We start from the raw sequence: 57,671 nt of genomic DNA, 5'->3' as shown, positions 1-57,671 counted from the left end.
AGACTTTGTTATTTCTTGAGTGCTCCATGCCATATTTTCATAATAAACAACCACTCTAGAAATATTAGCTTATTTTTTGTTCAATTGCGTAATTAACCGAAATTATCAACCACACATACATTGGTTACTATCGCAGGTGAAACTATATCGTTCAGGTCACTATCCCAATAACAAAAGTAAATCATAGCATTAGCATTGAAACGCATTCCCTAACTATCACGATGGCCGAATAAACCGCGTACCCAGCGTGCTGTCGCCCGCCATACTAGCGCGAGGAATTTATTTTTTACCGTCGTCGTTAAATGATGAAATCTAAATAATAAAAATATCACCTAATCACTGGCGAAAAATGAATTTTGGGATAATTCTGTGTCTAACAAAACACACTATTGATTAAACATAAAACAGGTAACCCTCTATGACCAAAAAATTACGCTTAACAGAGAGTCACGTCACTCCGGAGAACCTGTTTTATCAACGTCGCCGGGTGTTACAGGCTTTAGGTATTACCGCCGCCACACTGGCACTCCCTACATCAGCTCAGGCAGAGCTACTCTCCTGGCTGAAAGAAACCGATAAACCACAGCCCCCTAATGTTAAACCTCTCACTTTTAGTCAGTCCGCCCTTTACCATCCTGATCTACGGCTCACGCCCGAAGACAAGGTGACGGGCTACAATAATTTCTATGAGTTTGGTCTGGATAAAGCCGATCCTGCCGCCAATGCCGGTAGCTTAAAAACCGAAGGGTGGAAAATCCGCATTAGTGGGGAAGTCGCCAAACCCATCACCTTAGATATGGATGACATTCTCAAGCGCTTCCCGCTGGAAGAACGCATCTATCGCCTACGCTGCGTAGAAGCCTGGTCAATGGTTATTCCCTGGATTGGCTTTGAGTTAAACAAGCTATTACAAGCGGCAGAACCAACCAGTAAGGCTCGCTATGTGGCTTTCCAGACGCTATACGATCCAGAGAGTATGCCAGGGCAAAAAAGCCGCTTTATCGGCGGCGGTTTAGACTACCCTTATGTCGAAGGTCTGAGAATCGATGAGGCCATGCATCCGTTAACGCTGCTGACGGTTGGGGTGTATGGTAAAACCCTACCTAATCAAAACGGTGCTCCCGTTCGTTTAATCCTGCCTTGGAAATATGGTTTCAAGAGCATAAAGTCTATCGTAGAAATCAAACTGGTAGAGAAACAACCGCCTACCACTTGGAACCTTGGCGCACCTAATGAGTACGGCTTTTATGCCAATGTTAATCCACAAGTGGATCATCCTCGCTGGTCTCAGGCAACGGAGCGAGTGATCGGTAGCGGTGGCCTTCTGGATGTTAAACGACAACCGACACTGATGTTCAATGGTTACGGTGAACAGGTTGCTTCTCTGTACCAAGGCTTGGATTTGCGGAGTAATTTCTAGTGAAGTTGACGCCAGGCAATATCAAATGGTTAAAACTGCTGCTCCATTTAGCGGCATTTATCCCCTTTCTTTGGTTAATCCTGTCGATTAACCAAGGCTGGTTAGGTGCCGATGCGGCAAAAGACATCCAACATTATACCGGCCGAATGGCGCTGAAACTGTTATTAGCAACACTGTTGATAACGCCGCTGGCCAAGTTGCTCCATCAAGCCCTATTAGTTCGCTGTCGACGTCTGCTGGGGTTATGGTGCTTTGCCTGGGCAACCCTGCATTTGATGAGCTATAGCGTATTGGAGTTAGGATTAGATATGTCTCTGTTATTGAGTGAGCTTATCCGCCGTAACTATCTAATATTAGGTATTATTAGCTGGCTGATACTGGTGGTTATGGCGATAACCTCAACGCAGAACCTTCAGCGAAAACTGCGTGCTAAGTGGCAAACTATCCACAATTTCATTTATCTGGTGGCGATCTTAGCCCCATTACACGCGCTGTTATCAACGAAAGTATTATCATTACAGCTGGTGATTTACGCCATCATTGCTGCGTTATTATTAGCCTTTCGTTATAAAAAACTCATCCGCTGGTATCAAAAATACAAATAATCTGATGAATTTTTTGTTCGCCAACAACTGATGCAACAAGGCTTTCCGCGAAACGGTTAAACTATCTTCGCTGATAAGACCAGTAAACAGCTGTTAATTTCGGCGAAATAGATATAATGTCGCACTTTAAAATCAGCCTATCGTGCAATTTCACCAGAAGAAAGGTGACAATTGGGCAACATCAGGTTATTTTTAGCGATTACTGTTTTATTGTTGGAGATGTCAGCACAATGTCGAAAAAAACGCATATTTTGCTGTTAAATGGGCCTAACCTGAACCTTTTGGGAACCCGGGAGCCTGAAAAATATGGTTATACCACGTTGACTGACATCGTGAAAAAACTGGAACAAGAGACCCAGCGTTTAGGTTTTGAGTTTTCTCACCTGCAATCCAACGCAGAGCACGCTATTATTGATGCTATTCATCAAGCACGCGGCTCGGTTGATTTTATCCTGATTAATCCGGCAGCGTTTACCCACACCAGTGTGGCGATTAGGGATGCGCTGTTGGCCGTCAATATACCTTTTATTGAAATCCACCTGTCTAACGTCCATGCCCGTGAGCCCTTTAGACACCACTCTTATCTGTCTGATATTGCAGTGGGCGTCATTTGTGGTCTTGGTGCCGACGGTTATGACTTTGCTTTGCAAGCGGCGGCTCGCCGACTGCAATAACCTTTTTTCCATCTAAACAAGAGAAATACGGAATCACACCTATGGATATTCGTAAAATTAAAAAACTGATCGAACTGGTTGAAGAATCTGGTATCAATGAGCTGGAAATTTCAGAAGGCGAAGAGTCAGTACGTATCAGTCGCGGTCCGGTAGCAGGTAGCTACGCAGCACCAATGCAACAATATGCCCTGCCACAGGCACCTATGGCGCAGCCAGCTCCGGTAGCTGCTGCACCGGTTGAAGCTGCACCAGCTGCCATCAGCGGTCATATTGTGCGCTCACCAATGGTTGGTACGTTCTACCGTACGCCAAGCCCTGATGCAAAACCGTTTATTGAAGTGGGACAAACCGTCACCGTTGGCGATACCTTATGTATCGTTGAAGCAATGAAAATGATGAACCAAATCGAAGCGGATAAATCAGGTGTGGTTAAAGCTATCCTGTTAGAAAGCGGTCAACCGGTAGAATTTGACGAGCCGCTTGTCATCATTGAATAACGAGGCGAGCTATGTCTAAAAAAATGGACAAAATAGAAAAAGTTGTTATCGCTAACCGCGGTGAAATCGCGTTACGTATCCTACGCGCTTGTAAAGAGCTGGGAATTAAAACTGTCGCGGTTCACTCCAGCGCAGACCGCGATTTAAAACACGTACTGCTGGCAGATGAAACTGTATGTATCGGCCCTGCTCAGTCAGTCAAAAGTTACTTGAATATTCCGGCATTGATCGCGGCGGCCGAAATCACCGGTGCAGACGCTATTCACCCGGGATACGGCTTCTTGGCAGAGAATGCTGACTTCGCTGAACAGGTTGAACGCTCAGGCTTCGTCTTTATTGGCCCGAAAGCCGAGACCATCCGTATCATGGGTGATAAAGTCTCCGCTATCCACGCGATGAAGAAAGCTGGCGTACCATGCGTACCAGGTTCCGATGGTTCGCTGGATGATGATATGGCAAGAAACCGCGAGCTGGCTAAGCGAATTGGTTATCCGGTCATTATCAAAGCCTCCGGCGGCGGCGGCGGTCGTGGTATGCGCGTAGTGCGCAACGACAAAGATCTGGAAGAATCCATTGTTATGACCCGTGCGGAAGCGAAAGCTGCTTTCAACAACGACATGGTCTACATGGAGAAATTCCTGGAGAATCCACGCCACATCGAAATTCAGATTATGGCTGATGGTCAGGGCAATGCCGTTTATCTGGCAGAGCGTGATTGCTCTATGCAGCGCCGCCACCAGAAAGTGGTTGAAGAAGCGCCAGCACCAGGCATTACTGAAGAATTACGTCGTAATATCGGTGAGCGTTGTACTAAAGCCTGCGTAGAAATTGGCTACCGTGGTGCAGGTACGTTCGAGTTCCTGTATGAAAACGGCGAGTTCTATTTTATCGAAATGAACACCCGTATTCAGGTAGAGCATCCGGTAACAGAAATGATTACCGGCGTTGACCTGATTAAAGAGCAGCTGCGCGTTGCTGATGGTCAGAAACTGTCTGTTAAACAAAAAGATATTCAGGTTCATGGTCACGCGATTGAATGCCGTATCAACGCAGAAGATCCGGATAACTTCCTGCCTTCTCCGGGCAAGATTACCCGTTTCCACGCGCCAGGCGGTTTCGGTATTCGCTGGGAATCTCATATTTATGCTGGCTATAGCGTGCCACCATATTATGATTCCATGATCGGTAAACTGATCGCTTACGGTGAAACTCGTGAAGTGGCAATCTCCCGCATGAAAAATGCGCTGGATGAACTGATTATCGATGGTATTAAAACCAACGTTAGCCTACAGCTACGCATTATGAACGACCGTGGTTTTGAGAAAGGTGGTACTAACATCCATTATCTGGAAAAAATGTTAGGTATTCACGAGAAGTAATTGCTCGCTAAAACCAATAAATAATCAGGCCGATAACAAGTTATCGGCCTTTTTTATAAACATAAACTGCACTAAATGATTTCATTCAATAAGTAAGCATGGCGATTAAAAATACAAATACCCATGATATCCCGGCACAACACAAAAAATTCCTAGGCAAACTTATCTGTTTCCGTACAATCCTACACTTTGGCCGATATCTCTCATTGAATATGCTTATAAGACAACGGTGACGGAGTACATCATGGATCCTCGTTTTCATCAGGCCCATAAAGAGGCGCTCTGGGCTTTAGGGTTGACTATCGCCTATTTAATCGTCTGGACGCTGGCCGCCTATTTGCCGGACTCTCAGCAGGGTATTACGGGACTCCCGCACTGGTTTGAAATGGCCTGTCTGCTGGTTCCACTGGTATTTATTCTTTTATGCTGGCTAATGGTACGTCTGGTGTTCCGCGACATTCCTCTTGAGGATAATAGCAATGCAAATTGATATTATTTTGCCGCTGATCGCCTATTTACTGTTAGTTTTTGGCCTGTCCATTTATGCCTATACCAAACGCCAGAAGGGTAATTTTCTCAATGATTATTTCCTTGGCGACCGCTCTATGGGTGGTTTTATTCTCGCAATGACCCTCACGGCTACTTATATCAGCGCCAGCTCATTTATCGGTGGCCCCGGCGCCGCATACAAATACGGCCTCGGCTGGGTATTGCTGGCGATGATTCAACTGCCGGCGGTCTGGTTGTCATTGGGCGTTTTAGGTAAAAAGTTTGCCATTCTGGCCCGACGCTACAATGCCGTTACCCTAAATGATGTGCTGTATGCCCGCTATAAAAGCAAAACGCTGGTGTGGTTTGCCAGTATCAGCCTGTTGCTGGCCTTTATCGGTGCGATGACCGTACAGTTTATCGGCGGAGCTCGCCTGTTAGAAACCGCTGCTGGTATTCCCTACGATGTTGGCTTACTGATTTTTGGTGTAACCATTGCCCTTTATACTGCTTTTGGCGGCTTCCGAGCCAGCGTGCTCAATGATGCGCTACAAGGGCTGGTAATGCTGATTGGCGCAATTTTACTGTTGGTCGCAGTGATTTATGCCGCCGGAGGATTAGGTTCTGCGGTAGATAAACTACAACAGATTGATCCTAAGCTCCTGTCAGCCACCGGTGCCGATGATTTCCTTTCCCTACCGTTTATGGCCTCGTTCTGGATTCTGGTCTGCTTTGGCGTTATCGGTCTGCCGCATACCGCCGTGCGCTGTATTGCCTATAAAGACAGCAAAGCGGTACACCGCGGGATTATTATTGGCACCATTGTCGTGGCTATCCTGATGTTTAGCATGCATCTTGCTGGCGCTCTGGGGCGAGCCATTATACCGGACCTGACTATTCCCGATCAGGTTATCCCGACGTTAATGATCAAAGTGCTGCCACCGGTTGCCGCTGGCATTTTCCTTGCGGCACCGTTAGCCGCAATAATGTCGACTATCAATGCTCAGCTGTTGCAGTCATCGGCAACGTTAATTAAAGACCTCTACCTCAGTCTAAAGCCAGAGCAAATCAGCAATGAGCGCCGACTGGCACGCATTTCCAGCTCGGTCACCTTTATACTGGGTATTCTGCTGATTTTAGCGGCATGGCGTCCGCCGGAAATGATCATCTGGTGGAACCTGTTAGCTTTTGGCGGGCTAGAGGCAGTATTCTTATGGCCATTGGTGCTGGGTTTATATTGGGATCGCGCCAATGCCAGTGGTGCCCTATGCTCTATGGTCTCCGGCGCCGTCTGCTATGCCATACTGGCAAGCTTCCATATCCAGATTTTTGATTTACACCCGATTGTACCGGCTCTGAGCCTGGGGATTATTGCCTTCCTGTTAGGCAATAAAATGGGTGAACGTATGCAGGCCGAACCGGCCATATCTGTTAAATAGAATCATGGGATAACCCATCGATCCCATAAAGAGAATTACTATGCCTTGGATACAACTGAAATTAAATACCACCGGCGATAAGGCCGAAGAACTCGGTGATGCACTGGTAGAAAGCGGTTCGGTTTCGGTAACCTTTCAGGACACTCACGATGTCCCTGTTTTCGAACCATTACCGGGAGAAACTCGACTATGGGGCGATACTGACGTTATTGGCCTGTACGATGCCGAAACCGATATGAAGCAAGTGGTTGCTATGCTGGAACACAACCCGCTGCTGGGAAGTGGTTTTACCCACAAAATTGAACAGTTGGAAGACAAAGACTGGGAACGTGAATGGATGGACAATTTCCATCCGATGCGTTTTGGTGAGCGCCTGTGGATTTGCCCAAGCTGGCGTCCAGTGCCCGATGAGAATGCGGTTAATGTGATGCTGGATCCCGGTCTGGCCTTTGGTACCGGAACCCATCCAACAACGGCCCTGTGTCTCCAATGGCTGGATAGCCTCGATCTGGCAGGAAAAACCGTTATCGACTTCGGCTGCGGCTCCGGTATTTTAGCCATTGCCGCGCTAAAACTCGGGGCAGCCAAAGCCATTGGTATTGATATTGATCCACAAGCGATTCTGGCCAGCCGCGATAATGCCGAGCGTAACGACGTATCCGAGCGTTTATCCCTTTATCTGTCTAAAGACCAGCCTCAGGATCTCCAGGCTGATGTGGTCGTCGCTAACATCCTTGCCGGGCCGTTAAAAGAACTCGCCCCGATTATCGGCCTGTTACCAAAGGCAGGTGGTCATTTAGGCCTGTCTGGCGTTCTGGCAACGCAGGCGGAAGGGGTTGCCCAGGCTTATCAGGCTCAATTCCAGCTCGATCCGATTGCTGAAAAAGAAGAATGGTGCCGCATCACTGGTATCAAGAAATAAGCTGAAGCATTTTTGTCATTCTGGTGAAAAATGGAATTTGAGTTTTAGCTTTATGGTAATTCTTGGCCTTAGTACGAGATCCCCACAAATTTTTTCGTTGGGGATTCAAAGGATTAAAGTGGGTATTTTGTGAGCGATTTGTTCCACTTATTAGTGACTCAGTCAGAATATGATCGCATTCCCCCCTTCGTCATTCCGGTGAAAACCGGAATCTAATGTTTTCGCTTAACGACAACGCTTGGCTTAAGAACGAGATCCCCGCTTTCGCGGGGATGACGGTATAAATGTGGGAATGACAATATAAATCATAGTTAAGAATTCATGTTTATTTTTCTGGGGATTCCTCAGCGCTTTCGCGGGGATGACGATATTAATATTGCAATATGAGTGCGATGGATAGGACAGAATCGATAAGCTGAGCCATTCTGTCATTCCACTAAAAACCACCACCACGCTTACCTTTTGCCCCTGCAACAAGTGACCATATTGTCACCCACTGAGCGATATAACCCCTACCAAACAGGCAAATCATCCCTTCCCACGTGATTATTTACAGATTAACACTGAAATTTTATAAAAATCCCCTTGGGCTATGAAAACGGTAACTTATTGTAAAGTATTGAAAATAACTCAACTTTCACCACAACATTTTTATTTCTTTGATTTTAGTCGCGGATTGTTCAAAGTTTGGCCTTTCATCTGCTTCAAAAAATGCGTAATATACGCGCCCTTGCAGACATATATGGTCTTTTGTTGTCAATGCGCATTGGTAACCTTCAACTAACAAATCGTTTAATTGCCGCTCCAATGGCGGGGATCACAGATCGCCCTTTTAGAACGATGTGTTATGCGATGGGTGCGGGTATGACCGTCTCGGAGATGCTGTCTTCCAATCCGGAAGTTTGGCGGACCGATAAGTCAAGATTGCGCATGGTACACCTTGATGAGCTCGGTATTCGGGCCGTTCAAATCGCTGGATGCGATCCAGATGATATGGCGGCAGCGGCGCGCATCAATGTGGAAAACGGTGCACAGCTTATTGATATCAATATGGGCTGCCCGGCCAAAAAAGTTAACCGCAAGCTGGCAGGATCTGCGTTGTTGCAGCATCCGGAACTGGTTGAAAAGATTCTTAAAGCCGTAGTGAACGCCGTTGATGTTCCTGTGACCTTAAAGACTCGAACCGGCTGGGATCCGGAACACCGCAACTGTGTTGAGATTGCTCAACTGGCTGAACGCAGTGGTATTCAAGCTATTACGATACATGGCCGCACTCGGCACTGTTTATTTAATGGCGAAGCAGAATACGACAGCATTCGGTTAGTTAAACAGAACGTCGATATCCCGGTTATCGCTAACGGGGATATCACTGACCCGCATAAAGCCAGAGCAGTTTTGGACTATACTGGAGCTGATGCTCTAATGATAGGCCGGGCCGCTCAGGGAAGACCTTGGATCTTCCGGGAAATCCAGCATTATCTGGACACTGGGGAGCTGTTACCATCGATGCCGTTGGCTGAAGTGGAACGCTTGTTAACCGAACATGTGAGAGAGTTGCATGACTTTTACGGTCAAGGCAAAGGACTCCGCATCGCACGTAAGCACGTATCCTGGTACCTTCAGGAACATGCCCCAAATGACCAGTTTCGGCGCACCTTCAACGCAATAGAGGATGCCAGCGAACAGCTGGAAGCGTTGGGGGCATATTTTGAAATTTTGCCTAAACAGATAGAAGAGCTAACAGAACTATGTTCGAACAACGCGTAAATTCTGACGTACTAACAGTCGCCACCGTAAATTCACAAGACCAGGTCACTCAAAAGCCTTTACGTGACTCGGTTAAACAAGCATTAAAGAACTACTTTGCTCAACTTAACGGTCAAGACGTGAACGATCTTTATGAACTGGTATTGGCTGAAGTTGAACAACCTCTGTTGGATATGGTTATGCAGTACACTCGCGGTAACCAAACCCGTGCAGCAACCATGATGGGTATCAACCGTGGAACTCTGCGCAAGAAGCTGAAAAAATACGGCATGAACTGATAGTTAATCAGTTAAATTTCTGATTCTTGAAAAGCGCCAGTGGATTCCCTCTGGCGCTTTTTATTGATGATTAGCCTTGTTGCCTAACAGCGTGTGAATCATGACCAATGTCAGATAAAATAACAAAATAGTTATCGCCATCGAAAGAAGATTAGATTTTAATACAATCAACGCCATCCACATTATCAACAATAACGTTTCGTCCCTTAATCCATCCACCATCTTCTGACTGAGATATGGTAGAAAAGGTATAGCCAAGATTGATCATCTGCACCACCCACTGAGGAGAAACAGCGGTATAATCACCGACGTGACCATCCTGATTCTCATGAACATAGACCCGTTCAATACACCCCCCAGAATGGCTATAATGAACGGCAGAAATCAAATAATCAGTAAAATCGATATTCACAGTTTTTCCTTTCTTATTAAACTAGTAGAGTATCCCTATGCATATACTAATTAAGTCAATCGGAATCAGACAAGCTGAAATATATAAATTAGTCCTTAAATAATAAATAACCCTATAGAAACACAGCAAATAGCAAACCAAACCCGGCAAATAAATAAGCCAAATTAAAATAATATTTATAAATAAATTAATATTACTTAGATTAATTTAAATGCAGCCTAATAAAAAATAAGTTCCGCAAATAACAATAAATGTAATATATATATCTTATTCAATAAAAAGGTTCCGCTTTTCAGGGAACCTTTGTTAAGAACAATTAATGACTTTTATCTATCAATAACGTTTCCATCAAGTCCAGGTCATACAGCACTTTCTGTAGGGTTTCATTACTGATTTTTCGCGTCGCCCTCAAGTGATATAGCTCACCCCGTTCAGCCCTTAAAGCAGTTAACCGGAAACGCCGTTCAAGATGCTCATCTTCCAATGCTCTGGCTCGTTCATCATTAATATAGGTACGCTTGCGCAATGTACCGATAATGCGCGAACTAACCTCGGTAAGGAGCTGAGGGTCGACATTCTCTTCACTGCTGGCTTCAATGCGATCACGTAGCTTCTCCAAGCTAACGATGCCCACTTCTGCCATAGATGCCCAGGCAACGCGCATCTCTTCATCCAGCGTTGCCCTGTCAGAAATAACCAATCCTCTCAACAAGAGAGGTAAGATGATAACCCCCATGATCAAAGAGAATAAAATAACGCCGGTTGCCAAAAACACTAACTGATAACGGCTGGGAAAAGGTAATCCACTACTCAACAACAATGGAATAGACAGCACACCCGCCAGCGTTATCGCACCACGCACCCCAGCGAAAGTAGCAATAAACATACCGCGTACCGTATAGGTGCCAAACAACAGAGGGTGTTTCTTCAAGAAGCGATTGCTAAAGGTTTTCATCAACCAAATCCAGCCAAAACGCATAAACATCAAGGCAAAATAGATCCAGACGATATCAAGAAACAGATACTGAATCTCAACGGTAGGATCGCTTTCCGCCTGAAGAATCGAAGCAGAAATAATATCCGGCAGTTGCAGCCCCAACATAATAAACACCATACCGTTAAACACGAACTCCAGCATCGACCAGACGCTGTTTGCTCGTAATCTCATGGTTAATGGCGCATTGCGAATAACCCCGGACTGGCTAATGGTCATACCGGCAGCAACCGCGGCTAAGATGCCGGAAACCCCTAAATGTTCGGCGATCAGATAAGAGGCAAAAGGTAACAGCATCATCAACACAATTTGCGTCGCCGGATCATCACCACTCCAACGGCTAAATGCGCGCAATGATTTACTGTATAACCAGGTCACCACAATACCGGACAATACGCCCCCCACAGCGACGATAAGGAAATCGATAGAGGCCCCATAAACGGTAAACTCCATGGTTCCCATGGCTACCGCCACCGCCAGCTTAAGAGAAACCAGACCGGAAGCATCATTCATTAACGCCTCCCCTTCCAGCACCCCCATAATGGACTTAGGTATTTTGCCTTCGCCAACGATCCCACCCAGTGCCACGGCATCGGTAGGCGACAGCACCGCAGCCAGTGCAAAAGCGGCAACCAAAGGAATACTCGGGATAATCAGATGAATCAGATAACCAACCCCAACTATGGTGAGTACCACTAACACCAGCGCCAGACCTAATATCTCACGACCATGATGTAAAAATTCGCGCAGTGGCGTTCGCCAACCATCGGCAAACAGCAGTGGCGGAATAAACAGCACCAAAAACAGTTCAGGATCAAAGTTAACGTGTAGTCCAAATGTTGGCCAAGCCAACAGGGCTCCACAGGCAATTTGCATCAACGGTAGGGGAATCTGGAAAGGTAACATTCGGGTAACTACCCCCGAAAGTGAAACCACTAAGATTAAAATAAGAATGGTAAAAAATATTTCCATAGATTCATCAGACTCCTCATGATGCAGGGCAAAAGCGGCCTCGGCCGCCGAATCACGTGCAACTATAAAATAGCATCATCCGTTTTTTAGCTAAAACTAAAAAGTGCCTTTTAATACACATTCTTGAAACCAATAGAAAACCAAGAAAATAAGGGAGGGAGGAAGGGATAGGCTTCTGACCTTACGGTTAACACCATAAGGCCAGAAAAGAGATATTCAACGGAACGACTTAAATAGCCCAGCCACCGACATAGAAAGTAACCAGTGCTACTGCAATCAGAACGACGCTAATATTCAGCTTACGCCATTCACCAGAGCAAATACGCCCAATAACCAACGAGGCAAAACCCAGCATGATGCCGGTCACGATATTACCGGTTAACACAATGAATACCGCGCAGATCAGACCCGACATGGCATCAACAAAATCATCAAAATCCAGACGCGATACGTTACTCAACATCAGCAAACCAACATACATCAGGGCTGGAGCGGTCGCATAAGCAGGAACCAAACCGGCTAACGGTGAGAAAAACAGCAGCAGCAGGAATAACACCCCCACAACCAGCGCAGTCAAACCGGTACGTCCACCAGCGGCAGTTCCCGCCGCAGACTCAATATACACCGCCGCCGGCGATGCCCCGACCAAACCGGAGACCATACTGCTAACGGAGTCAGTGGTTAGCGCACGACCACCGTTAATAATCTGGCCTTCTTTATCCAGTAAGTTAGCCTGCCCGGCAACAGCACGAATTGTACCGGTTGCGTCAAACACCGCCGTCATAACCAGGGCCAAAATGCTAGGCAGCACCGCCAGTTGAAGCGCCCCCATAATATCCAAACTGAAGATCAACGAGGTACCATCTTTTGCCACCAGCGTTGGCATTGAACTCATGCCGGTATAGGTAACCTGCGGATCGAAAATTAAGCCGAGCGCTGATATCGCCACAATCACCAGCAAAATTCCGCCGGGAACTTTTAGCTTTTCCAAACCAATGATCATTGCCAAACCGATAAAGGCTATCATCACGGGAAACGAGGTAAAGTCACCAAACTGAACCGGTAAACCCGCTCCCGGATTTTTCACCACCGCGCCAATACCGCTGGTGGCAATCATCAGCAAAAATAGCCCAATACCAATACCGGTACCGTGTGCAATACCAATCGGAATATTACGCAGTATCCATGCCCGAATGCCGGTAGCCGAAATCAGGGTAAACAGTGCACCCATAACGAATACCGCGCCCAGCACCACCGGAATACTCAGCCCCTGTCCCAAGACCAGACTAAATGCCGTAAACGCCGTTAATGAAATGGCACAGCCCACCGCCATAGGCAGGTTTGCCCATAGCCCCATGGCAATAGAACCCAGACCAGCCACAATACAGGTGGCAACGAATACGGTTTCGACCGGGAATCCAGCCTGACCCAGCAAACTCGGCACAACAACAATGGAATACACCATTGCCAGAAAAGTGGTTAATCCAGCCAGAATTTCCTGCCGTACGCTACTGCCACGGGCAGAGATTTTGAAATAGCGATCTAACGTTCCATTCTGACCGGTAGCATTTATATTCCGATCGTTTGCATTCGACATTAATGATGTCCTCAGAAGGGGGTAAGTTTGCTTCAGATTGATGAGGCAAACGATTATCTGAGCTTATACCCCTCGATTTCAACTGTTATCGTTAGATTTTAGTAGATTTCTATCAGAGAAGGAAAAATTGATGGCACGCAAGTCGGGGAAAATGACCAGCGTGCTCTTGATTCAAGCGATCTTAGTGCATCATCGAAACGCCGGCAAAAAACAGACATGCCAGCAACGGCAGCGCCAGCAGCAGCATCTCAAAAATTCGCATCACCGGATTAAACTCAACGCCTTGCGGCAAACGATACAGTGAAAGCGCGTTCAAAATTACGGCAAAAAAGGCGATTACACCGGCTAAAAAGACATCAACCAGCAATACGCTAAGCATCCAGCCTAAATCATCACTGCTCAGACCGGAGGCCATTAATTTCTGATGCTGTGACCATTGCCATGCATACAGGGCGACAGGAACCAACAGCGACAGTATGCCCAATCCCCAAGATATTCTTCTTAGCATCAACCTAACCTTTTATCAGAACAACAGAGTAGCTATCAGTATGAAACAAAAATCGAAACCTCATATGACGTTGTATCAAATTATCTTTCAATATTGAAACCGGCATACAGTGAGCCTGGTTACTATATCAACTCTTGATAGGGGGTAAATACCTAATAACGGTGTTGATGGTGTTTGCACCTAGTGTACGACCTAAACTATCCCGCGGGCTCAAAACACGCTAAATAAAATATATTTTCCAGTCAACTTATCGCAAAGACTATTTTGATATAATGTCAAAACTATTAATTAATAATCAGTTAAATTAAAAAGATAATTATCTGAAATTAATCCCCCTTATCAAAACAAATAATAAAATAATTTATTTTTTGAAATAGGAATAACGGCAAGATAAATATCTCATCAATAGCAATGCAGATATCATTTTAAATGACCGACTTTCAACCTGATCCTCACGATTTTTATACTTTTTTTACACCTTTCAGCCCTCTTTTATCAACATTTTTGCATTAACCCTTCTAATATTGATATATCTAAAAATAACCTTCAGGAAAAAGCTATGAGTATCAGCATCATTCTCGGTGTGTTATTCGTTATCCTGTTATTGGGGTATTTAGTTTATGCCCTGTTTAATGCGGAGGATTTCTAATGACCGCCACGTTGTTTATCACCATTGCCGTTTTTCTGGCGGTGTTGTTTATTCTGTCGTTACCATTAAGTCGGTTACTGGTGCAGTTAATTGACGGTGAACCGGCGCGCAGCCTGATGCAAATGGAAAAAAGGCTCTGGCGTTGTAGCGCCGTTAAGCCTAGGGAGATGAACAAATATCAGTATGGGCTAGCGATTATCATCTTTAACCTGTGCGGATTAGTGTTGCTATTTACCCTGCTAATGACTCAGGCTTGGCTACCTTTAAACCCGGAACATATGCCAAATATGTCTTGGGATCTGGCGCTCAATACCGCCGTTAGCTTTGTCACCAATACTAACTGGCAAGCCTATAGCGGTGAAACAACCCTAAGCTACTTTAGCCAAATGGTTGGATTAACGGTACAGAACTTCCTGTCTGCTGCGACCGGCATCGCGGTGGTGTTCGCCTTTATCCGGGCGTTCAGTCGTCATTCTTCCCAAACCATCGGTAACGCCTGGGTAGACCTCACCCGCATTACCCTTTATATCCTGCTGCCGCTGGCGCTGGTACTGGCACTGTTTTTTGTCAGTCAGGGCGTGCTGCAAAACGTAAGTCCTTATATTCATCTGACCTCACTGGAAGGTGCACAACAAGTGCTGCCGATGGGGCCTGTAGCGTCTCAGGAAGCGATTAAACTGCTAGGAACCAACGGCGGTGGCTTCTTTGGCGCCAACTCATCCCATCCGTTCGAAAACCCAACCGCACTCAGTAATATGGTGCAAATGCTCGCCATCTTCCTTATCCCTTGTGCGCTCTGCATGGCCTTTGGTAGAGCCGTCGGCGATAGTCGTCAGGGCAACGCGTTGTTATGGGCGATGGTGCTGATCTTTATTGTTGCGGTGATTGTCGTTATCTATGCCGAACTCAACGGACCTGACTTTCTGACTCAGCTTAGCCTGAACGGCCATAGCAATATGGAAGGTAAAGAGAGTCGCTTTGGCATTATCGCCTCTTCACTGTATGCCGTAGTGACAACGGCGGCTTCCTGCGGTGCGGTTAACGCCATGCATGATTCCTTCACCGCGTTAGGTGGCATGGTGCCAATGTGGTTAATGCAGATTGGCGAAGTGGTGTTTGGCGGCGTTGGCTCCGGCCTTTACGGTATGTTGCTGTTTGTTTTACTAACGGTATTTATTGCCGGACAGATGATTGGCCGTAGTCCTGAATATCTGGGCAAAAAAATCGAAGTGTATGAAATCAAAATGACCGCGTTAGCCATTCTGGTCACGCCGACATTGGTACTGCTAGGCACGGCTTTGGCTATTAGCACCGATGCAGGCAGAAGCGGCATTCTCAACCCCGGCGCCCACGGTTTTTCTGAAGTGCTGTATGCCTTCTCATCCGCTGCAAATAACAACGGTAGCGCATTCGCTGGCTTAAGCGTGAATACGCCGTTCTACAACCTGATGCTGGCGCTGGCGATGTTTCTTGGCCGTTTCGGCGTGATTCTACCGGTGTTAGCCATTGCCGGTTCACTCGCAGCTAAGAAACACCAACCTGCCGGTAACGGCACGTTACCTACGCATGGCCCGCTGTTTATTGGCCTGCTGATCGGCACAATTTTACTGGTCGGCGCCCTGACCTTTGTTCCAGCACTGGCGCTTGGCCCGATTGCAGAACATTTACAGTTCTGAATGTTCCGGTAAAAAACAAAAGAGATATCCCAAATGACCCGTAAACAAAGTGCACTGTTTGAACCTAAACTGATGCGTACATCGTTGAAAGAAGCCTTTAAAAAACTGGACCCGCGCGTGCAGTGGCGCAATCCGGTTATGTTTGTTGTTTATCTGGGCAGCATTATCACTACGGTAATCTGGCTGGCCATCCTGTTCGGCAAAACCGACGGCGGCGCTCTGTTTACCGGAAGTATCGCCCTCTGGCTTTGGTTCACGGTGTTATTCGCCAACTTTGCCGAAGCACTGGCTGAAGGCCGCAGCAAAGCGCAGGCGGAAAGCCTGAAAGGCGTGAAAAAGACCAGTTGGGCAACCAAACTGGCTGAAGCACGCCTTGATTCACCGTCCGAAACTGTGACCTCTGAGAACCTGCAAAAAGGCGATATCGTGCTGGTTAAAGCCGGGGATACCATCCCCTGTGACGGTGAGATCATCGAAGGTGGCGCATCGGTGGATGAAAGCGCCATTACCGGTGAGTCAGCGCCAGTAATCCGTGAAGCGGGTGGCGACTTCTCCTCAGTAACCGGAGGTACGCGTATTCTGTCAGACTGGTTGATTATTCAAAGTACCGTTAATCAGGGAGAAACCTTTCTCGATAGAATGATTGCCATGGTTGAAGGCGCTAAACGTCGTAAGACACCGAACGAAGTGGCTTTAACCATTCTGCTGGTAGCGTTAACCATTGTCTTCCTGCTGGCAACCGCCACCATTTTTCCCTTCTCGATTTTCAGCGTTGAAGCGGGTAAGTCCGGTACCGCCGTTAGCATCACTACGCTAGTTGCGCTGCTGGTTTGTCTGATACCCACCACCATTGGCGGTCTGCTCTCCGCTATCGGCGTCGCCGGTATGAGCCGGATGTTGGGGGCAAACGTGATCGCCACCAGCGGTCGCGCCGTGGAAGCCGCCGGGGATGTTGATGTTCTGCTGTTGGACAAAACCGGTACCATTACCCTTGGTAACCGTCAGGCGTCCGAGTTTCTACCGGCTCCCGGCGTCAGTGAAACCGAGCTGGCAGATGCCGCTCAACTCTCTTCTCTGGCCGACGAAACGCCGGAAGGCCGTAGTATTGTGGTGCTGGCTAAGCAGCGTTTTAACCTGCGTGAACGAGATATTCATGCGCTGGAAGCCTCCTTTATTCCGTTCTCAGCCCAGACCCGAATGAGCGGCGTTAACATTCATGGTCGAAAAATCCGTAAAGGTGCGGTAGACGCTATCCGTAATTATATGGAATCTAACGGGATAACGTTTCCGCCAGAAATTAATGTCCTGGTTGAAGGGGTAGCCCGCACCGGCGGTACGCCTCTGGTCGTCGCAGATAATCTGAAAGTTTTAGGCGTTGTGGCACTCAAAGATATTGTTAAAGGCGGTATTAAAGAACGCTTCGCCCAACTACGACTAATGGGCATCAAAACCGTAATGATCACCGGCGATAACCATTTGACCGCCGGAGCCATTGCCGCCGAGGCCGGCGTGGATGATTTCCTGTCGGAAGCAACACCGGAGGCCAAACTGGCGCTGATTCGTCAGTATCAGTCTGAAGGACGACTGGTGGCCATGACCGGCGACGGAACCAACGATGCGCCAGCACTGGCACAGGCCGACGTTGCCGTAGCCATGAACTCCGGAACCCAAGCGGCGAAAGAAGCAGGTAATATGGTGGATCTGGATTCTAACCCCACCAAACTGATTGAAGTGGTGCATATCGGTAAACAGATGCTGATGACGCGCGGTTCATTAACCACCTTCAGTATCTCTAACGATGTGGCGAAATATTTTGCCATTATCCCGGCCGCCTTTGCTGCCACCTACCCACAGCTTAATGCGCTCAACGTGATGCAGTTGACATCTCCGACTTCGGCGATTTTATCGGCAGTTATCTTTAACGCGTTGATTATCGTGTTCCTGATTCCGCTGGCATTGAAGGGCGTGAGCTATACCGCCATGTCCGCTGCCGCTCTGCTGCGACGCAATCTGTGGATTTATGGACTGGGTGGCCTATTGGTGCCGTTTATTGGCATCAAGCTGATTGACGTGCTGCTGACGTTGCTCGGTTTGTCATAACCCTATATTAAATAACCCAACAGGATTTTAATCGGACACTCAATCATGAACTATTTACGACCTTCGATTGTGTTATTGATATTACTGACCTTGATAACCGGCGTGATTTATCCGCTGGCGGTAACCGGGCTGGCTCAGGCTTTTCTACCCGGCAAAGCGCAAGGCTCACTGATTATGCAGCAGGATAACGTGGTCGGTTCACAGCTTATCGGCCAGAACTTTACCCGAGCAGACTATTTCCACGGGCGGCCTTCTGTTACGGCACAAATGCCCTATAATGCGTTAGCATCCGGCGGCAGTAATCTGTCGAGCAATAATCCCGTGCTGAAACAGCGAATCGAGGCGGACGTTCAACATTTGCGCGCGGAGAATCCGAACGCGACTGGCGCTGTTCCACTGGAACTGGTTACCGCCTCAGCAAGTGGCCTCGACCCGCATATTTCACCGGACGGTGCCATTTATCAGGCTGAACGCGTCGCCGCGGCTCGGCATCTGCCACTGGAAACCGTACGCCAGTTAATCGAACAGAATACTCAACAACCTGCCGATATTCTGGGCGCACCGGTGGTCAACGTTTTGATGCTGAATCTGGCTCTGGACAGTGAAACCCAGAGCAGAAAATAAGGACGGTCATGACAGACGATGAACTCCAACGACCCGATCCAGACCGACTGCTGGCTCAGGTCAATGAAGAGGCCAGAGGTAAGCTGAAAGTCTTTTTCGGCGCCTGTGCTGGCGTGGGGAAAACCTACGCCATGCTACAAGAAGCCCAGCGTTTACGCGCTCAAGGCTTAGACATTGTAGCTGGCGTGATTGAAACCCACGGCCGCAGTGAAACCGCGGCTCTGCTTGATGGTTTGGAAACCCTGCCCCTGAAACGCGTGAATATGCGTAGCCATCAGGTCAGAGAGTTCGATATTGATGCCGCCCTTGCGCGGCATCCTGCCGTTATTCTAATTGATGAACTGGCCCACACCAACGCCAGTGGCTCCCGCCACCCTAAGCGCTGGAATGATGTGGAAGAGCTGCTCAATGCGGGCATTGACGTATTTACCACGGTTAACGTTCAGCATCTGGAAAGCCTGAATGATGTGGTTGGCGGCATTACCGGCATCCGCGTGCGAGAAACCATTCCCGATCGAATCTTCGACGATGCTACCGACGTTATTTTGGTGGATATTCCACCGGATGACCTGCGTCAACGCTTGAACGAAGGCAAAGTGTATATTTCCGGTCAGGCAGAACGTGCAATTGAAAACTTCTTCCGCAAAGGCAACCTGATCGCGCTACGGGAACTGGCATTACGACGTACCGCCGACCGAGTCGATGAACAGATGCAAGCCTTCCGGAAAACCGGAGATGGAGAGCGCGTCTGGCATACCCGTGATGCCATTCTGTTATGCATTGGTCGTCATTCCGGTAGCGATAAGCTGGTACGAGCCGCAGCGCGTTTAGCCGCCAAACTAGGCTGCGTTTGGCATGCGGTGTATGTTGAAACCCCGCGTCTGCATAAGATGAGTAAACATCAACGCCGCGCCATTCTGCTCTCTTTAAAACTGGCTCAGGAACTGGGGGCAGAAACCTCCACGCTGTCCGATCCTTGTGAAGAACGGGCAATATTACGCTACGCCAGAGAGCACAATCTCGGCAAAATACTGATTGGTCGCCGCAGTGAACAACGCTGGAAGCTGCGCGGCAGTTTCGCCGATCGTCTGGGGAAATTGGGGCCAGATCTCGATCTGGTGATTATTGCCGTTGAAGATACTCCCCTACCGCTTAACGTAAAAGAAAACGACAATCGCCCCATTACCGAAAAATGGCGGCTGGAATTGTATGGTTGCCTGATGGCCACCCTACTTTGTTCGTTAATTACGCTGCTTGCCCATTGGCAATTACCGATGTTCGATTTAGCGAACATTGTAATGATCTACCTGTTAGGGGTGGTGATCATTGCGCTATTTTATGGCCGCTGGCCATCGGCGTTTGCTACGGTGATTAACGTTGCCAGCTTTGACCTGTTCTTCGTTCTACCGCGCTGGTCATTCTCGGTCAGCGATGTGCAGTATATTGTCACTTTTGGTGTCATGCTTAGCGTCGGTCTGGTGATCGGTAATCTGACTGCCGGAGTACGTTATCAGGCCAAAGTCGCCCGATTGCGTGAACAGCGCGCCCGTCATATGTATGAAATGTCCAAAGTCCTCAGTCAGGCTCTGACGGTAGAAGATATTGCCAAGAGCAGCGGGTACTTTATTTTCAGCAGCTTTAACGCTAAAAGTACGCTGATGCTACCCAACGCGAGTGGAACCCTACGGGAAATTAAAGTCAAAAATCAGTCATCCATTCTGGTTGATGGCGCTATTTCCCGTTGGTGTTTTGATAAGCGTTCCCCAGCGGGTTCCGGTACCGATACGCTGCCCAGCGTTCCTTATCAGCTTCAACCGCTGGTGAGTCAGGATAGAACCTTAGGTGTTTTAGCTATTGAACCGACCAGCCTGCGGCAATTGATGGTGCCGGAGCAACAACGTCTGTTACAAACTTATACCGTCCTGATCTCCAACGCCCTGGAACGTCTATTGCTGGCACAAACCGCCGAAGCAGCCAAGCTGGATACTGAGCGGGAACAGTTACGTAACTCACTGCTGGCGGCGTTGTCCCATGATTTACGCACGCCGTTAACCGTTTTATTGGGACAAACCGATATTCTGGCAGTTAATCTGAAAAGCGAGGGTTCACCTTACTTTTCACAAGCAGAGAAAATTCGCCGCTATGTCTTGAATACCACTCAATTGGTGAATAACCTACTGGATATGGCGCGTATTCAGTCCGGCGGTTTTAGCCTGAAAAAAGAGTGGCAATCGTTGGAAGAGATCGTCGGTAGCGCATTACACACGCTGGATAACATTCTTGAATCTCATCAGCTTGCTATCGACGTTCCGGCCGATCTACCATTGATCAATTGTGACTCGTCGTTAATCGAACGCGTGCTGCTTAACCTGCTGGAAAATGCAGCTAAATACGCAGGCCCACAAACAACAATTGGCATCAAAGCCTTAGCTAAACCTAAACAAAAGCTGATTGAAATAGAAATATGGGATAACGGCGCGGGCATTATTCAGGGGCAGGAAAAGATTATCTTTGATAAATTTTCCAGAGGAAGTAAAGAATCCCCCATTCACGGTATTGGACTTGGCTTAGCCATCTGTCAGGCTATCGTTAATCTACACGGGGGAACAATTAGAGCGGCAAATGGACCAGAGGGCGGAGCCCACTTCTATTTTACGCTACCGTTAGAAACTCAACCTGAAATCATTACCAGTATGGAAGAAACATGACTCAACTCTCTCCGGCTATTCTAATTGTAGAAGATGAAAAAGAGATAAGGCGATTTGTTCGCTCAGCGCTGGAAAGTGAGAACTGCCGCGTGTTTGAAACCGATACGGTACAACGCGGTTTGATTGAAGCCGCAACCCGTAAACCTGATTTGATTATTCTCGATCTTGGCCTGCCAGACGGTGACGGTCTGGATTTTATCCGCGATCTGCGTCAGTGGAGCGCCATTCCGATTATCGTGTTATCCGCCAGAGTCTCGGAGGAAGTGAAGGTTGAAGCGCTGGATGCCGGTGCCGATGACTATCTGGTCAAACCTTTCGGCGTCAGTGAGTTAATGGCTCGAGTGCGTGTTGCCCTGCGCCGTCGATCGACTTCGCCTCAGGAAGAACCCGTTATTCGCTTCGCCGATATTAGCGTCGATCTGATTAATCGTCAGGTGATGCGCGGTGAAGAGATGATACACCTGACGCCCATTGAGTTCCGTTTATTATCGGAGTTATTGGCTAATAGCGGTAAAGTTCTGACCCAGCGCCAACTCCTCAGCAGCGTATGGGGGCCAAATAACGTTGAACACGGCCACTATCTGCGTATTTATATGGGACATTTACGGCAAAAGTTAGAGCAAGATCCGGCTCGCCCTAAACATTTACTCACTGAAATCGGTGTCGGTTATCGGTTTATGGCTGGCTAATACCTAGAGGTGGCGCTATCCCCGCCATCTCGCAGGCCAGTTCTCCCACCCGCTTTATCGCAGTGATATAGCGTTCATTAAATGAATAGCAACAGGATAAACGGAAGGCATTATCATAACGGCCACTGGGCGAAAATAACGTTCCCGGTGTCAGACTGATGCGTTCAGCCAATGCATGGTGAAATAATTGAACGCTGTCTACGCCCGGTGGAAATTCTACCCAAATTACAAATCCGCCATCGGGCTGAGTGGCCCGGGTTCCTTCAGGAAAATACTTGGCGATTAACCCTCTGGCCTCCTGCACTTGATGAGCATAACGTTTACGCAACCCACGTAGATGCTGATCGTAGCTGCCCGTCGCCAGAAATCGCCCCAACGTTTCGGCCAAAATCGCAGGCTCGGACATCGAGGACAAGGTTTTCATTCGCCGCAGTTTTTCTGCAAAACGCCCTCCTGTCATCCAACCAATGCGAAAATCCGGCGCTAACGTTTTGGTAAAACTGGTACAGAAAATGACCCAACCCTCTTTATCAAAAGATTTCACGGCCGGTAAAGGGTCTCCAGAAAAAACCAGCTCAGCGTACAACGCATCTTCAATCAACGGAATCTGGTACTGATTGAGCAACCGTGCCAGCCGTTGACGGGCAGCAACCGGCATACTGCATCCCAATGGATTCTGCACGCTGGGCATCAACAACAGCGCATTCAGTTGGTTATCTTTTAACAGGGTTTCTATGGCATCCACCGAAATTCCCCGTTGAGGATCGGTTGGAATTTCTACCGCCCTTAACCCAAGCGATCCCAGCAGGGAAATCATATAAAAATAGGTCGGTGACTCCAGCCCGACACAATCACCGGGCTGAGTGATGGCGCGCAGAGCAAGTTGCAACGCTTCCATACAACCGTGAGTCAGAATGATATCGTCAGCATCCAGAGACATGCCAAGTGAAGAAGCCCGATGCGCAATTTGCTGGCGCAAACGTATACTGCCGGGCGGTAAACTGTAAGTACCCAGCATTTCCGGTCGGGAACGCACTAACTGATTCAGAATGCGCGCCAGCTTCTTTTCTGGATAGAATTCACCGCCTACCGGGCAGGCCAGAGAGATATCGGTAAATAACGGATTCTGTTGAGCCGCAAAAACCGTATCGATTAAATCCAATACTTCCAGTTTGGGAAACAATACCGGCGATGTCGGCATCACCGTTTGACTCACCGTCGGCAAACGCGAGCGTACGTAGTAACCGGATTGCGGACGCGCCTCAATCAACCCGCGTTCTTCCAAATGTCGATAAGCAGAGAGTACCGTATTGATACTCACATTACGGCTGCGGGCTTGATGCCTTACCGACGGTAGCTTATCACCAACCTGCAAATGCCCCCGTTGAAGAGCATCAACAATATTCTCGGCAATAGATTGATATAGCGTGATATTATCGTTATGTAACATGATGACTACCGCCAGCAGAGCCCTCGAATAAGCGTTACGCTAGCACAACTGTATCCATTTAAATATCAGTTTTCTGTATCTGTTACCTGATTAAAATCAAATTTACTATACAGTGAATATCCGCAACAAATACAGGTACCGCTATGCCAGACTTGGCCCTAATCAGCTATATCATTGTAATGAGTATTACTCCCGGCCCCAATAATCTGATGCTGGCTACATCCGGGGTTAACTTTGGTCTGCGTCGTACGATGCCCCATTTGATCGGCATCTGTCTGGGATGTGGCGTACTGTGCCTGTGTATTACTTTCTCGTTTAGCGCGATTCTAAGTTATATCGCCGCTATTCGACTGCCGTTGGCCATCTTTGGCTGTACCTATTTATTATGGCTATCGTGGAAAATATGGCTGGCGGGTAGCCCAGAGGGTAAATCCCACGCCCATCCCATGTCGTTGATTGGCGCAATGCTGTTTCAATGGGTTAATCCCAAAGCCTGGCTAATGCTGGTCAACGCGGCTATCCTGTTTAGCATTCAGGACGCCAGCATTACCAGCAATGCACTCTTGCTGTCGATATCGTTTACCCTGGTTGGTTTTCCCTGCGTTTACGTCTGGGCACTGATGGGCGACCGCCTGAGGGAAACCCTGCAAATCGGTTGGCGTTTACGCCTGTTTAATGGCGTGATGGCGGGATCGCTGGCGATTACTGCCCTATGGCTGCTGTGGGATGAATGGAAAACTTTTCAGGCCTTGGGGGCTTAATCACCCTCTACGATAACGTTCAGGCGTGGTTCCGGCAATATGCTGGAACATCGCAATAAACGCGGAAGCGGAACTGTAGCCGACTTCCAGCGCAACATCCTGTACGGTTTTTCCCTGTTCCAGTAAAGAAATACCGTACAAAAAACGTAATCGCTGACGCCATTCACCAAATGACATACCCAGTTCTTGGCTACAGCGGCGTGCCAACGTGCGTTCAGTGGTATACACTCGCTTGGCCCAGTCAGCCAATGAGGTGTTATCCGACGGATTGGCTTCCAGCGCCTGCAAAATCGGCGCCAGAAATTTGTCATCACTGCCAGGTAAATAGGTATGCTGTACCGGTGCAACCGACAGTTGATCGATCAAGACGCGGCACAAGCGGCGATCGGCCGGCGTTTGGGGAACCATTACATCGCGCTCAAAGCATGATTCGACAATGGCGCTACATACGGCGTCCATATTCAACACGCAGGGTTCAAGGGGCATTAAGCCACAAAAACGAGCATCAATATTAATCGAACGAAAGCGAGTAGGCTTACGGTTGTAGCTAGAATGTTCCATCCCTACCGGTATCCAGATAGCAAAGCCGGAAGGGGCTAAAAAACGCTGACCGCCGATATTAAGGGCAAAGACTCCGCTCTTCACGCAGATCACTTGCCCCCAATCGTGCAAATGGGGTCCAAATTCAGTATTAGAATTCACGTTTTCACAGCGAAAAAACAAAATACTGTCAGGGTAAGATTGCGTTGAGGTAACACATTGTGCTCCAGCCATGATTCTCCGTAGTGATAAAAGCGATTGTCTGAAAAACGTTATCAATTGTCAGATATGAAGTATATATACCAAACAAGACAGATGTACACTCTGTCGCTCAATTAAACCCGTGTGAGATTCTATATGGCTGCGCTTTATCCTCTGCTTGCTGTCCTGATTTGGGCTATTAATGCCATTGTTAATAAGCTATCGGCTGGCGCTATCGATCCGGCCGCCATCTCGTTTTATCGCTGGCTGCTGGCGCTCATCGTACTAACACCATTTATTTTACCCGGCGTTATCCGCAACAGAAAAAACATCTATCCCTACTGGTGGAAGCTATTAATACTCGGTCTGCTGGGAATGGCGCTGTATCAGAGCTTAGCCTACTACGCGGCTTACACCATCAGTGCCCTGACTATTGGTATTTTTATTTCCCTTATCCCACTGCTAACGGTGCTGCTGAGTATTATTATCCTGCGCACGCCTCCTACGCTGGGCACCTTGGTCGGAGGCCTGTTATCTTTCGCCGGGCTGGTATGGTTGATCAGCGGTGGACATCCCGCTCAGCTATTAACCATTGGCATAGGTAAAGGCGAACTGATGATGCTCACGGCGGCAACGGCCTATGCGCTATATGGCGTATTAACCAAACGTTGGGCGATGGCGTTACCTAACTGGCAATCGTTATATATGCAGGCATTCTTTGGTGCGCTGCTGCTGCTACCGGATTTCTTGATGGCGGCAGATGTCTCCCTCAATGCAGAAAATATTCCTTTGGTGCTGTTTGCTGGCATCCCGGCCTCAGTCATTGCACCTTATGTCTGGATTCATGGCGTAATGAAGTTGGGCGCCAGTAAAACCGCGCTGTTTATGAATCTGACACCGGTATTCACCGCGATTATTGCCATAATCTTCCTGCGTGAACCGCTGCACAGCTACCACATTATTGGCGGCGGCGTTTCACTAATCGGCGTTATTCTGGCTCAGCGACTGCGTATGCCGCTGGGGAAAAATCAGCCCCCAGCGGGGGCTGAAATTAACAAACAGAATCAGTAGCAAATCTATACGCCAATACTTTACTATTCCTACTTCAACAGGCGGTTAAACATACCGCCTTGTCCTTTAGGCAGAGAGCCAATAGCGTATGAAATTCCAACTTATGGTCGATGGTCATGTCTTACCCGCAGTTGATATTCATCAGTTGGAACAAGCGGTGGTGAATTTATCCGATGATGTGAGCAGCTTTATTGTCCTGGCACCAGAAAGCCCTATTGAAGATTCAATCTATCTACAGGCGGCGCTAACGGATCAGCAATATATGCTGGAAACGCGTCTGGTAAACGGTGAGGACTTTACTCACTATCGCTATACCACGCTGGAAATGGATAAAGCGGTGCAGATGTTTACCGCGTACTTCCGCGATCAGCAAAGACCTAACCTCAGCCAGTGGCAAAATGTCACCGATGAGTTTTGATATGCTAAGGGCACGTATCCCTGACTCTATAAATTGAGCATTAATGCCCCTAAATAATCAATCGGAGGGAGAGACGGGCGTGGGGGTCGTAGCAGCTTTAGCTGCCGGAGTGCCCGTAGCCTGGCTAGGCCCGACGCACATTAGAGCTAAAAAACATCCCTGTCCGGTCGCGCTCGATGGTTATATTTTCTTAACATTAATGACGACCGGAATATTCACTGCACTTAATCTAAAAAGTTTTTCAACAATCTCAATGAGTAGGAATACCGGCCCTTATTATAATGAATAATACTAAGCCACCGGTAACGTAACACCATTCGCCCAATCCGCTTCAGGATCGACCATCTCAACCTGATGCACGCCGCCGGGGAATTGCCCCTGTAGCAGCTCATATTGTTCCTGTAATTCACCAATCGGGTGTTTCCAGTCGTGGAGATAATAGATTGCCTGAACCTTGGCCTGTAGCATTGATTTGGTGCAGTCAAAGCATGGGCGTAGCGTTGAATACACCACTGAACCTTCAACTGGATTACCAAAACGCGCAGCTGAAATAATCGCGTTCTGTTCGGCATGAACGCAGATACACACGTCATAACCTACGCTGGCTTTATACGCAGCGCGATCCCGACAGCGAACACAGCCACCATCGGTGCAGTTGGTAATCCCTTCCGGCGTACCATTATAACCGGTGGAAATAATGCGATTATCCTTAACCATCACCCCGCCGACTTTACGACCGAGGCAGTTAGCCTTTTTACGCACCGCCATGGCAATATTCATATAATACTCATGTCTATCCATTCGCTTTCTCCGGTGGTCTGAACGGCTGATGATTTAGGATAACATATTGATGCTATCGTTCTGTGAACTACGAATAGGTAGCAATATACCAGTGTGCATTAAGCTTTTCTAACGTATCACCGTCGAGAGGATGAGTCCCATCTGCAATACGCACCAGATTAATGGTCCAGGGTACCCCTCCTTTTCTCCACAGGTTAAAAGAGATATCCCCATTATCCATCAGGCTAAAGCCATTAATTTTCAACCGTTCTAACTCATCCCGCATCTGATAATAGACTTTCAAAGAGATTTCATGCTGCTGGCAATAGGAGTCAATAAACCATATCGGCTTCCCTGAATCAGGAGAAGGATCGTGTCCATCCTGATAAAGCGTAATCCGAGTACCATTCAGAAAACGATAGGAATCATAACGAACCGTGCGATCGCCATCCTGATAGCTATCATCAATGCCCATATCCAAAGATTGAATTTTGCCATACGTCGTAATTTGATGAGCCAGCGACTCCAGCTCCCGCGCATTCACCCAGTAATACCCTTGCCAGGTAAAATAGGCGTGCCAAATCCAGATAACTGATAATCCAATAAAAATGAGCACAGCCAAAGCACGCTCCCGCTGCCGGAACAGTGAAATCATCGCGGCTAGAAGCAGCAAGGCAATAATCACGGTAACCGATGAAGAGACGTGCAGAAACGGTAGCAGGAACAACAGAAACAACGGCGGGACAATCGCCAGCAATGGATTGATATTTTTAAACTTACTGTACACAGAGAGCAATAACACTATTCAATGTCCATTCAGTCGTGAAGATATAACAGTATGATAAATATCCGGTTATGACAAAGGGTTTCATCGTAATAAAAAAGCCCCGTTGTGACGGGGCTGATTAAATATTGGGGCTAAATCAGATAAACCTTAGAACGGAATATCGTCATCAAAATCCATTGGTGGTTCGTTCTGCGGAGCGGCTGGTGCGCTGCTTTGCTGTTGAGCTGCCGGGCGAGAAGCCTGAGCCTGTGGCTGCTGTGGTTGACCCCAGCTACCTTGTGGCGCTGACTGACCTTCACCACCGCCTTGACGGCCGCCTAACATCTGCATAACGCCGCCGATGTTAACAACCACTTCCGTGGTATAGCGATCTTGGCCGCTCTGATCCTGCCACTTACGGGTTTGCAGTTGACCTTCAATATACACCTGCGAGCCTTTACGCAGATATTCACCGGCAATTTCCGCTAATTTGCCGAAAATTGCGACACGGTGCCATTCAGTACGCTCTTTTTGCTCACCGGTTTGCTTGTCCCGCCAGCTTTCAGAAGTAGCGATGGTAATATTCGCTACAGCACCACCATTAGGCATATAACGAATTTCCGGGTCCTGGCCCAGATTTCCGACTAGAATTACTTTATTTATGCCTCTGCTGGCCATGTCGATTCTCCTGATGAGTAAACAGATCTACGATTTTTATCCAACGATTGTAGCATGGCAATGGACGAAGGACACTACTCGTAAAAAATGGAATTCAGTACACAAACTTTAATACAACATAAACACTGTTGCATTATTGCTGTCACTAAGTTTAGCAAAATTAACCGGTGTTTTGCTGCGCTAGCCAGCGAAAAACCGTCTTTTTACCCCTTGCGAAACTTTCTGCATCGGTGCCAACTTCTCTGGTCGAGACTATATCATTATGGTTAAAAACCGACTCGCCGAACCTTCCGCAGTTCGTGAGAATAACCGCCAATAGCTTGAAAATATTGACTGTCATATTTCAGCACGATTTATGATAGCAATGTGCGCTAAATCTCATCATAGCACTGTATATCCATTCAGTTCACTTTGTGTAATAATTGTCAGATCGGTGTCAGAAGCAAACTTAGTTAAGGCATGTTGAAATGGATAAGATCGAAGTCCGGGGCGCCCGCACCCACAACTTAAAAAACATTAACCTGACGATGCCACGCAACAAGCTGATTGTTGTGACCGGACTTTCTGGTTCAGGTAAGTCATCATTAGCGTTTGATACCCTTTATGCAGAGGGGCAGCGCCGCTACGTCGAATCCTTATCAGCCTATGCACGTCAATTTCTCTCGCTGATGGAAAAACCAGATGTAGACCATATTGAAGGTCTTTCCCCGGCCATTTCCATTGAGCAGAAATCAACCTCACACAACCCGCGTTCAACCGTTGGTACCATTACTGAAATCCACGATTATCTGCGCCTGTTGTTTGCCCGAGTTGGTGAGCCACGCTGTCCAACCCATAATATTACGTTGGCGGCGCAAACCGTCAGCCAAATGGTGGATAACGTATTAACCTTGCCGGAAGGCTCGCGCTTAATGCTGTTAGCCCCGGTGGTAAAAGACCGTAAAGGTGAACACATTAAGACGCTGGAAAATCTGGCGACCCAGGGCTACATTCGCGCACGTATTGATGGCGAAGTGTGTGACTTATCCGATCCCCCCAAGCTGGAACTACAGAAAAAACACACCATTGAAGTGGTAGTCGATCGCTTTAAAGTCCGTGAAGATATGGCTCAGCGATTAGCGGAATCGTTTGAAACCGCGCTGGCACTCTCTGGCGGTAGCGCCGTAATTGCTGATATGGATAACGACAAGGCCGAAGAGTTACTCTTCTCTGCCAACTTTGCCTGTCCGGTCTGCGGCTATAGCATGCGTGAGCTGGAACCCCGCCTGTTCTCATTTAACAACCCAGCGGGTGCTTGCCCAACCTGTGATGGCTTAGGGGTACAGCAATATTTCGATCCAGATCGAGTGGTGCAGAATCGGGAGCTCTCTCTGGCTGGCGGCGCTATCCGTGGTTGGGATCGCCGTAGTTTCTACTACTTCCAGATGATTCGTTCTCTGGCCGAACACTATAAGTTTGACGTAGAAACTCCGTTTGAAAACCTGCCGGAAACCGTCCAGAAAGTGATACTTAACGGTTCCGGTAAAGAGAATATCGAATTTAAATACGTCAACGACCGTGGCGATACCACGGTACGTAAGCATCCGTTTGAAGGCGTTCTGCACAATATGGAGCGCCGCTATAAAGAAACCGAATCTACCGCGGTGCGTGAAGAGCTGGCTAAATTTATTAGCAACCGCTCATGTACTTCCTGCGGCGGTACTCGCCTGAAGGAAGAAGCCCGCCACGTTTTTGTGGAAGATACCACCCTGCCAGAAATTTCCGAACTGAGCATCGGCGATGCGCTAAAGTTCTTTGGAGCCCTTTCGCTACAAGGACAACGCGCGCAAATTGCGGAAAAAATTCTGAAAGAAATCGGCGATCGTCTGAAGTTCTTGGTTAACGTTGGCCTGAATTACCTGTCTTTATCCCGTTCGGCAGAAACCCTGTCCGGTGGTGAAGCCCAGCGTATTCGCTTAGCCAGCCAAATCGGTGCGGGCTTAGTGGGCGTGATGTACGTGCTGGATGAGCCGTCTATCGGCCTGCACCAGCGAGACAACCAGCGTCTGCTAGATACCCTGATCCATTTACGCAATCTGGGTAATACCGTGATTGTGGTTGAACATGATGAAGACGCGATCCGCGAAGCCGACTATGTTATTGATATTGGCCCGGGTGCTGGCGTTCACGGTGGTAGCATCGTGGCTGAAGGTACCGTTGACGATATCATGAAGGTGCCGGAATCGTTAACCGGGCAATATCTGTCAGGCAAACGCAAAATTGAGATCCCGAAAAAACGTATTCCTGCCGATGCCTCTAAGGTATTAAAAGTCATTGGCGCAACCGGTAATAACCTGAAAAACGTCACGCTGACCATTCCGGTCGGCCTATTCACTTGTATTACCGGCGTATCCGGTTCGGGTAAATCGACGTTAATCAACGATACCCTGTATCCGGTCGCTCAGCGCCAGTTAAACGGTGCGACGGGTGATGACGTGGCACCTTATAAAGAGATCACCGGTCTGGAACACTTCGATAAAGTGATCGATATCGACCAGAGCCCTATCGGACGTACGCCGCGTTCTAACCCGGCAACCTATACTGGTATCTTTACCCCAATTCGTGAACTATTCGCCGGCGTACCTGAATCAAGGGCTCGTGGTTATAACCCAGGCCGCTTCAGCTTTAACGTGCGCGGTGGTCGATGTGAGGCCTGTCAGGGCGACGGCGTGATTAAAGTAGAAATGCACTTTCTACCGGATGTCTATGTTCCTTGCGACCAGTGTAAGGGTAAGCGCTACAACCGCGAAACGCTGGAAGTGAAATACAAAGGCAAGAGCATTCATGAAGTGCTGGATATGACGGTGGAAGATGCTCGTGAATTCTTCGACGTGGTGCCAGCCCTGTCTCGTAAGCTCCAAACATTGATAGATGTTGGCCTGTCCTATATCCGTTTAGGTCAATCAGCCACCACGTTATCCGGTGGGGAAGCCCAGCGAGTCAAGCTTGCTAAAGAATTGTCCAAACGCGGCACCGGTCAAACCCTGTATATTCTGGATGAACCCACTACCGGCCTGCATTTTGCCGATATTGAGCAACTGTTGGTGGTTCTGCACCAGTTACGCGATCAGGGCAACACCATTGTGGTTATCGAACACAATCTGGATGTGATCAAGACCGCAGACTGGATTGTCGATCTTGGTCCGGAAGGCGGCAGCGGCGGCGGCCAAATTCTGGTGGCAGGAACGCCGGAAACCGTAGCCGAATGTGCAGAATCCCATACTGCCCGTTTCCTGAAGCCTATTCTGGATAAAGGCTAAAATAGAAAAGGGTTGAGCCTGCTGGTTCAACCCTTTTAATCACTATCCTGAACGTTAAGCTTGTTCTTTAATTCTCGCCATCAGGCAGGTTGTTCTTCAGCTTCTAACGCATCTTCATCCGGCACAATATACAACTGAGCGTCAGGACGAGTATTGTTCGATTCAATCTGCTGATACTCAGCTTCATCTACCTCAGAAATCGCCTTCGGCGTCCACTCTTCTGACTGACCAACAAAAACGCCACCGCGCTTAATCGAGAAATTACGACAGCAGGTAATACCGCGTAGTGTACCGTGTTCAAGAATATCAATATTTTCAGCGAAGCATCTGCCGCTCACCTCACCATCAATAATAATTTCTGGTGCGTTCAATTCCCCTTTAACATATCCGGTACTCATCACCCGGATCGCTCCCTCAGTAATATTGATATTACCAATCACTTTGCCATAAATTCGGATATCACCATTGTCTTCAATATTACCGGAAAATACGGCATTTCTGGCAATGATAGTGCAACGCTGGCGCAGATCTACACCGTCTGAAGGAGCGTTTAATTCATTATCCGAGGCTGATGTGATTGCCACTGGGGGAATTACGTTGGCTGAAACGTTTGATATTTTTTTCTTGAACATAAATGAAAACTTCGTCCTTAAGTTGGTTAAATAAAGAAAGAACAACAGCGAGAGCGTAGATGAAATAACGCTCAGCAACAGATGGCCGGTGATATATAAAACAAGCGCGCTTCCCCATAAAATCAATATAATACAAAAGGAAACTCCCTTGAAAAACTGCTTTTGTTTTTTAACAGAATCCATTCAAAATATTCCGGTAATGTGTCATGTCACTCTCATAACCGACTGATTATCATAATGATAAAAACCTGCCGATACATTATATTTTTTCTTATTATACAATAATTCTATTAATATGAGCAGAGATTTAAATTAGATTAATTTTTCTCATATAAAAGATAATACGCTATTATTTAACCGGTAAAAATAAGCGCCTATTTATATATAACAAAAATACGGTAAGATATTTCTCATTAATCCTTAATTTTTTATTGTTATTTAATTAAAAATATAATAAAGCAGAGAAGTAATAACAGCCTATCCGAAAAATCGGCTGTGCTCCCGTACTGGTTGCCCCCTCTCTCACGGCCAAAGGTGCTCAATCCAAGCTCGTATTTTTGGCCAGTATCTGCTGTATTCGCTTTGGTAGCTTAGACAGAACCTCATGATAAGAAACGTCAATCATCTGGTGTAGGAAAGCCTGCTCCAGCGCACCATCAAGAAACAGCGTGTTCCATAATGCCTTATTCAGATGGTAGCCGGGAATAACCTCTTTATATTTGGTACGCATTTGTTCAGCTAATTCAGGTGGACATTTCAATGCCATACACGGTCGGCCATCAAGCTCACTAAAAATAGCAAATATCTTACCAGAAACCTTTACCCGTTCAGCCCCCCAAAGCGGCTGATAGTCATGCTCGGTTCCCAATTTAGTCAAACAATATTCAATCAGGCTTTCTTTATCCATGTTATCTATTCCTGAAAATCTAATGATTTTATTTTTGTTTATTTATTTAATCACCATATTGATACATTCAAACCAACTAAAGACAATATTTTATTGCTGAATCGCTTTTATACACTATTTAGATCAAATTAAATCTGACCAATTAGGCTAATCTAGCAAAACTGCATTTCAGGTAGGGAACCGGATAAACCCAATAATCTGAAAGATAATGATAAATACTGACTTTATGAAAAAACGCGCTCATTTAGAGAGGTTTAACACAACAATTTAGTTGATTAACCATGGCGTTTAACAAAAATAAAGAAGTAATGCATGATTAAAAAATGCTTTTTCTGTTTTGTATTATCATTCTGCTAGTAAGATCATAAATTTCATGCCGGTACCTTGGCGAAAACACTGTTAAGGCTCTATAACAGCAATATGATGTTGAACCCATAATAAATAAACCATAAGAATGAATTTTCGTGCTTTAATCCGCAACGCGAATAAAGCATAGCAACCTGTAGGTCATTCGCGACGGTTATTTTCTAACCTAAGCATTATTCCTCTCGTTTTACATATTCTTATAAATATTCCTACACGAACGATAGTTAAGGCAGCTTCTATGACAAACCACTCGCAAACCATGGAGCAAGATAAAACATCATTATCTTCTCCCCCTAAAAAAGCGTTTTGGAAAGGCCTCGGATTCCAAATTGCCGTCAGTATGATCCTCGGTATTCTGGTGGGGTTTATCTGGCCTGAATTTGCCACCAGCCTTAAGTTGCTCGGAGATATCTTCCTGCGCCTGATAAAAAGTGCGGTTGCCCCACTGATCTTTCTGACCGTGGCATTAGGTATCGGTGCAGCTGGTGACATTAAGCAGGTGGGCAAGGTCGGCTTAACCGCCATTATCTACTTTGAAATCGTTTCGACGATCGCTATCCTGTTTGGTTTCGGTATGGGTGAATTGCTGAGCGTAGGTAGCGGTACGGTATTAACCGAAAGCCATGTGAACTCACAGGCAGCCAGCCTGATTCAAGCTTCCCATGCAGCCCCAAAATCCTTTGGTCAATTCTTTCTGGAGATATTCCCCGATAGCTTTGTTGGTGCCTTCTCCACCAACAATCTATTGCAGGTATTGGTGCTGGCGCTGATGTTTGGCTTTGGTATCCTGTTACTGAAAGAAAAAGAGCGTGTAGTGGTAGAGAATGCCCTTAACTTTATCGCTAAAGCCTTCTTTAAGTTTATCTACGTGATTATGCTGCTGGCTCCGATTGGTACCTTCGGTGCGATTGCTTATGCGGTCGGCAGTAACGGCGTGGATATGCTGATTAAGCTGACTTATCTGGTGTTAGCGTTCTATCTGACGCTGATCCTGTTTATTATTATTGTACTGGGTACGGTCTGTGCCATCTTTAAGCTTAATCTGTTTGATATTATTAAATTTATTCGCGAAGAGCTGTATATCACCTTCGGTACTGCGTCTTCCGAGAGCGTACTTCCCCGACTGTTAGAGAAACTCCCTAAGTATGGTGTATCCCGCCAAACCGTCGGTCTGGTACTGCCTACAGGCTACGCTTTTAACCTCGATGGGACTTCCATCTATATGTCGATGGGCGTCATCTTCCTGGCCAATGCTTATGGTATTCCACTCAGTATTGAACAGTTATTTGGTATTCTGATTATTATGCTGCTCACCTCCAAGGGTGCGGCAACGGTTTCCGGCGGTGCTTTTGTGGTATTTGCTGCCACTATTACTACCACCGGTTTGCTACCGCTGGAAGGCGTGGCGGTGATGTTTGGGGTTTACCGCTTTATGTCAATGGCACTGGCCGTTACCAATATTATCGGTAATACCGTAGCCACCATTGCCGTGGCTAAGCTTAACCATGAATATCATCCAAGCCGCCGTGAAAAGCTGGAAAGTGAAGATTAAAACTGACAATTTAACGTATTAGTAAAATAAAACGCCCGGCATGAAATCTCAATGCCGGGCGTTGTTATTCGCTCAGGGTCGGTTAATCAATATATCGACACGCTACTCGCGCTGTCAGTTTAGTGATCAGCTCATAAGGAATAATACCGGTATATTTAGCAATAGTTTCCACCGGTAGCTCTGGCCCCCAAATGGTCGCTTCATCCCCCACGTTATCCGTGGCATCCGGCCCTAAATCTACCGTAATCATGTCCATTGAAACGTGCCCAACTAGCGGCACGATGCGGCCATTCACCAGCACCGGAGTACCGTTTGGCGCATCTCGTGGATAGCCATCGCCATAACCAATAGCAATCACCCCTAAACGCGTATCTCTCTCGCTGACCCATGCCCCGCCGTAGCCTACTGCTTCGCCCGCTTTATGCTCACGTACCGCAATCAGACTGGCTTTTAGCGTCATCGCCGCCTTAAGGCCATAATGATCGGCAAAGTTGGCTGCTAATGGTGATACGCCGTACAGAATAATACCGGGGCGGATCCAATCACGGTGCGCCTCTGGCCATAATAATATGCCGCCCGAGGCCGCTAAGGTTTTCAGTCCGGGCTTGTCATTAACAAAAGCATCAAAGCAGTCGATTTGCTTACGGGTGGTATCCACTTCAGGCTCATCTGAACGGCTAAAATGGCTCATAATATTTACCGGCTGTACTACATTCTCACAGGCGCTTAACCGCTGATAGAATGCTTCCGCTTGCTCAGGACGAACGCCCAAACGATGCATACCAGTATCCAGCTTCATCCAAACCTGTACCGGGCGATCTAACTCTATCTGCTCCAGTGCCTGTAGCTGTTCAATGTTATGCACCACTGTTTCAATGTTATTCACCGCCAACATCGGTAAATCTTCTGCACAGAAAAAACCTTCTAACAATAAAATCGGCTTAATCACACCGCCAGAACGCAGCATTAACGCTTCTTCAATTCGCGCTACGCCAAAACAGTCTGCATCAGGAAGCGTATGGGCAACGTCTAATAAACCATGCCCGTAGGCATTAGCTTTGACCACGGCAATAATGCGGCTATCGGGAGCCATTTGGCGGATTTGCTGTAAATTATGTTTTAATGCACCGCGATCGATTACCGCTGTTGCCGAGATCATTTTAAATCCTTAGTTAACACATTAATGCAGTATGGAATCGATGCAAATAAAGCGGATTCCACGGATAAGGCATAACTTTTACGTTAGGTTTGTGAAGTCAGTATGAAATAGCCTGATAATAAACATTATCAGGCATAGGCTGAGTTTTAAACCCGCTTACTCATCATCAAATTGCGGACCGGCATAATTATCAAAACGCGACCACTGACCGTGGAAGGCTAAACGCACAGAACCAATTGGGCCGTTACGCTGCTTACCGAGAATAATCTGAGCTACGCCCTTTTCTTCACTGTTTTCGTTATACACTTCGTCACGATAGATAAACATAATCACGTCGGCATCCTGCTCAATCGAACCCGATTCACGTAAGTCGGAGTTAACCGGACGTTTATCCGCTCGCTGCTCCAGACTACGGTTAAGCTGGGATAGCGCAATCACCGGCACCTGAAGTTCTTTTGCCAAGGCTTTTAAAGAACGGGAAATTTCGGCAATTTCCAAGGTTCGGTTATCAGACAATGCCGGAACCCGCATTAATTGCAGGTAGTCAATCATGATCAGGCTAATGCCACCGTGTTCACGGAAAATACGCCGGGCACGGGAACGAACTTCCGTCGGCGTCAGACCGGAGGAGTCATCAATATACATATTGCGTTTTTCCAGCAAAATTCCCATAGTGCTGGAAATGCGCGCCCAATCTTCATCATCCAGTTGACCGGTACGGATTTTGGTCTGATCGACGCGAGAAAGGGAGGCTAAAATACGCATCATAATCTGTTCGCAGGGCATCTCCAGACTGAAGATCAGTACCGGTTTATCCTGCATCATGGCTGCGTTTTCACACAGGTTCATGGCGAACGTGGTTTTACCCATGGACGGACGAGCAGCAACAATGATCAGGTCAGACTTTTGGAACCCAGCAGTTTTTTTATCCAGATCAACAAAGCCGCTGGATACGCCAGTTACCCCATCATGAGGGCGCTGATACAGCTGTTCGATACGGGATACCGTCTCTTCCAAAATCTGATCGATGCTTTTGGGGCCTTCATCTTTATTACTGCGGCTTTCCGCGATCTGGAAAACCCGAGATTCGGCTAAATCCAGCAAATCTTCACTGGTACGCCCCTGAGGATCGTAACCGGCATCAGCAATCTCATTGGCTACCGAAATCATCTCACGCACAACCGCACGTTCGCGCACGATATCCGCATAAGCACCGATGTTGGCCGCACTTGGTGTGTTTTTCGACAATTCAGCCAGATAGGCGAATCCACCCACCTGATCGAGCTCACCTTTTTGTTCCAGTGACTCTGATAAAGTAATCAGGTCGATTGGTTTCCCTTGCTCCAGCAAGCGCTGCATTTCAGCAAAGACGGTGCGGTGTGGACGACTGTAAAAGTCATTCGCCGTAACCCGCTCAGAAACGTTATCCCAGCGTTCATTATCCAACATCAGGCCACCGAGCACCGATTGCTCGGCCTCAAGGGAATGAGGTGGCATCTTTAGCCCTTCCATTTGACGGTCAATTGACCGCTCAGTACGGAAGTTTTGTTTATTATTAAAAGGTGTTTTGCCTGCCATGGGGTTGTCAACGATCCGATTACGGTTACGATTAAAAGAGAACAGTCATTCAGTATACGCGATGATAGCAACTGACCCAACGATCAACATGGCTGTTATACTAAATTTAAATGATATCGGCTAATAATCCTTCACTATCCCGGAGTATAGACTATGGCTAAGCGTATCGAGTTTTCCGTCACCGGCGGGCCTGATGTACTGAATTATGTAGATTTCACTCCCAGAGAACCGGCTGAACATGAGGTTCTGGTTGCCAATAAAGCAATTGGGATTAACTACATCGATACCTATGTCCGCAGCGGTTTATACCCTCCGCCATCGCTTCCTTCCGGTTTAGGGACTGAAGCGGCAGGTGTCGTAGAGAAGGTTGGCGCTGGCGTTACACATATTCACGTGGGTGACCGCGTGGTTTACGCGCAGTCAGCACTGGGCGCCTACAGCGAATATCATTGCGTACCCGCGGATAAGGTCGCCAAACTACCCAATGCCATCTCTTTTGAGCAGGCCGCCGCTTCTTTCCTAAAAGGACTCACCGTCTATTACCTGTTACATATGACCTATAAAGTTAGGCCGGGAGAAACCATCGTGTTTCATGCCGCCGCAGGAGGAGTCGGTCGAATTGCCTGTCAGTGGGCTAAAGCGCTGGGGATAAAGCTTATTGCTACCGTTGGCTCCGCGGAGAAAGCCGAGCAGGCCAAACGAGATGGCGCCTGGGCAGTCATTAACTATCGAACAGAAAATATTGCCGAAAGAGTCGTGGCTCTGACCAACGGTGAAAAAGTCAATGTGGTCTATGACTCGGTTGGTAAATCAACTTGGCTGGCATCATTAGACTGCCTGAAGCCTCATGGTCTGATGATCAGCTTCGGGAACTCCTCTGGCGCAGTCACTGGCGTGGACTTAGGGATTTTGAATCAGAAAGGCGGACTGTTTGTCACTCGACCTTCCCTTGGCAATTACATCACCACGAAGCAACTATTGCAGCATGCGGCTAACGAACTATTTTCTATGATTGCCAGCGGTGCCATTAGCGTTAATGTTCCATCGGAACAACAGTTCCCGTTGAAAGATGCCGTAAGGGCTCATAAAACCCTGGAAAGTCGGGCGACATCAGGTTCATGCTTGTTAATCCCCTAATACCACTGAACGCCGGTAGTGATTAAACGCCGGCGCTGCTTTATGATGTGCCCAGACAACTGACATACGGATATCCGCCATGGGAATACAAGCCTGCTATACCGCTATCAGCGAAAATGAATTGAGTAACCTGATCGAACTTAACGAGCAAACCTTGCTTGATGAATTAGAAGAGCTTGAGGAAGAAAACGATACGCTGGATATCGGCAAAATGTGGGATGGGCTGCACTTTATTCTTACTGGAACCTCTGCCAGCACTCCGTTAGAAGACAGTCCTTTAAGCGATGCTATCGTGGGCGTGCATGTGATGGATGAGGAGAATTTTATTGCCGCCATCGGTAATAATGAACTGCCAGAAATTATCGCTGCGCTGGAAACAGTGGATCTACCATCGCTGAAAGCTCAGTTTAATCCTCAGCAGCTAAACGATAATGATATCTACCCGGACATCTGGCTTTCACAGGATAAAGATTCTTTGTTCACTGAGCTGGAGCAAGCGCTGACGGAACTGTTGCATTTTTATCGCCGCTGTCTTAGCGATGATAAACACGTGGTGGTCGGTATTTACTAATTTTTATCCTCTGCGCAGGTAGCAACCGTTGCCTGCGTATCTCTGACAATTTCGTCAACAAAACTATTTTCTACTTGACCTAGAGTGCACTCTAACCTTTAAGGTGGTACCACTTCTCACGAACAGGTCTGTTATATGAAAATCGGTACGCTGGCCAAAAGAACCGGACTCACGGCGCATACCTTACGTTATTATGAACGTCTCGGCTTACTGCCTCACGTTCACCGTGACGCTTCAGGTCAGCGCCACTACGATGAAGCCACCCTCAATCGCATAGATTTTCTTAGCAAAATGAGAACCACCGGCATGCCGCTACGCGATATGCTGCGCTATGTTGAATTGGTTGCAGCGGGTTCCGCAACTGAAGATCAACGCCGTATGCTACTGGAAGATCACCGTGAAAATGTCCGTGCCCGCTTAGCTGAACTGCAAAACTGCCTGCTGGTCCTTGATAAAAAAATTAGTGGCTACTGTAGCCACCCAACTCACGATAAGACAGGAGATTCCAAATGAAATACGTTCGTTTTGGCTCTACCGGCATCAAAGTATCCCCACTCTGTCTCGGCTGTATGACTTACGGCAGTCCGCAATGGCGCGACTGGGTCTTGGACGAAAACGCCACCAGACCTTTTATCAAGAAGGCGCTGGATCTCGGCATTAACTTTTTCGACACCGCCGATATGTACTCCTTAGGCGCTAGCGAAGAAGTGCTTGGTAAAACGCTATTAAGCGCGGTGCCGCGAGATGATGTGGTGATTGCCACCAAAGTCTTTCAGCCAATGAGTGATAACCCAAACGATCGCGGTCTGTCACGTAAACATATTCTGAAGAGTATTGATGCGTCTCTGAAACGTCTGGGCACCGATTACGTTGATCTCTATATCATCCATCGTTTTGATCCAGAAACCTCCATTGAGGAAACCATTGAAGCACTGGATACTGTGGTTCGTTCAGGAAAGGCTCGCTATATTGGCGCTTCTTCGATGCATTCATGGCAATTTATGCGGATGTTAGCGCTACAGGAGCAACACGGGCTGGCTAAATTTGTCTCCATGCAGAATCACTATAATTTAATTTATCGTGAAGAAGAGCGAGAAATGTTGCCACTGTGTAATGAAATGGGGATTGCCGTCACGCCGTGGTCACCGCTTGCCCGCGGCGTCCTCACCGGCTCCAGAAAAAACCAAACCCTCCGCGCCACCACCGATGACCCGGCTCATAGCTGGTATAACCATCAGGCTGAGGAAGATGCCATTGTCGCTGCCGTTGAGCAGGTTGCCGCCGGACGAGGTGTACCTCCGGCTCAGGTTGCACTGGCTTGGGTAAATAGCCGCCCGGGAATTACCTCTTCGATTATCGGAGCCAGTAAACCCCATCATTTGGATGATGCAGTAGCGTCTTTGTCTCTCATGCTGAGTGATGAAGAGGTCTCGATTCTGCAAGCACCTTATCGCCCGAGGAATTTGGCTGGGCACGAATGAGTGCTATCTTTTGCCCTTTTTATTAAGCGCTGGAATTCAGCCGACAACTGAGTGAGGGAGCACGCCCATCAAGGATGATGGGCGAAGGCGCGGGGGTGCTGGGGGCGTTCGCCCTTAACGCACCCTGCTCGGCCACGTGCACCCAAGTTGATTTTATTCTCTGTACTAATTGTGGACGAAACCTTTGCTGTCATTAAGCTTAACTAACAAGCAGTAAGCCCAGAAGCTATCTTCACTCTCTTACTCAAACTCAACTAACTATCCTTCCCCGTCACCAAAGCCAGCGCTTGCCGCAAAACCTCAACATCGGCACCGGCCTTATGAGCATTCTCACTCAAATGTCGGCGGAACTGGCGTGCTCCGGGTATTCCCTGAAACAGTCCCAGCATATGGCGAGTTATATGACCAAGATAGGTGCCTTTGGACAGCTCCTGTTCAATATAAGGGTACATCGCCTCTACCACATCGGATGCCTGACGAATATCTCCCTCAATGCCGAACAACTCGCGATCTACTTGGGCTAGTATCCCCGGATTTTGATACGCTTCCCGGCCCATCATGACGCCATCAACGTATTGCAAATGTTCTTTAGCCTGCTCCAGGGTTTTAATACCACCGTTAATCGCAATAGTCAGATGAGGGAATTCCTGCTTCACTTGATAAACGCGCGGATAGTCCAACGGAGGTATCTCACGGTTTTCTTTCGGGCTCAAGCCAGAAAGCCAAGCCTTACGCGCATGAAGCGTGAAGTTATCACAATCACCCTGCTCTGAAACCACAGTGATAAAACGCTGAAGGAATTCATAACTGTCAGAATCATCAATACCAATTCGGGTCTTTACCGTCACTGGAATCGACACCGCGTCTTTCATCGCTTTAACACAGTCAGCCACCAGCTCGGGTTCTGCCATTAAACAAGCGCCGAAACGACCGTTCTGTACTCGATCGGAAGGACAACCGGCATTCAGATTAATCTCGCTATAGCCTAAGGCCTCAGCCCGCCGGGCGCACTCAGCCAGCGCCTGCGGATCGCTGCCGCCCAGTTGTAGTGCTACAGGTTGCTCTTCCTGGCTATAGGCCAGATAGTCACCTTTGCCAAACAGTATGGCGCCGGTAGTAATCATTTCGGTATACAGCAGAGTCTGCCCACTCAGCAAACGATGAAAATAACGGCAATGACGATCGGTCCAGTCAAGCATCGGTGCAACGGAAAAGCGCTGCATCGGGTAAGGATGTGTTTTATCAGAATTCATTATGAATTAACGGCTATCAGATAGTTGTTTCTGTTGATAAATAAATTTAAGGGAATTAACAGAATATATAGGGCACATATTCTACCATAGAAAAAACAGATCTCAGCTATAACTGACCGGACTTAATCCTCAGCGGATAGCGAAGCCCTATCGATTACCGCCCTAAGCATGGTAGAATCTATAGCAAGATGGTCAATAAAAGAGATAACAATGAAATCGATCAATATTGAGTTAATGTTGGCTAAAGTTCAAAAGCTCTGTGAACAACGCGCCGTGCGGTTAACGCCACAGCGTCAGTTAGTCCTACGTTTGATGGCCGAACAAAAAAATGCGATTAGCGCTTACGATTTATTAGACCTGCTGCGTTTATCTGAACCTCAGGCCAAGCCGCCAACAGTTTATCGCGCCCTCGACTTTTTATTAGAACAAGGATTCATTCATAAAATCGAGTCGACAAACAGCTATGTCGTGTGCCATCACGTTGGCGAACCACTGCATACTTCAGCCTTATTTATCTGTGATAGCTGTGGATTAGTGACTGAATATCATGCACAAGGCATCGATCGGTTATTAGAAGAGTTAGCGGAGAAAAGTCATTTTACTATTCAGCACAGCGTGTTAGAAACACACGGTGTTTGTTCTAAGTGTGTAAAAGCCTAAGTAAGTTATCTGTATTAATTATTATTAATTAATATTTAAATCATTATTTTAGAATACCCCACGATTTCATTTATTGTGTAAAAATAGTCATAACGCTATAAAGTTAAATGAATTATTTTATTATTAACAATAGACCTCATATCGATAAATATTTAATTAACAATAGGTTAATCAAATTAAAAACCCCTTTACCAGAGAAAAAACATTAAAACCAACATATAAAATCAAATTACTCAATTGAATCAGGATATCATCCTATTCGTATTTTTTATTTTATTCCCCCGTCAATAAAGGATATATTCTCATCATACTAACTATAAGTAACCTCGATCATTAATCACTATGCTATTCCCCTAATGTTAGGGGTAATTTTCCAAGGAAAACAACAATGAAGCAGTTTATATGGGCGCTTCTGACCATTGCAGGGACATTATCAAATACCCCTGCCAGGGCGACTGATGAGCTCATGAAACTTATTGATGATAATCAGCATCATACTTCCGTACAAAACTGGACGGAGATAACGGGCCTACCCGGTCAACTATCGGACAACTGGGAACTGGTAGAAACCGATCTGTCATCTATTTGGCTGTTAAAAAATGAAATTGACCCAAATCTGCTGGGACGAATCTCCGCTCAACAGTTAGAAGATAGCGTTCAGTTGAAAGATGAAGTTGACGCCATTGCCGAAAGCTTTGAGTTTCAATCAGCCAAATTAAAACGCAGTACCGAGGTTTATGGTGAAGTCTCAACTGAACAGCTTGAGGTCAGTACCAAAGACGGGAATCAGGATATCTCCGGTATATTTGTACTCATGAACTATCAGAATAAACTTTATACTTTGCTATTAACCAGCCATTACGATATTGCCCGACTAAAACAACATAAAAATAATTTAATGGATGGCATTTTTCTGACGAAGAAATAATGTCCAATATATTGCAGCAATAAAAAAGCGCCCAAAGGCGCTTTTTTGTATCGTACTTCTGCATCAGAAGCCAATCAGTATAAAATTACATCCAATCGCCGTTGCGAATCACGCCAACCGCAAGCCCTTCGATGGTCAGGCTTTGCTCGCGTAAATCAACCTCGATAGGTGAAAACTCTTCATTTTCAGGTAATAGCTGGACAACGTTACCTTGTTTCTTCAAGCGCTTAACCGTCACTTCATCATCAATTCTGGCAACCACAACCTGACCGTTACGTACATCTTGAGTTTTATGTACCGCCAGTAAATCACCGTCCATAATACCAATATCTTTCATTGACATACCGCTAACCCGCAGCAAGAAATCAGCATGAGGTTTAAACAAAGCAGGATCAACTTGATAGTGGTTTTCAATATGTTCCTGCGCCAGCAACGGTTCTCCTGCAGCCACACGCCCAATCAGCGGCAGCCCCTCTTGCTCGGTTTCCATCAACAGACGAATACCCCTTGAAGCACCGGTAACAATCTCAATAACGCCTTTACGCGCCAACGCTTTCAAATGTTCTTCAGCCGCATTAGGCGACTTAAACCCCAAAGTTTGGGCAATCTCAGCACGAGTTGGAGGCATACCTGACTGACTGATATGGTCACGAATCATGTCATAAATTTGCTGCTGTCTGGCGGTTAATGCTTTCATCTCTGGATTCCCTCAACCTGTTTTTATATACAGTTATGCTGTGAGTATATACAGGTATCCACTGGATGGAAACCTTAAAAAGATATATTTATGAGATAACTCAGAAAAAATGACTATAAAGAATGCTCACCCAAACAAACAGAGCCAGAAAAATCGTGACCAATACTGCCGCAGAGCCCATATCTTTAGCCCGGCCTGACAACTCATGACGCTCGGTGCCAATGCGATCAACCACCGCTTCAATCGCGCTGTTAATAATTTCAAAAATCGCGATCAGCACCACTGAGCTAATTAATAAAATACGTTCGATAACCGTCACATCCAGCCATGTTGCCAGCGCTATTGCCACCACAACCAGCACCGTTTCCTGACGGAATGCGGCCTCATTCTGCCACGCGGCACGCAATCCTTTCCATGAGTATCCCGCTGCTTTAATAATGCGGGTTAGCCCCGTTGCCTGATTCATTTAATGACGTCCTCTAAAAAATTCTAACCAATTTTAGCAATTATCAGACATCACATCATCACAGATTACGTATAGTTCTGTTATTCTTACAATTCACTATTTATATGAGGCTCGCAATATTTATGTCTGGTTGGCGTAAACTTTACTATAAGCTATTGAATATACCTATAAAAATGCTAGTTCGTAGCAAATGTATCCCTTCCGATCCCGTGGCTGAATTGGGATTAGATACCACACGCCCGATACTCTATGTTCTGCCCTATAACTCAAAAGCGGATTTATTAACCCTACGGGCCCAATGTTTGGCTCAGGAGTTACCCGATCCGCTAGAACCTTATGAAGTTGACGGTCAATTGCTGCCCCGTTATGTGTTTACTCATGACGGCCCACGGTTATTTAGCTATTACGCACCGAAAGAAGAATCCGTCAAACTGTTCCACGACTATTTGGATTTGCATCGCAATCATCCAGATTTAGATATTCAAATGGTTCCGGTATCGGTGATGTTTGGTCGTTCTCCTGGCCGTGAAGGTCATGGAAACACTGGCGCTCCTCGCCTACGCCTATTTAACGGGATTCAAAAATTCTTTGTTGTCCTGTGGCTTGGTCGCGATAGCTTTGTGCGTTTCTCTCAACCCGTGTCATTACGCCATATGGCGAACGAACATGGCACCGACAAGAGTATTGCGCAAAAACTCGCCCGCGTTGCGCGCATACACTTTGCCAGACAGCGTTTGGCGGCCACCGGTCCGAAACTGCCAATGCGTCAGGATCTGTTTAATAAACTGTTAACCTCTAAAGCCATTGAAAAAGCGGTAGAAGAAGAAGCAACGGCCAAAAAGATCTCTCTCACCAAGGCGAAACAAAACGCCGTGGATATTATGGAAGAGATCGCCGCCAACTTTAGCTATGAAGGCCTACGAGTAACCGATCGCGTCTTAAGTTGGACCTGGAACCGCCTCTATCAGGGTATCAATGTCCATAACGCCGAACGTGTACGTCAGTTGGCACAAGATGGGCACGGTATCGTCTATGCGCCAAGCCATCGCAGCCATATGGACTATCTGCTGCTCTCTTATGTGCTCTACCATCAAGGGCTGGTACCGCCGCATATCGCCGCAGGTATTAACCTGAACTTCTGGCCTGCTGGCCCGATTTTCCGCCGTTTGGGCGCTTTCTTTATTCGCCGTACTTTCAAAGGCAATAAACTTTACTCCACCGTATTCCGTGAATATCTCGGTGAGCTGTTTAACCGCGGCTACTCCGTTGAGTATTTCGTTGAAGGTGGGCGCTCACGTACCGGTCGTTTGCTGGAGCCGAAAACCGGCACCCTTTCCATGACCATACAGGCCATGCTACGCGGCGGTAATCGTCCTATCACCGTAGTTCCGGTTTATATTGGTTATGAGCACGTAATGGAAGTGGGTACTTACGCCAACGAGCTACGCGGTGCCACCAAAGAGAAAGAGAACTTGTGGCAGGTTGTGCGCACCATGCGTAAGCTGCGTAACTTGGGAATGGGCTATGTTAACTTCGGTGAACCTATTCCACTGATGACGTACCTCAATCAGCATGTTCCGGACTGGCGTGACGCTGTCGATCCGATAGAAACCCCTAGACCAAACTGGCTAACGCCAACGGTTAACCAGATCGCCAACCGGCTGATGACCAATATCAATAATGCGGCAGCGGCCAATGCCATGAACCTGTGTTGTACCGCATTACTGGCCTCTCGCCAGCGCGCCTTAACCCGTGAGCAGCTACTTGAGCAGCTCGACTGCTATACACAGCTACTGCGTAATGTTCCTTATGCAAAAGATGCCACGGTGCCATCCAGTACCCCTGAGCAAATGCTGGAACACGCGCTGAAAATGAGTAAATTTGAAGTCGAGAAAGATAACGCAGGTGAAATTATTGTCCTACCGCGCGAACAAGCGGTGCTGATGACCTACTATCGCAATAACATTCACCATATGCTGGTTTTACCATCGTTGATTTCCAGTATTGTTATGCATCACGACAGTATTTCTCGTCAGGAAATTATTGAACAGGTCGCTCTGATCTATCCATTACTGCGAGAAGAGCTTTTCATGCACTACGATGCAGAAGAGCTACCTGACGTCATTGAAACACTGATTAATGAGCTGGAACGGCAGAAGCTGATTAAAACGCTGGCGGATGGCCGACTGGTGCTTAATCCCCCTCGTATACGTGCCCTACAGCTGTTGGCCGCCGGCGTTCGGGAAACATTACAGCGTTATACCATCACCCTATCGTTGTTACGTAATAACCCGAGCATTAATCGCGGTATGCTGGAAAAAGAGAGTCGCCTGCTGGCACAGCGTCTCTCGGTGCTGCACGGTATTAATGCGCCGGAGTTCTTTGATAAAGCGGTATTCTCTACGCTGGTCGCAACACTACGCAGCGCTGGATATATCAATGACGTTGGCGATGCCATTCCTGAAAATATTCAGTCGATGTACGACATGCTGACCAGACTGATGACGCCAGAAGTGAAATTAACCATCGAAAGCGTCACTGAAGCATCGGTTGAGCCAGCAACACCGGAAGAATAGACCGTAGCGCAAAATAAAATGCCGGCAGGTTATGATGAACCTGCCGGCATTTTTTATTGTCAGAAAAATAAGCATCCGACTTTGATTTAATCACCTCTTCAGCCGATGGTAAGATCCATCAGCAAGCCGAGGAAAATCACTAAACCAACATAGTTATTATTCATAAAAGCTTGAAAGCACTTCTCTCGCTCACGCCCGGCAATCAGCTGCTGCTGATAAACAAACAGCGCGCTCACCAGCAGTAAAGACCAATAAAATGGCCCACTCAGCTGATTTAAATAGCCAATCCAAGCCAGTAGCAATACCGTCGCTAACTGGAGTAAACCGATAATTATTTTATCGTAGCGGCCAAACAGAATAGCGGTCGATTTAATACCAATTTTTACATCATCATTGCGATCAACCATGGCATATTGCGTATCGTAAACCACAGTCCAGCAAATATTCACCAACAGCAGTAGCCAACAGCTCAACGGTAGCGCATCGCTAACGGCGGCATACGCCATGGGGATTGACCAGCCAAACGCCATACCCAAAATCACCTGAGGAAGATGAGTAAAGCGCTTCATAAATGGGTACATCCAGGCAAGGATCACACCGGCGACAGAAAGTAAAATAGTCAGTTTATTCAGCGTCAGAACCAAAAGAAAAGAGATGGTGACCAACACCAAAAATAGTATCTTGCTCTCTTTTTCCGTTACCGCTCCGCTAGGCATTGGACGAGAACGAGTACGTTCTACGTGGCCGTCAAAATTGCGGTCGGCAAAGTCATTAATCACGCAGCCGGCGGCGCGCATCAGAAATACGCCGATGATAAAGATAACCAAAATATAAACATTTGGCGTCTCTTTTCCAGCCAGCCACAAAGCCCAAAGCGTTGGCCAGAGCAGGAGTAACGCGCCAATTGGCCGATTAATACGCATCAAACGGCAGTAAGCCAGCCATTTGCCTTGAGTCACATTTTCCCCCATTAATATAACGGTGCCGACGGTAAAAAAATTTCTGTCAATAACAGAGGCTTACCAGATAAACATAAGCGGGAGCGTCGCCCCCACAGGTCATCAAACAATGAAACCTGGATGTAATCTCGTTCTAATTCTGCATGACTGAACAAATAACGCCCTAAAGGCATATCACCCAACGCAGTCAAACGTTGCTCGGGACCACACAGCGTTTTTTCGGGTACGACAGTACGCGCCCATATCCACGGCATGGTATCACCAAACAGCAGAATTTCACGTATCCAATAACGTGTATCTACCGGTAATTCTGATATTTCTTTCCCTAAAAGGTCAAAGGATACATACCCTTCAAACAGTGGCTTAACCATCACGTTCTGACAATACCGCTCGCAGCGGCTGGTCATAGAATCTTCTTCCAGCAACCAGTCAGAAACTGATTGAGTCAATAAGTGCGCTGCCGACGAATCCCAGTTTCGATCTTTCCAGTTTGGCGCAGAAAGCGTCTGGTTCACCATGGTAACACCCTAATATAATCAGTTCTGATAACCAATTGGCTATAAAGAATTAGGCGGTTATTGTAACGTAAAATAGCCCTCAGCAAACACTGAAGGCTTCATTTTTAGAACTATTTTTTAACAATACGTCAATAATCTGACGGAGGTTTACTCACGCTTTAATCGATCGGTGTTCGCCAGATAAAGCGCAATCACCAGTATCAAGATAGCACCGGAGTAGATCAGGGTATCAATGGGATCTTTATGATCGACAATGATTAAGCGAATAATCGCCGTTATACCGATATAAATAAAATAACGTAGCGGGAAGTGATAACCACTCTGAAAATACTTGACGATCAAGGCAATAAATTCAAAATATAAAAAATAGATGACGATGCCTTCAATCAATAAATAACTGGAAGACTGGGCTGAGTTAACAAAGAGTACCTGAATCAATGAATAGGTTTCTTTACCAAGGAAAACAATAAGAATAATTGCCAACACCAGCAGCCAAAAATTTAATATTGTTTGCAGTATTCTGCCCACGAAAGTCGCTCGCTTAAGGTTATCCTGCATAGTTTTTCCTTCATTTCACAATAAAGCGGGAATACATTTTATCCCCGCATTGTTACTGATTAACGACCCATTAACGCCATTGCTTAAACGTATTAATCAAACCGTTAGTTGATGAGTCGTGGCTGGAAACCGACTGATTACCAGAAAGCTCCGGTAAAATACGGTTAGCCAACTGTTTGCCCAACTCTACTCCCCATTGGTCAAAGCTAAAAATATTCATGATCACACCTTGAGTGAAAATCTTATGCTCATACAACGCAATAAGCGCACCAAGACTATAAGGCGTTATCTCTTTTAGCAGAATAGAGTTAGTCGGACGATTGCCCTCAAATACTTTAAACGGAACAATAGCTTCAAAGTCAGCAGCTTGCTGTCCAGCTTTGACAAACTCTTCACGTACTTCATCGGCGCTCTTACCAAATGCCAACGCTTCAGTCTGAGCAAAAAAGTTGGATAGCAGTTTAGCATGATGATCGCTCAACGGATTATGACTGTGAGCCGGTGCAATAAAATCACATGGAATCAGCTTAGTACCTTGGTGAATAAGCTGGTAGAACGCATGCTGACCGTTGGTACCCGGCTCACCCCAAATAATCGGACCAGTTTGGTAGCTCACTTTATTACCATTACGGTCAACATACTTACCGTTGGACTCCATATTTCCCTGTTGGAAATAGGCGGCAAAACGATGCATATACTGATCGTAAGGTAAGATGGCCTCGGTTTCCGAACCATAAAAATTGTTATACCACAGACCAATCAGCGCCAACGTGACCGGCAGGTTCTTCTCTATTGGCATATCGGCAAAGTGACGATCCATGGCATGAGCACCGCTCAGCAACTTCTCAAAGTTATCAAAGCCGATCGATAGCGCAATCGACAGACCAATGGCCGACCACAGAGAATAGCGCCCACCAACCCAATCCCAAAACTCAAACATATTGTCGGTATCAATACCAAACTCGGCAACCGCTTTGGCATTGGTCGACAATGCAGCGAAATGTTTAGCCACGTCCTTCGGTTGACCGACGCTCAGAAACCAGTCACGCGCGGTGTGGGCATTGGTCATGGTTTCCTGAGTGGTAAACGTTTTAGAAGCAATCAGAAATAAGGTGGTTTCCGGATTCAGGGTCTTAATCGTTTCTGCAATATGCGTTGCATCAACGTTAGACACAAAATGCATGGATAAATGGTTTTTATATGGACGTAAAGCCTCAGTGACCATATAAGGTCCGAGATCCGAACCACCAATACCGATATTGACGACATCAGTGATGGCCTTACCGCTGAAGCCCTTCCATTCTCCGCTGATAATGCGCTGACAAAAGGCTTTCATCTTAGCCAGTACCGCATTCACTTCCGGCATAACATCTTGGCCATCAACCAAAATCGGCGTATTAGAGCGATTACGTAATGCAACATGCAATACTGCGCGATCTTCGGTACGGTTTATTTTTTCACCGCTGAACATGGCCTTAATCGCACCGGTCAGATCGGATTCTTTTGCCAATTCCCGCAACAGCGTCAGCGTTTTATCGGTGATGCGATTCTTGGAGAAATCGATCAACATCTGATTATCAAACGTTGCTGAAAAGTGAGCAAACCGGTTACTGTCCTGAGTAAATAAATCACGAATAGTAACGTCTTTCATCTCTGCAAAATGCTGATTAAGCGCCTGCCATGCGGCTGTTTCCGTCGGGTTAATACTTTTCATCATTGGACCCTTCTACATAAAATAAAGATAAAATTTGCATCGATTGTATCCCGTTTACCTGTGAATTAGATGACTTTCACCAATAGCCAAAGGCTATCATGTTCACACTAAGGCTGACAGGATTCAGCAAAAAATTCATATTTCAAATTATAGACAGATAATCAAAGAAAATACCTAAAATTACCGCTATTCACCTTGCCAGAATGCATCCGATTTGAATCGTTCATCAAGAAAATTGAGTAAGGCACGTAATGCCAGCGACATATAATTACGCGAAGTATAAATGGCATATACCGATAGCGTCTCTAGCTTATACTCCGGTAGGATAACCTCTAATGTGCCATCAATAATTTCATTTTTTACCAGATAAGTAGGTAATAACGTGACCCCTACTCCCGCTAATGCCGCCTGTTTCAACACCATGGCTTCGTTAGCACAAATCCTGCCCTTAATCGGTATTCGAATCATTTTACTCTTATCCAGAGGATCATAGAAAGACCAAGAGTGGGTACTAAATTGCGAATGCGTCAGACAGGTATGCTGGGCTAAATCATCCGGCGTTTGCGGGCGAGCGGTTCGGTTAAGGTATTCCGGTGAGGCACAAACAACGGAATGACAAAGGGCAAGTCGTTTGGCAATGATACCCGGTTCCAGAGTATTGGTAATGCGAATAGCCAAATCAATTCTTTCATCCACCAGATTAATACTGCGTTCCAGCAGTTGGATATCGATATTGACCTGAGGATAACGTAACGAATAGTCGGCGATCACCCCAGACAGATAGGCCTGACTAAATGATTGACTACAGGTGATGCGTAAAGCCCCTTTCGGTTCCGATGAATGATCCAGTTTACCCGCCAGCATCTTTTCTTGTACCTGCAGCATCTGCCGACAGTCAATTAAGGCTTCCTCACCTGCCGATGTCAAACTCAGGCTACGAGTAGAACGATGCAACAATCTGGCGCCGAGCCAACGTTCCAATTCGGCAAGATAACGTGAGGCCGTCGCTCGGGTTAATCCCAACCTTTCTGCAGCCGCCGTTAAACTACCGCGCTCGACGGTTTCGACAAATACCTGCATTGCCGTTAATCGGTCCATTTATTCGCTCACTTTCTGCAACAAACTATTATTGAATAGACTATATTTAAAACAATAAAAAGCAATTAAAGTTGTCCCGTCAAATTAATCGAACAGCGATATCGCCAATAGCGTCAAGCCAATGGATAAAACAGCCCAGGAGAGTCCCATGAAGTCCAAATTATTATTTAGCCTGTTACTGCTTACTTTTTCTCTGGTCGGCCACGCTGCCACAGAGAACCAACAGGAATTGAACAAACAAGTTGTGACTAAATTTTATCAGCAGGCGCTCAACGACAAGGATGGCGAAGCGGCGGCTCACTATTTGGGAAAAGTTTATATCCAACATAATCCCAATGCGCAAGACGGCGTAGAAGGTTTCAAAAAGTATATTGATTATCTGAAGAAAAATTCACCGAACGGCAAAAGCGAAATCAAGCAGGTGTTTGCCGAGGGTGATTATGTGATTCTGCATGTCAAAAGTACTCGTTCACCAGAAGATAACGGACAAGCCATTATTGATATTTTCCGCCTTGAAAACGGCAAGATTGTTGAGCATTGGGACGTGATCCAAGCGATTCCTAAACAATCCGCTAACGGTAACGGCATGTTTTAACCAGTCAGTCTGGTATCAATCTATTAAAAACAAACGGTAGGACAATACGATGAAAGTAGCAATTATTGGTGCCGGTGGTAAAGCCGGTCATAAAATTATGGTTGAGGCACTCAGCCGGGGTCATCAAGTCACTGCAATCGTGCGTGATGCAACAAAAATCACCGACAAATCAGTCAAGATTTTGGAAAAAAGCCTGTTCGATTTAACCGCCGACGACGTGAAGCCGTTTGATGCAGTGATCGATGCTTTTAATGCCCCAGCCGGGCATGAAGAGCAACATCAGAGTTCATTAGCACACCTGACTAAAATATTATCAGGTAACCAACACACCCGTTTATTGGTGGTTGGCGGCGCAGGTAGCCTATACGTTGACGATAAACTTTCGCTACGCGTTGTGGATACCCCTGATTTTCCTGCCGCTTATAAACCAACGGCAAGCAATATGGGCGAAGCGTTTTTACAGTTAAAATCCCATAACGATGTTAACTGGACCTATTTCAGCCCTGCCGCCATGTTTATGGCCGATGGCAAACGTACCGGCCAATTTACGCTGGGTAACGATCGCCTGATGGTGAATGCCGCCGGTGAGAGCACCATTAGCTATGCTGATTATGCCATTGCCATGATCGATGAGCTGGAACAAGGCAAACATATTCGCCAGCGTTTTACCGCTGTTGCTAAATAATCTCATCATTTAGACAAAACCGGGGAAACTATCAGGCTTCTCCGGTTTTTAATCCTCTATATTCACCAATAAGTTAAAAAATAATTATTATAAAAACCGCAAAAAACTTAGCAGCAAACATCGAAAAACCGCCCCTCAATAACGCTTTTATCTATCCATAATCCACAAAACCAAGTAAACCTCCGATAGCCGATTAAAGAAATAAAAAACAAACACATAAACACCATTGACACCGGCTTCAGAACCCGCTATTTCTTAAGGCCTACTTGTGTATCCTAATACATAAGCCAGAAGAGGCGCGTCGTTCAGGTAAAGTGTCAGAGGAACCGGTATCCGATGAAGACACTCCAGGGGATACGACGCCGAGGCAGTTCGCTAACCGGATAAGCGCACCGTCGACCACAAGGGCTGAATCCCTTGGGTTGTCACCCATGTTACCCACAAACATATTGTGGGAATAAGAGTCTTTAAGTAGCATTCGCGCAAACACGTTTGACGCAGCGACAAGCTAGACTCTGGCAAGGTGGAGCGCTTCTGGGTGTACCGTAGTGTTTTCTTCCTACGCTTGCTCCCTGTTTACCGCGCTTCCTTTGTGCCAAGGCTGATGAATTTAAGGGCTATATACTGAGCCCCACCTGACACGAGGAATTATTGATTTATGTCTCAAATCGTTATTGCAAAATTTGGCGGAACCAGCGTGGCCAACAGTGCCGCCATGAACAACTCCGCTGACGTGGTGTTATCCAATCCTGACGTAAAAGTGGTGGTGCTTTCTGCCTCTGCCGGCGTTACTAACTTACTGGTTGCTCTGGCAGAAGGATGTAACCCAGATGTGCGTCAGGAAAAAATCGAACAAATCCGCCAGATTCAGTATCAAATCCTCAATACTCTGCCTGACTCACAGGTTGTTCGTGACGAGATCGATCGCCTGCTGGAAAATATCACCACCCTTTCTGAAGCTGCTAGCCTGGCTACCTCACTGGCGTTGACGGATGAGCTGGTCAGCCACGGTGAACTGATGTCTACCCTGTTATTTGTCGAACTGCTGAGAAGTCGCAAGGTGAACGCCGAGTGGTTCGATGTGCGTAGCGTGATGAAAACCAGCGATCGTTTCGGTAAAGCCGAACCCGAAGTCCAGACGCTTAGCTCACTGTGCCAACAACATCTACAGCCGCGTTTAGCCGACACGCTGGTGATTACTCAGGGCTTTATCGGCAGCGAGTCCAAAGGCCGCACCACCACATTAGGCCGCGGCGGCAGCGACTATACTGCCGCTCTGCTTGGTGAAGCGCTGAACGCCAAACGCGTTGATATCTGGACTGACGTTCCCGGTATTTACACCACCGATCCGCGAGTGGTGCCTAACGCTAAACGTATTGATGAAATTGGCTTTGAAGAAGCCGCAGAAATGGCAACCTTCGGCGCTAAAATTTTGCATCCGGCGACCCTGATCCCTGCCGTTCGTCGGAGCATTCCGGTATTTGTCGGCTCCAGCAAAGAGCCTACCGCTGGCGGTACATTAGTGTGTAATAAAACCAGTCAACCGCCGTTGTTCCGCGCGCTGGCGCTACGCCGTAAGCAAACCCTCCTCACCCTACACAGCCTCAATATGCTGCATGCGCGCGGTTTTCTGGCTGAGATCTTTAACATTCTTGCCAGCCATAATATTTCCGTTGACCTGATTACGACTTCAGAAGTCAGCATCGCGCTGACGTTGGATACCGCGGGCTCATCAACCAATGGTTCCAGCTTGCTAACCAGCGCACTATTAACCGAGTTATCGGCGCTGTGTCGGGTAGAAGTAGAAGAAGATCTGGCGCTGGTTGCTTTGATTGGTAACGAACTGGCAAAAGCCAGAGGCGTGGGTAAAGAGGTATTTGGCGTATTAGAACCGTTCAATATCCGCATGATCTCTTACGGTGCCAGCAGCCATAATCTGTGCTTGTTAGTTCCGGGTGACGATGCCGAACACGTCGTTAAAACCTTACACCATAACCTGTTTGAATAAGGTTATTGCACCATCCTAAAATTGATGGGTTAATAGACGAGTGAGCAACGGGCAACCGTTGCTCACTCATTTTTAATCTGTCGTCTGGAAAATAAATAATAACCACCAGATTAGCAATGAATAACAACATCACATATTAATCATGCACTAATAAGGAAGTATCGATACATGTTAGCCAAGGTTACACGCTTATTCCCATTATGGGCCCTGTTATTATCCTTCTCCGCTTACTACACGCCGGGGACGTTTACCGGTATTGCGCCCTATATCAGCTATCTACTCATGCTGATTATGTTTGCTATGGGCGTTACTCTGCGGGTAAGCGATTTTAAACGTATCGCCACACGTCCTGCTCCGGTGGTTGCCTGTACCCTACTTCACTATCTGATCATGCCGTTAGCGGCGTGGATTCTGGCTAAAATTTTCAGTATGCCAGCCGATCTGGCCGCAGGGATGATTCTGGTGGGCAGCGTTGCCAGTGGTACCGCCTCTAACGTTATGATTTATCTTGCCCGAGGTGATGTCGCCCTTTCTGTTACCATCTCTTCCGTTTCGACTTTAGTCGGGGTATTTGCCACACCACTGTTAACCTATTTATACGTTGATGCCTCAATCGACGTAGATATTTTAGGTATGTTACGTTCTATTCTACAGATCGTGATCATTCCTATCGGTGCAGGTCTTATTGTTCATCATACCTTTACCAATACCGTAAAACGCGTCGAGCCATTCCTGCCTGCATTATCCATGATCTGTATTTTGGCTATTATCAGTGCAGTTGTGGCTAAAAGTCAGGGCCATATTGCTTCAGTCGGTTTTATCGTCGCCATTGCCGTTGTATTACATAACGCCATTGGGCTGTTGGGTGGCTACTGGGGTGGCAAGCTGTTTGGATTTGATGAATCAACCTGCCGCACTCTGGCTATTGAAGTCGGTATGCAGAACTCCGGTCTGGCCGCAACGCTGGGCGCTCAATATTTCTCTGCGGTTGCCGCACTGCCGGGGGCTCTGTTCTCCGTATGGCATAATCTGTCGGGTTCGCTGTTAGCGGGTTACTGGCAGGGAAAACCAACCAAAGATACAGCCGCTAAAGAATAATTGATTATCGTAGGTTGAAAGTAAAAATCCGCCTTCATAGAAGGCGGCATTGCTTTGGCGCCCCTGAGGGGCGTACTAAGCTCGAACCCATAGGGCCCTCGCTTCACATCCC

Annotated in this window: 53 protein-coding genes and 1 riboswitch; of the genes, 32 read left to right on the top strand and 21 right to left on the bottom strand. The window is 47.0% G+C overall.

Annotated elements, in window-relative coordinates:
* Positions 1-418 precede the first annotated feature (418 nt).
* The 10 genes from msrP to fis all read left to right on the top strand — a co-directional run bounded on the left by msrP (position 419) and on the right by fis (position 9,470).
* Positions 419-1,420 carry a protein-methionine-sulfoxide reductase catalytic subunit MsrP gene (msrP, locus tag BMZ28_RS06020; protein WP_074821586.1) on the top strand — a complete coding sequence of 334 codons (1,002 nt, stop codon included), beginning with the start codon at positions 419-421 and terminating at the stop codon, positions 1,418-1,420.
* Entirely contained in the window at positions 1,420-2,025 is a 606-nt protein-coding gene (gene msrQ / locus BMZ28_RS06015) for a protein-methionine-sulfoxide reductase heme-binding subunit MsrQ (protein ID WP_047782022.1), read from the top strand. Before msrP ends, msrQ begins: the two co-directional genes overlap by 1 nt.
* A gap of 230 nt (positions 2,026-2,255) precedes the next feature.
* Positions 2,256-2,699 carry a type II 3-dehydroquinate dehydratase gene (aroQ, locus tag BMZ28_RS06010; protein ID WP_047782023.1) on the top strand — a complete coding sequence of 148 codons (444 nt, stop codon included), beginning with the start codon at positions 2,256-2,258 and terminating at the stop codon, positions 2,697-2,699.
* Positions 2,700-2,740: 41 nt separating this feature from the next.
* On the top strand, positions 2,741-3,196 hold the full coding sequence (gene accB, locus BMZ28_RS06005) for an acetyl-CoA carboxylase biotin carboxyl carrier protein (RefSeq protein ID WP_047782024.1): 456 nt from the start codon (positions 2,741-2,743) through the stop codon (positions 3,194-3,196).
* A 23-nt stretch (positions 3,197-3,219) separates the two neighbouring features.
* On the top strand, positions 3,220-4,575 hold the full coding sequence (gene accC, locus BMZ28_RS06000) for an acetyl-CoA carboxylase biotin carboxylase subunit (protein ID WP_047782787.1): 1,356 nt from the start codon (positions 3,220-3,222) through the stop codon (positions 4,573-4,575).
* Positions 4,576-4,819: 244 nt separating this feature from the next.
* Entirely contained in the window at positions 4,820-5,065 is a 246-nt protein-coding gene (locus BMZ28_RS05995; RefSeq protein WP_047782025.1) for a YhdT family protein, read from the top strand.
* A complete protein-coding gene (panF, locus tag BMZ28_RS05990; protein WP_047782026.1) occupies positions 5,055-6,503 on the top strand; it encodes a sodium/pantothenate symporter in 1,449 nt (482 codons plus the stop codon). Before BMZ28_RS05995 ends, panF begins: the two co-directional genes overlap by 11 nt.
* Positions 6,504-6,543: 40 nt before the next feature.
* Positions 6,544-7,425 (top strand): 50S ribosomal protein L11 methyltransferase, encoded by an 882-nt coding sequence (gene prmA / locus BMZ28_RS05985; RefSeq protein WP_074821583.1) that lies wholly within the window; start codon positions 6,544-6,546, stop codon positions 7,423-7,425.
* A 759-nt stretch (positions 7,426-8,184) separates the two neighbouring features.
* A complete protein-coding gene (dusB, locus tag BMZ28_RS05980) occupies positions 8,185-9,192 on the top strand; it encodes a tRNA dihydrouridine synthase DusB (protein ID WP_047782028.1) in 1,008 nt (335 codons plus the stop codon).
* Positions 9,174-9,470 (top strand): DNA-binding transcriptional regulator Fis, encoded by a 297-nt coding sequence (gene fis, locus BMZ28_RS05975; protein ID WP_029096993.1) that lies wholly within the window; start codon positions 9,174-9,176, stop codon positions 9,468-9,470. The genes dusB and fis overlap by 19 nt, the downstream gene beginning before the upstream one ends.
* A 151-nt stretch (positions 9,471-9,621) precedes the next feature.
* Here the strand turns inward: fis and BMZ28_RS05970 are convergent, their stop codons facing one another.
* From BMZ28_RS05970 to BMZ28_RS05955, 4 genes are all read right to left on the bottom strand, one after another.
* Entirely contained in the window at positions 9,622-9,882 is a 261-nt protein-coding gene (locus BMZ28_RS05970) for a hypothetical protein (protein WP_047782029.1), read from the bottom strand.
* A 316-nt stretch (positions 9,883-10,198) separates the two neighbouring features.
* The gene (locus BMZ28_RS05965) at positions 10,199-11,848 is read right to left on the bottom strand and encodes a Na+/H+ antiporter (RefSeq protein ID WP_047782030.1); all 1,650 of its coding nucleotides are present in this window, start codon (positions 11,846-11,848) and stop codon (positions 10,199-10,201) included.
* Between the two features lie 229 nt (positions 11,849-12,077).
* Positions 12,078-13,445 carry an NCS2 family permease gene (locus tag BMZ28_RS05960; protein WP_047782031.1) on the bottom strand — a complete coding sequence of 456 codons (1,368 nt, stop codon included), beginning with the start codon at positions 13,443-13,445 and terminating at the stop codon, positions 12,078-12,080.
* 181 nt (positions 13,446-13,626) lie between these two features.
* On the bottom strand, positions 13,627-13,953 hold the full coding sequence (locus BMZ28_RS05955) for a hypothetical protein (RefSeq protein ID WP_083399644.1): 327 nt from the start codon (positions 13,951-13,953) through the stop codon (positions 13,627-13,629).
* A gap of 559 nt (positions 13,954-14,512) precedes the next feature.
* Here BMZ28_RS05955 and BMZ28_RS17220 point away from each other — a divergent pair.
* The 6 genes from BMZ28_RS17220 to kdpE are packed head-to-tail and all read left to right on the top strand — an operon-like array spanning position 14,513 to position 22,399.
* Positions 14,513-14,602: a K(+)-transporting ATPase subunit F gene (locus BMZ28_RS17220; RefSeq protein ID WP_047782033.1), complete on the top strand. Its 90-nt coding sequence runs from the start codon at positions 14,513-14,515 to the stop codon at positions 14,600-14,602.
* Positions 14,602-16,278 (top strand): potassium-transporting ATPase subunit KdpA, encoded by a 1,677-nt coding sequence (kdpA, locus tag BMZ28_RS05945; RefSeq protein WP_074821577.1) that lies wholly within the window; start codon positions 14,602-14,604, stop codon positions 16,276-16,278. Before BMZ28_RS17220 ends, kdpA begins: the two co-directional genes overlap by 1 nt.
* A gap of 33 nt (positions 16,279-16,311) precedes the next feature.
* Entirely contained in the window at positions 16,312-18,378 is a 2,067-nt protein-coding gene (gene kdpB, locus BMZ28_RS05940; RefSeq protein WP_074821574.1) for a potassium-transporting ATPase subunit KdpB, read from the top strand.
* Between the two features lie 45 nt (positions 18,379-18,423).
* Entirely contained in the window at positions 18,424-19,002 is a 579-nt protein-coding gene (gene kdpC, locus BMZ28_RS05935; protein ID WP_074821573.1) for a potassium-transporting ATPase subunit KdpC, read from the top strand.
* Positions 19,003-19,010: 8 nt separating this feature from the next.
* The gene (gene kdpD, locus BMZ28_RS05930) at positions 19,011-21,710 is read left to right on the top strand and encodes a two-component system sensor histidine kinase KdpD (protein ID WP_074821572.1); all 2,700 of its coding nucleotides are present in this window, start codon (positions 19,011-19,013) and stop codon (positions 21,708-21,710) included.
* Positions 21,707-22,399 (top strand): two-component system response regulator KdpE, encoded by a 693-nt coding sequence (gene kdpE, locus BMZ28_RS05925; protein ID WP_074821570.1) that lies wholly within the window; start codon positions 21,707-21,709, stop codon positions 22,397-22,399. Before kdpD ends, kdpE begins: the two co-directional genes overlap by 4 nt.
* On the opposite strand, the gene BMZ28_RS05920 is transcribed toward kdpE, so the two are convergent.
* On the bottom strand, positions 22,386-23,849 hold the full coding sequence (locus BMZ28_RS05920; RefSeq protein ID WP_074821566.1) for an aminotransferase-like domain-containing protein: 1,464 nt from the start codon (positions 23,847-23,849) through the stop codon (positions 22,386-22,388). The genes kdpE and BMZ28_RS05920 overlap by 14 nt on opposite strands.
* A gap of 143 nt (positions 23,850-23,992) precedes the next feature.
* Between BMZ28_RS05920 and BMZ28_RS05915 the strand changes: the two genes are divergently transcribed.
* A complete protein-coding gene (locus BMZ28_RS05915) occupies positions 23,993-24,610 on the top strand; it encodes a LysE family translocator (RefSeq protein WP_074821563.1) in 618 nt (205 codons plus the stop codon).
* Here BMZ28_RS05915 and BMZ28_RS05910 read toward each other — a convergent pair whose 3' ends face one another.
* The gene (locus tag BMZ28_RS05910; protein ID WP_074821560.1) at positions 24,611-25,384 is read right to left on the bottom strand and encodes an AraC family transcriptional regulator; all 774 of its coding nucleotides are present in this window, start codon (positions 25,382-25,384) and stop codon (positions 24,611-24,613) included. It abuts the gene before it with no gap.
* A 123-nt stretch (positions 25,385-25,507) separates the two neighbouring features.
* Here BMZ28_RS05910 and BMZ28_RS05905 point away from each other — a divergent pair, with 123 nt between their 5' ends.
* Both BMZ28_RS05905 and BMZ28_RS05900 read left to right on the top strand, forming a co-directional pair.
* On the top strand, positions 25,508-26,422 hold the full coding sequence (locus tag BMZ28_RS05905) for a DMT family transporter (protein WP_074821558.1): 915 nt from the start codon (positions 25,508-25,510) through the stop codon (positions 26,420-26,422).
* An 88-nt stretch (positions 26,423-26,510) separates the two neighbouring features.
* Positions 26,511-26,840, top strand: a complete 330-nt coding sequence (locus tag BMZ28_RS05900) for a hypothetical protein (protein ID WP_074821555.1) — start codon at positions 26,511-26,513, stop codon at positions 26,838-26,840.
* 291 nt (positions 26,841-27,131) lie between these two features.
* On the opposite strand, the gene BMZ28_RS05890 is transcribed toward BMZ28_RS05900, so the two are convergent.
* The 3 genes from BMZ28_RS05890 to BMZ28_RS05880 form a co-directional block, all read right to left on the bottom strand.
* Positions 27,132-27,641 (bottom strand): deoxycytidylate deaminase, encoded by a 510-nt coding sequence (locus BMZ28_RS05890; RefSeq protein WP_071845516.1) that lies wholly within the window; start codon positions 27,639-27,641, stop codon positions 27,132-27,134.
* Between the two features lie 67 nt (positions 27,642-27,708).
* Complete coding sequence (locus BMZ28_RS05885; protein ID WP_074821550.1) at positions 27,709-28,422, bottom strand: hypothetical protein; 714 nt, start codon at positions 28,420-28,422, stop codon at positions 27,709-27,711.
* Positions 28,423-28,554: 132 nt separating this feature from the next.
* The gene (locus tag BMZ28_RS05880) at positions 28,555-29,064 is read right to left on the bottom strand and encodes a single-stranded DNA-binding protein (RefSeq protein WP_047782044.1); all 510 of its coding nucleotides are present in this window, start codon (positions 29,062-29,064) and stop codon (positions 28,555-28,557) included.
* A 467-nt stretch (positions 29,065-29,531) separates the two neighbouring features.
* Between BMZ28_RS05880 and uvrA the strand changes: the two genes are divergently transcribed.
* Complete coding sequence (gene uvrA, locus BMZ28_RS05875) at positions 29,532-32,363, top strand: excinuclease ABC subunit UvrA (RefSeq protein ID WP_047782045.1); 2,832 nt, start codon at positions 29,532-29,534, stop codon at positions 32,361-32,363.
* A gap of 80 nt (positions 32,364-32,443) precedes the next feature.
* Here the strand turns inward: uvrA and BMZ28_RS05870 are convergent, their stop codons facing one another.
* Both BMZ28_RS05870 and BMZ28_RS05865 read right to left on the bottom strand, forming a co-directional pair.
* Entirely contained in the window at positions 32,444-32,995 is a 552-nt protein-coding gene (locus BMZ28_RS05870) for a bactofilin family protein (RefSeq protein WP_082119045.1), read from the bottom strand.
* 538 nt (positions 32,996-33,533) lie between these two features.
* Positions 33,534-33,902 (bottom strand): MmcQ/YjbR family DNA-binding protein, encoded by a 369-nt coding sequence (locus BMZ28_RS05865; RefSeq protein ID WP_047782046.1) that lies wholly within the window; start codon positions 33,900-33,902, stop codon positions 33,534-33,536.
* A 604-nt stretch (positions 33,903-34,506) separates the two neighbouring features.
* Here BMZ28_RS05865 and BMZ28_RS05860 point away from each other — a divergent pair.
* The gene (locus BMZ28_RS05860; RefSeq protein WP_082118996.1) at positions 34,507-35,820 is read left to right on the top strand and encodes a cation:dicarboxylate symporter family transporter; all 1,314 of its coding nucleotides are present in this window, start codon (positions 34,507-34,509) and stop codon (positions 35,818-35,820) included.
* 82 nt (positions 35,821-35,902) lie between these two features.
* Here BMZ28_RS05860 and alr read toward each other — a convergent pair whose 3' ends face one another.
* Positions 35,903-36,979, bottom strand: a complete 1,077-nt coding sequence (gene alr, locus BMZ28_RS05855; RefSeq protein ID WP_047782047.1) for an alanine racemase — start codon at positions 36,977-36,979, stop codon at positions 35,903-35,905.
* A gap of 156 nt (positions 36,980-37,135) precedes the next feature.
* Positions 37,136-38,557 (bottom strand): replicative DNA helicase, encoded by a 1,422-nt coding sequence (gene dnaB, locus BMZ28_RS05850; RefSeq protein WP_047782048.1) that lies wholly within the window; start codon positions 38,555-38,557, stop codon positions 37,136-37,138.
* 153 nt (positions 38,558-38,710) lie between these two features.
* Here dnaB and BMZ28_RS05845 point away from each other — a divergent pair, with 153 nt between their 5' ends.
* From BMZ28_RS05845 to BMZ28_RS05830, 4 genes are all read left to right on the top strand, one after another.
* Positions 38,711-39,694, top strand: coding sequence for a quinone oxidoreductase (locus BMZ28_RS05845; RefSeq protein ID WP_074821547.1), 984 nt, complete (start codon positions 38,711-38,713; stop codon positions 39,692-39,694).
* Between the two features lie 79 nt (positions 39,695-39,773).
* Positions 39,774-40,265 (top strand): YfbM family protein, encoded by a 492-nt coding sequence (locus BMZ28_RS05840; RefSeq protein ID WP_074821544.1) that lies wholly within the window; start codon positions 39,774-39,776, stop codon positions 40,263-40,265.
* A gap of 135 nt (positions 40,266-40,400) precedes the next feature.
* On the top strand, positions 40,401-40,778 hold the full coding sequence (locus tag BMZ28_RS05835; RefSeq protein ID WP_074821540.1) for a MerR family transcriptional regulator: 378 nt from the start codon (positions 40,401-40,403) through the stop codon (positions 40,776-40,778).
* A complete protein-coding gene (locus BMZ28_RS05830; RefSeq protein WP_074821537.1) occupies positions 40,775-41,746 on the top strand; it encodes an aldo/keto reductase in 972 nt (323 codons plus the stop codon). Before BMZ28_RS05835 ends, BMZ28_RS05830 begins: the two co-directional genes overlap by 4 nt.
* A 254-nt stretch (positions 41,747-42,000) precedes the next feature.
* Here the strand turns inward: BMZ28_RS05830 and dusA are convergent, their stop codons facing one another.
* The gene (dusA, locus tag BMZ28_RS05825; protein WP_074821534.1) at positions 42,001-42,999 is read right to left on the bottom strand and encodes a tRNA dihydrouridine(20/20a) synthase DusA; all 999 of its coding nucleotides are present in this window, start codon (positions 42,997-42,999) and stop codon (positions 42,001-42,003) included.
* A gap of 210 nt (positions 43,000-43,209) precedes the next feature.
* Here dusA and zur point away from each other — a divergent pair, with 210 nt between their 5' ends.
* Both zur and BMZ28_RS05815 read left to right on the top strand, forming a co-directional pair.
* Positions 43,210-43,659: a zinc uptake transcriptional repressor Zur gene (gene zur, locus BMZ28_RS05820; protein WP_047782054.1), complete on the top strand. Its 450-nt coding sequence runs from the start codon at positions 43,210-43,212 to the stop codon at positions 43,657-43,659.
* A gap of 388 nt (positions 43,660-44,047) precedes the next feature.
* Complete coding sequence (locus BMZ28_RS05815) at positions 44,048-44,587, top strand: hypothetical protein (RefSeq protein ID WP_074821530.1); 540 nt, start codon at positions 44,048-44,050, stop codon at positions 44,585-44,587.
* A gap of 85 nt (positions 44,588-44,672) precedes the next feature.
* Here the strand turns inward: BMZ28_RS05815 and lexA are convergent, their stop codons facing one another.
* Together lexA and BMZ28_RS05805 are read right to left on the bottom strand one after the other, a co-directional pair.
* Complete coding sequence (lexA, locus tag BMZ28_RS05810) at positions 44,673-45,284, bottom strand: transcriptional repressor LexA (protein WP_047782056.1); 612 nt, start codon at positions 45,282-45,284, stop codon at positions 44,673-44,675.
* 100 nt (positions 45,285-45,384) lie between these two features.
* Positions 45,385-45,750, bottom strand: a complete 366-nt coding sequence (locus BMZ28_RS05805; protein WP_047782057.1) for a diacylglycerol kinase — start codon at positions 45,748-45,750, stop codon at positions 45,385-45,387.
* A gap of 122 nt (positions 45,751-45,872) precedes the next feature.
* Between BMZ28_RS05805 and plsB the strand changes: the two genes are divergently transcribed.
* On the top strand, positions 45,873-48,326 hold the full coding sequence (plsB, locus tag BMZ28_RS05800; RefSeq protein ID WP_074821527.1) for a glycerol-3-phosphate 1-O-acyltransferase PlsB: 2,454 nt from the start codon (positions 45,873-45,875) through the stop codon (positions 48,324-48,326).
* A 98-nt stretch (positions 48,327-48,424) separates the two neighbouring features.
* Here the strand turns inward: plsB and ubiA are convergent, their stop codons facing one another.
* The 5 genes from ubiA to BMZ28_RS05775 form a co-directional block, all read right to left on the bottom strand.
* Positions 48,425-49,297, bottom strand: coding sequence for a 4-hydroxybenzoate octaprenyltransferase (gene ubiA / locus BMZ28_RS05795; protein WP_047782059.1), 873 nt, complete (start codon positions 49,295-49,297; stop codon positions 48,425-48,427).
* On the bottom strand, positions 49,297-49,803 hold the full coding sequence (gene ubiC, locus BMZ28_RS05790) for a chorismate lyase (RefSeq protein ID WP_074821524.1): 507 nt from the start codon (positions 49,801-49,803) through the stop codon (positions 49,297-49,299). Before ubiC ends, ubiA begins: the two co-directional genes overlap by 1 nt.
* Positions 49,804-49,950: 147 nt before the next feature.
* Positions 49,951-50,361 carry a phosphate-starvation-inducible protein PsiE gene (gene psiE / locus BMZ28_RS05785; RefSeq protein ID WP_074821520.1) on the bottom strand — a complete coding sequence of 137 codons (411 nt, stop codon included), beginning with the start codon at positions 50,359-50,361 and terminating at the stop codon, positions 49,951-49,953.
* A 70-nt stretch (positions 50,362-50,431) separates the two neighbouring features.
* Entirely contained in the window at positions 50,432-52,075 is a 1,644-nt protein-coding gene (gene pgi, locus BMZ28_RS05780) for a glucose-6-phosphate isomerase (protein WP_074821518.1), read from the bottom strand.
* Positions 52,076-52,261: 186 nt separating this feature from the next.
* Positions 52,262-53,173, bottom strand: coding sequence for a LysR family transcriptional regulator (locus BMZ28_RS05775; protein WP_047782063.1), 912 nt, complete (start codon positions 53,171-53,173; stop codon positions 52,262-52,264).
* A gap of 148 nt (positions 53,174-53,321) precedes the next feature.
* On the opposite strand from BMZ28_RS05775, the gene BMZ28_RS05770 reads away from it, so the two are divergent.
* The 4 genes from BMZ28_RS05770 (at position 53,322) to panS (ending at position 57,559) form a co-directional block, all read left to right on the top strand.
* Positions 53,322-53,768, top strand: coding sequence for a nuclear transport factor 2 family protein (locus BMZ28_RS05770; protein ID WP_074821517.1), 447 nt, complete (start codon positions 53,322-53,324; stop codon positions 53,766-53,768).
* A 49-nt stretch (positions 53,769-53,817) separates the two neighbouring features.
* Positions 53,818-54,453 (top strand): NAD(P)-dependent oxidoreductase, encoded by a 636-nt coding sequence (locus BMZ28_RS05765; protein ID WP_047782065.1) that lies wholly within the window; start codon positions 53,818-53,820, stop codon positions 54,451-54,453.
* Between the two features lie 283 nt (positions 54,454-54,736).
* A riboswitch (Lysine riboswitch) is annotated at positions 54,737-54,995 on the top strand.
* 116 nt (positions 54,996-55,111) lie between these two features.
* Complete coding sequence (gene lysC, locus BMZ28_RS05760) at positions 55,112-56,461, top strand: lysine-sensitive aspartokinase 3 (protein ID WP_047782066.1); 1,350 nt, start codon at positions 55,112-55,114, stop codon at positions 56,459-56,461.
* 168 nt (positions 56,462-56,629) lie between these two features.
* On the top strand, positions 56,630-57,559 hold the full coding sequence (panS, locus tag BMZ28_RS05755; protein WP_047782067.1) for a ketopantoate/pantoate/pantothenate transporter PanS: 930 nt from the start codon (positions 56,630-56,632) through the stop codon (positions 57,557-57,559).
* Positions 57,560-57,671: the final 112 nt, after the last annotated feature.

Source organism: Pragia fontium DSM 5563 = ATCC 49100 (genome assembly GCF_900112475.1).
In the GTDB taxonomy this organism is placed as follows: Bacteria; Pseudomonadota; Gammaproteobacteria; order Enterobacterales; family Enterobacteriaceae; genus Pragia; species Pragia fontium.
Note: the sequence above shows the minus strand (reverse complement) of the source record. Positions and strands in the feature narration are given on the sequence as shown.

Coding starts and splice junctions, on each gene's coding strand:
- dnaB (WP_047782048.1), bottom strand. CDS start 38,557: ATGGCAGGCAAAACACCTTTTAATAATAAACAAAACTTCCGTACTGAG.
- BMZ28_RS05770 (WP_074821517.1), top strand. CDS start 53,322: ATGAAGTCCAAATTATTATTTAGCCTGTTACTGCTTACTTTTTCTCTG.
- lysC (WP_047782066.1), top strand. CDS start 55,112: ATGTCTCAAATCGTTATTGCAAAATTTGGCGGAACCAGCGTGGCCAAC.
- kdpD (WP_074821572.1), top strand. CDS start 19,011: ATGACAGACGATGAACTCCAACGACCCGATCCAGACCGACTGCTGGCT.
- BMZ28_RS17220 (WP_047782033.1), top strand. CDS start 14,513: ATGAGTATCAGCATCATTCTCGGTGTGTTATTCGTTATCCTGTTATTG.
- accC (WP_047782787.1), top strand. CDS start 3,220: ATGGACAAAATAGAAAAAGTTGTTATCGCTAACCGCGGTGAAATCGCG.
- fis (WP_029096993.1), top strand. CDS start 9,174: ATGTTCGAACAACGCGTAAATTCTGACGTACTAACAGTCGCCACCGTA.
- pgi (WP_074821518.1), bottom strand. CDS start 52,075: ATGAAAAGTATTAACCCGACGGAAACAGCCGCATGGCAGGCGCTTAAT.
- aroQ (WP_047782023.1), top strand. CDS start 2,256: ATGTCGAAAAAAACGCATATTTTGCTGTTAAATGGGCCTAACCTGAAC.
- BMZ28_RS05915 (WP_074821563.1), top strand. CDS start 23,993: ATGCCAGACTTGGCCCTAATCAGCTATATCATTGTAATGAGTATTACT.
- BMZ28_RS05865 (WP_047782046.1), bottom strand. CDS start 33,902: ATGGATAAAGAAAGCCTGATTGAATATTGTTTGACTAAATTGGGAACC.
- BMZ28_RS05955 (WP_083399644.1), bottom strand. CDS start 13,953: ATGCTAAGAAGAATATCTTGGGGATTGGGCATACTGTCGCTGTTGGTT.
- BMZ28_RS05870 (WP_082119045.1), bottom strand. CDS start 32,995: ATGTTCAAGAAAAAAATATCAAACGTTTCAGCCAACGTAATTCCCCCA.
- zur (WP_047782054.1), top strand. CDS start 43,210: ATGAAATCGATCAATATTGAGTTAATGTTGGCTAAAGTTCAAAAGCTC.
- plsB (WP_074821527.1), top strand. CDS start 45,873: ATGTCTGGTTGGCGTAAACTTTACTATAAGCTATTGAATATACCTATA.
- BMZ28_RS05845 (WP_074821547.1), top strand. CDS start 38,711: ATGGCTAAGCGTATCGAGTTTTCCGTCACCGGCGGGCCTGATGTACTG.
- ubiA (WP_047782059.1), bottom strand. CDS start 49,297: ATGGGGGAAAATGTGACTCAAGGCAAATGGCTGGCTTACTGCCGTTTG.
- BMZ28_RS05890 (WP_071845516.1), bottom strand. CDS start 27,641: ATGGATAGACATGAGTATTATATGAATATTGCCATGGCGGTGCGTAAA.
- BMZ28_RS05860 (WP_082118996.1), top strand. CDS start 34,507: ATGACAAACCACTCGCAAACCATGGAGCAAGATAAAACATCATTATCT.
- accB (WP_047782024.1), top strand. CDS start 2,741: ATGGATATTCGTAAAATTAAAAAACTGATCGAACTGGTTGAAGAATCT.
- panF (WP_047782026.1), top strand. CDS start 5,055: ATGCAAATTGATATTATTTTGCCGCTGATCGCCTATTTACTGTTAGTT.
- panS (WP_047782067.1), top strand. CDS start 56,630: ATGTTAGCCAAGGTTACACGCTTATTCCCATTATGGGCCCTGTTATTA.
- kdpE (WP_074821570.1), top strand. CDS start 21,707: ATGACTCAACTCTCTCCGGCTATTCTAATTGTAGAAGATGAAAAAGAG.
- BMZ28_RS05830 (WP_074821537.1), top strand. CDS start 40,775: ATGAAATACGTTCGTTTTGGCTCTACCGGCATCAAAGTATCCCCACTC.
- psiE (WP_074821520.1), bottom strand. CDS start 50,361: ATGCAGGATAACCTTAAGCGAGCGACTTTCGTGGGCAGAATACTGCAA.
- msrP (WP_074821586.1), top strand. CDS start 419: ATGACCAAAAAATTACGCTTAACAGAGAGTCACGTCACTCCGGAGAAC.
- BMZ28_RS05805 (WP_047782057.1), bottom strand. CDS start 45,750: ATGAATCAGGCAACGGGGCTAACCCGCATTATTAAAGCAGCGGGATAC.
- BMZ28_RS05835 (WP_074821540.1), top strand. CDS start 40,401: ATGAAAATCGGTACGCTGGCCAAAAGAACCGGACTCACGGCGCATACC.
- ubiC (WP_074821524.1), bottom strand. CDS start 49,803: ATGGTGAACCAGACGCTTTCTGCGCCAAACTGGAAAGATCGAAACTGG.
- BMZ28_RS05905 (WP_074821558.1), top strand. CDS start 25,508: ATGGCTGCGCTTTATCCTCTGCTTGCTGTCCTGATTTGGGCTATTAAT.
- BMZ28_RS05920 (WP_074821566.1), bottom strand. CDS start 23,849: ATGTTACATAACGATAATATCACGCTATATCAATCTATTGCCGAGAAT.
- BMZ28_RS05995 (WP_047782025.1), top strand. CDS start 4,820: ATGGATCCTCGTTTTCATCAGGCCCATAAAGAGGCGCTCTGGGCTTTA.
- prmA (WP_074821583.1), top strand. CDS start 6,544: ATGCCTTGGATACAACTGAAATTAAATACCACCGGCGATAAGGCCGAA.
- BMZ28_RS05900 (WP_074821555.1), top strand. CDS start 26,511: ATGAAATTCCAACTTATGGTCGATGGTCATGTCTTACCCGCAGTTGAT.
- BMZ28_RS05765 (WP_047782065.1), top strand. CDS start 53,818: ATGAAAGTAGCAATTATTGGTGCCGGTGGTAAAGCCGGTCATAAAATT.
- kdpB (WP_074821574.1), top strand. CDS start 16,312: ATGACCCGTAAACAAAGTGCACTGTTTGAACCTAAACTGATGCGTACA.
- lexA (WP_047782056.1), bottom strand. CDS start 45,284: ATGAAAGCATTAACCGCCAGACAGCAGCAAATTTATGACATGATTCGT.
- BMZ28_RS05840 (WP_074821544.1), top strand. CDS start 39,774: ATGGGAATACAAGCCTGCTATACCGCTATCAGCGAAAATGAATTGAGT.
- BMZ28_RS05775 (WP_047782063.1), bottom strand. CDS start 53,173: ATGGACCGATTAACGGCAATGCAGGTATTTGTCGAAACCGTCGAGCGC.
- uvrA (WP_047782045.1), top strand. CDS start 29,532: ATGGATAAGATCGAAGTCCGGGGCGCCCGCACCCACAACTTAAAAAAC.
- BMZ28_RS05960 (WP_047782031.1), bottom strand. CDS start 13,445: ATGTCGAATGCAAACGATCGGAATATAAATGCTACCGGTCAGAATGGA.
- kdpC (WP_074821573.1), top strand. CDS start 18,424: ATGAACTATTTACGACCTTCGATTGTGTTATTGATATTACTGACCTTG.
- kdpA (WP_074821577.1), top strand. CDS start 14,602: ATGACCGCCACGTTGTTTATCACCATTGCCGTTTTTCTGGCGGTGTTG.
- BMZ28_RS05880 (WP_047782044.1), bottom strand. CDS start 29,064: ATGGCCAGCAGAGGCATAAATAAAGTAATTCTAGTCGGAAATCTGGGC.
- dusB (WP_047782028.1), top strand. CDS start 8,185: ATGCGCATTGGTAACCTTCAACTAACAAATCGTTTAATTGCCGCTCCA.
- BMZ28_RS05910 (WP_074821560.1), bottom strand. CDS start 25,384: ATGGCTGGAGCACAATGTGTTACCTCAACGCAATCTTACCCTGACAGT.
- dusA (WP_074821534.1), bottom strand. CDS start 42,999: ATGAATTCTGATAAAACACATCCTTACCCGATGCAGCGCTTTTCCGTT.
- alr (WP_047782047.1), bottom strand. CDS start 36,979: ATGATCTCGGCAACAGCGGTAATCGATCGCGGTGCATTAAAACATAAT.
- BMZ28_RS05815 (WP_074821530.1), top strand. CDS start 44,048: ATGAAGCAGTTTATATGGGCGCTTCTGACCATTGCAGGGACATTATCA.
- BMZ28_RS05965 (WP_047782030.1), bottom strand. CDS start 11,848: ATGGAAATATTTTTTACCATTCTTATTTTAATCTTAGTGGTTTCACTT.